This is a genomic window from Bacillus sp. MM2020_4 (assembly GCF_011250555.1).
Lineage (GTDB): Bacteria > Bacillota > Bacilli > Bacillales > Cytobacillaceae > Neobacillus.
This window is the reverse complement of sequence record NZ_JAANMZ010000012.1, coordinates 1-57671: the sequence shown is the minus strand read 5'-3', so window position 1 is coordinate 57671 and position 57671 is coordinate 1. Positions and strand designations below refer to the sequence as shown.

The 57671-nt window shown below is 39.9% G+C and carries 57 protein-coding genes, 2 pseudogenes and 1 riboswitch (1 of these 60 running past the window's edge); of the genes and pseudogenes, 47 read left to right on the top strand and 12 right to left on the bottom strand.

Annotation, left to right across the window (positions count from 1 at the left end; genetic code table 11):
- From G6554_RS10415 to G6554_RS10310, 22 genes are all read left to right on the top strand, one after another.
- Window positions 1-402, top strand: partial view of an acyclic terpene utilization AtuA family protein gene (locus G6554_RS10415; RefSeq protein WP_242637776.1) — the 3' portion only. 975 nt of this gene lie to the left of the window's left edge; only the last 402 of its 1377 coding nucleotides appear in the window; the start codon falls outside the window, past its left edge; its stop codon occupies window positions 400-402.
- Entirely contained in the window at window positions 403-741 is a 339-nt protein-coding gene (locus G6554_RS10410) for an AtuA-related protein (RefSeq protein WP_166241475.1), read from the top strand. It abuts the gene before it with no gap.
- Window positions 742-789: 48 nt separating this feature from the next.
- A complete protein-coding gene (locus G6554_RS10405; RefSeq protein ID WP_166241473.1) occupies window positions 790-2016 on the top strand; it encodes a CaiB/BaiF CoA transferase family protein in 1227 nt (408 codons plus the stop codon).
- Between the two features lie 39 nt (window positions 2017-2055).
- Window positions 2056-2883 carry an SDR family oxidoreductase gene (locus tag G6554_RS10400; protein ID WP_242637777.1) on the top strand — a complete coding sequence of 276 codons (828 nt, stop codon included), beginning with the start codon at window positions 2056-2058 and terminating at the stop codon, window positions 2881-2883.
- Window positions 2884-2900: 17 nt separating this feature from the next.
- On the top strand, window positions 2901-4301 hold the full coding sequence (locus G6554_RS10395; RefSeq protein WP_166241471.1) for a hypothetical protein: 1401 nt from the start codon (window positions 2901-2903) through the stop codon (window positions 4299-4301).
- A gap of 85 nt (window positions 4302-4386) precedes the next feature.
- Window positions 4387-4680: an enoyl-CoA hydratase-related protein gene (locus tag G6554_RS10390; protein ID WP_242637778.1), complete on the top strand. Its 294-nt coding sequence runs from the start codon at window positions 4387-4389 to the stop codon at window positions 4678-4680.
- A 90-nt stretch (window positions 4681-4770) separates the two neighbouring features.
- Complete coding sequence (locus G6554_RS10385; protein WP_166241469.1) at window positions 4771-5223, top strand: MaoC family dehydratase; 453 nt, start codon at window positions 4771-4773, stop codon at window positions 5221-5223.
- Between the two features lie 79 nt (window positions 5224-5302).
- A complete protein-coding gene (locus G6554_RS10380; protein WP_166241467.1) occupies window positions 5303-6469 on the top strand; it encodes an acyl-CoA dehydrogenase family protein in 1167 nt (388 codons plus the stop codon).
- A 251-nt stretch (window positions 6470-6720) separates the two neighbouring features.
- Complete coding sequence (locus G6554_RS10375; RefSeq protein ID WP_166241465.1) at window positions 6721-7440, top strand: 4-carboxy-4-hydroxy-2-oxoadipate aldolase/oxaloacetate decarboxylase; 720 nt, start codon at window positions 6721-6723, stop codon at window positions 7438-7440.
- A gap of 98 nt (window positions 7441-7538) precedes the next feature.
- Window positions 7539-8192 carry an RraA family protein gene (locus G6554_RS10370; RefSeq protein ID WP_166241462.1) on the top strand — a complete coding sequence of 218 codons (654 nt, stop codon included), beginning with the start codon at window positions 7539-7541 and terminating at the stop codon, window positions 8190-8192.
- 187 nt (window positions 8193-8379) lie between these two features.
- The gene (locus G6554_RS10365; RefSeq protein ID WP_242637779.1) at window positions 8380-10230 is read left to right on the top strand and encodes a sigma-54 interaction domain-containing protein; all 1851 of its coding nucleotides are present in this window, start codon (window positions 8380-8382) and stop codon (window positions 10228-10230) included.
- A 212-nt stretch (window positions 10231-10442) separates the two neighbouring features.
- Window positions 10443-11894 (top strand): aldehyde dehydrogenase family protein, encoded by a 1452-nt coding sequence (locus tag G6554_RS10360; RefSeq protein WP_166241460.1) that lies wholly within the window; start codon window positions 10443-10445, stop codon window positions 11892-11894.
- A gap of 66 nt (window positions 11895-11960) precedes the next feature.
- On the top strand, window positions 11961-13049 hold the full coding sequence (locus tag G6554_RS10355) for a tartrate dehydrogenase (RefSeq protein ID WP_166241458.1): 1089 nt from the start codon (window positions 11961-11963) through the stop codon (window positions 13047-13049).
- A 62-nt stretch (window positions 13050-13111) separates the two neighbouring features.
- Complete coding sequence (locus G6554_RS10350) at window positions 13112-13876, top strand: SDR family NAD(P)-dependent oxidoreductase (RefSeq protein WP_166241456.1); 765 nt, start codon at window positions 13112-13114, stop codon at window positions 13874-13876.
- Between the two features lie 26 nt (window positions 13877-13902).
- Window positions 13903-14772: an energy-coupling factor transporter ATPase gene (locus tag G6554_RS10345; protein WP_166241454.1), complete on the top strand. Its 870-nt coding sequence runs from the start codon at window positions 13903-13905 to the stop codon at window positions 14770-14772.
- Window positions 14772-15668 (top strand): energy-coupling factor transporter ATPase, encoded by an 897-nt coding sequence (locus tag G6554_RS10340; RefSeq protein WP_166241452.1) that lies wholly within the window; start codon window positions 14772-14774, stop codon window positions 15666-15668. The genes G6554_RS10345 and G6554_RS10340 overlap by 1 nt, the downstream gene beginning before the upstream one ends.
- Window positions 15652-16494 (top strand): energy-coupling factor transporter transmembrane component T family protein, encoded by an 843-nt coding sequence (locus G6554_RS10335; protein ID WP_166241450.1) that lies wholly within the window; start codon window positions 15652-15654, stop codon window positions 16492-16494. The genes G6554_RS10340 and G6554_RS10335 overlap by 17 nt, the downstream gene beginning before the upstream one ends.
- A 36-nt stretch (window positions 16495-16530) precedes the next feature.
- Window positions 16531-17082, top strand: a complete 552-nt coding sequence (locus G6554_RS10330; protein ID WP_166241448.1) for an ECF transporter S component — start codon at window positions 16531-16533, stop codon at window positions 17080-17082.
- Window positions 17083-17085: 3 nt separating this feature from the next.
- A complete protein-coding gene (locus G6554_RS10325; protein ID WP_166241446.1) occupies window positions 17086-18048 on the top strand; it encodes a P1 family peptidase in 963 nt (320 codons plus the stop codon).
- Between the two features lie 15 nt (window positions 18049-18063).
- On the top strand, window positions 18064-19266 hold the full coding sequence (locus tag G6554_RS10320) for a M20 family metallopeptidase (protein WP_166241444.1): 1203 nt from the start codon (window positions 18064-18066) through the stop codon (window positions 19264-19266).
- 282 nt (window positions 19267-19548) lie between these two features.
- The gene (locus G6554_RS10315; protein ID WP_166241442.1) at window positions 19549-24252 is read left to right on the top strand and encodes a DEAD/DEAH box helicase; all 4704 of its coding nucleotides are present in this window, start codon (window positions 19549-19551) and stop codon (window positions 24250-24252) included.
- A gap of 112 nt (window positions 24253-24364) precedes the next feature.
- Entirely contained in the window at window positions 24365-25261 is an 897-nt protein-coding gene (locus G6554_RS10310; protein WP_166241440.1) for a trypsin-like peptidase domain-containing protein, read from the top strand.
- Between the two features lie 87 nt (window positions 25262-25348).
- Here the strand turns inward: G6554_RS10310 and G6554_RS10305 are convergent, their stop codons facing one another.
- A complete protein-coding gene (locus G6554_RS10305; RefSeq protein WP_207627582.1) occupies window positions 25349-26473 on the bottom strand; it encodes an NADH:flavin oxidoreductase in 1125 nt (374 codons plus the stop codon).
- A 200-nt stretch (window positions 26474-26673) separates the two neighbouring features.
- Here G6554_RS10305 and G6554_RS10300 point away from each other — a divergent pair, with 200 nt between their 5' ends.
- The 3 genes from G6554_RS10300 (at window position 26674) to G6554_RS10290 (ending at window position 28535) form a co-directional block, all read left to right on the top strand.
- Window positions 26674-27105, top strand: a complete 432-nt coding sequence (locus G6554_RS10300; protein WP_166241436.1) for a DUF2383 domain-containing protein — start codon at window positions 26674-26676, stop codon at window positions 27103-27105.
- Between the two features lie 36 nt (window positions 27106-27141).
- Complete coding sequence (locus G6554_RS10295) at window positions 27142-27708, top strand: CBO0543 family protein (protein WP_166241434.1); 567 nt, start codon at window positions 27142-27144, stop codon at window positions 27706-27708.
- Between the two features lie 410 nt (window positions 27709-28118).
- Window positions 28119-28535, top strand: a complete 417-nt coding sequence (locus G6554_RS10290) for a hypothetical protein (protein ID WP_166241432.1) — start codon at window positions 28119-28121, stop codon at window positions 28533-28535.
- Between the two features lie 202 nt (window positions 28536-28737).
- Here the strand turns inward: G6554_RS10290 and G6554_RS10285 are convergent, their stop codons facing one another.
- The 3 genes from G6554_RS10285 to csaA form a co-directional block, all read right to left on the bottom strand.
- Window positions 28738-29673 carry a hypothetical protein gene (locus tag G6554_RS10285; protein ID WP_207342985.1) on the bottom strand — a complete coding sequence of 312 codons (936 nt, stop codon included), beginning with the start codon at window positions 29671-29673 and terminating at the stop codon, window positions 28738-28740.
- Window positions 29674-29901: 228 nt separating this feature from the next.
- On the bottom strand, window positions 29902-30882 hold the full coding sequence (locus tag G6554_RS10280) for an NAD(P)-dependent alcohol dehydrogenase (RefSeq protein WP_166241430.1): 981 nt from the start codon (window positions 30880-30882) through the stop codon (window positions 29902-29904).
- A gap of 300 nt (window positions 30883-31182) precedes the next feature.
- Window positions 31183-31515, bottom strand: coding sequence for a chaperone CsaA (gene csaA, locus G6554_RS10275; RefSeq protein ID WP_166241562.1), 333 nt, complete (start codon window positions 31513-31515; stop codon window positions 31183-31185).
- 401 nt (window positions 31516-31916) lie between these two features.
- Between csaA and G6554_RS10270 the strand changes: the two genes are divergently transcribed.
- The 3 genes from G6554_RS10270 to G6554_RS10260 all read left to right on the top strand — a co-directional run bounded on the left by G6554_RS10270 (window position 31917) and on the right by G6554_RS10260 (window position 33252).
- A complete protein-coding gene (locus tag G6554_RS10270) occupies window positions 31917-32369 on the top strand; it encodes a GNAT family N-acetyltransferase (RefSeq protein WP_166241428.1) in 453 nt (150 codons plus the stop codon).
- 365 nt (window positions 32370-32734) lie between these two features.
- Window positions 32735-32923 (top strand): amino acid transporter, encoded by a 189-nt coding sequence (locus tag G6554_RS10265; RefSeq protein ID WP_166241426.1) that lies wholly within the window; start codon window positions 32735-32737, stop codon window positions 32921-32923.
- Window positions 32924-33069: 146 nt separating this feature from the next.
- A complete protein-coding gene (locus G6554_RS10260) occupies window positions 33070-33252 on the top strand; it encodes a hypothetical protein (protein WP_166241424.1) in 183 nt (60 codons plus the stop codon).
- Window positions 33253-33588: 336 nt separating this feature from the next.
- Here G6554_RS10260 and G6554_RS10255 read toward each other — a convergent pair whose 3' ends face one another.
- Together G6554_RS10255 and G6554_RS10250 are read right to left on the bottom strand one after the other, a co-directional pair.
- Window positions 33589-34164 carry a dihydrofolate reductase family protein gene (locus G6554_RS10255; protein ID WP_166241421.1) on the bottom strand — a complete coding sequence of 192 codons (576 nt, stop codon included), beginning with the start codon at window positions 34162-34164 and terminating at the stop codon, window positions 33589-33591.
- Window positions 34165-34372: 208 nt separating this feature from the next.
- A pseudogene (locus G6554_RS10250) lies at window positions 34373-34654 on the bottom strand (cell wall hydrolase); the annotation flags it as partial.
- A 112-nt stretch (window positions 34655-34766) separates the two neighbouring features.
- Between G6554_RS10250 and G6554_RS10245 the strand changes: the two are divergent.
- Window positions 34767-35444: an HAD family hydrolase gene (locus G6554_RS10245; RefSeq protein WP_166241417.1), complete on the top strand. Its 678-nt coding sequence runs from the start codon at window positions 34767-34769 to the stop codon at window positions 35442-35444.
- A gap of 232 nt (window positions 35445-35676) precedes the next feature.
- On the top strand, window positions 35677-35865 hold the full coding sequence (locus G6554_RS10240) for a hypothetical protein (RefSeq protein ID WP_166241415.1): 189 nt from the start codon (window positions 35677-35679) through the stop codon (window positions 35863-35865).
- Between the two features lie 676 nt (window positions 35866-36541).
- On the opposite strand, the gene G6554_RS10235 is transcribed toward G6554_RS10240, so the two are convergent.
- The 3 genes from G6554_RS10235 to G6554_RS10225 form a co-directional block, all read right to left on the bottom strand.
- Window positions 36542-37075, bottom strand: coding sequence for a hypothetical protein (locus G6554_RS10235; protein ID WP_166241413.1), 534 nt, complete (start codon window positions 37073-37075; stop codon window positions 36542-36544).
- A gap of 100 nt (window positions 37076-37175) precedes the next feature.
- On the bottom strand, window positions 37176-38207 hold the full coding sequence (locus G6554_RS10230) for a M14 family metallopeptidase (RefSeq protein WP_166241411.1): 1032 nt from the start codon (window positions 38205-38207) through the stop codon (window positions 37176-37178).
- Between the two features lie 34 nt (window positions 38208-38241).
- Entirely contained in the window at window positions 38242-38568 is a 327-nt protein-coding gene (locus G6554_RS10225; protein ID WP_166241409.1) for a hypothetical protein, read from the bottom strand.
- Window positions 38569-38808: 240 nt separating this feature from the next.
- A riboswitch (TPP riboswitch) is annotated at window positions 38809-38917 on the top strand.
- Between the two features lie 98 nt (window positions 38918-39015).
- Here G6554_RS10225 and G6554_RS10220 point away from each other — a divergent pair.
- From G6554_RS10220 to G6554_RS10195, 6 genes are all read left to right on the top strand, one after another.
- Complete coding sequence (locus G6554_RS10220; protein ID WP_166241407.1) at window positions 39016-39654, top strand: thiamine phosphate synthase; 639 nt, start codon at window positions 39016-39018, stop codon at window positions 39652-39654.
- Window positions 39638-40768: a glycine oxidase ThiO gene (gene thiO, locus G6554_RS10215; RefSeq protein ID WP_207342986.1), complete on the top strand. Its 1131-nt coding sequence runs from the start codon at window positions 39638-39640 to the stop codon at window positions 40766-40768. Before G6554_RS10220 ends, thiO begins: the two co-directional genes overlap by 17 nt.
- Window positions 40769-40778: 10 nt before the next feature.
- The gene (gene thiS / locus G6554_RS10210; RefSeq protein ID WP_166241403.1) at window positions 40779-40982 is read left to right on the top strand and encodes a sulfur carrier protein ThiS; all 204 of its coding nucleotides are present in this window, start codon (window positions 40779-40781) and stop codon (window positions 40980-40982) included.
- A 1-nt stretch (window position 40983) separates the two neighbouring features.
- Entirely contained in the window at window positions 40984-41751 is a 768-nt protein-coding gene (locus G6554_RS10205; RefSeq protein WP_166241401.1) for a thiazole synthase, read from the top strand.
- On the top strand, window positions 41748-42767 hold the full coding sequence (locus tag G6554_RS10200; RefSeq protein ID WP_166241399.1) for a thiazole biosynthesis adenylyltransferase ThiF: 1020 nt from the start codon (window positions 41748-41750) through the stop codon (window positions 42765-42767). Before G6554_RS10205 ends, G6554_RS10200 begins: the two co-directional genes overlap by 4 nt.
- Window positions 42768-42929: 162 nt before the next feature.
- Window positions 42930-43832: an NAD-dependent epimerase/dehydratase family protein gene (locus G6554_RS10195; RefSeq protein WP_166241397.1), complete on the top strand. Its 903-nt coding sequence runs from the start codon at window positions 42930-42932 to the stop codon at window positions 43830-43832.
- 614 nt (window positions 43833-44446) lie between these two features.
- On the opposite strand, the gene G6554_RS10190 is transcribed toward G6554_RS10195, so the two are convergent.
- The gene (locus G6554_RS10190; protein ID WP_166241395.1) at window positions 44447-44917 is read right to left on the bottom strand and encodes a DinB family protein; all 471 of its coding nucleotides are present in this window, start codon (window positions 44915-44917) and stop codon (window positions 44447-44449) included.
- Between the two features lie 377 nt (window positions 44918-45294).
- Here G6554_RS10190 and G6554_RS10185 point away from each other — a divergent pair, with 377 nt between their 5' ends.
- The 3 genes from G6554_RS10185 (at window position 45295) to G6554_RS10175 (ending at window position 47502) form a co-directional block, all read left to right on the top strand.
- Complete coding sequence (locus tag G6554_RS10185) at window positions 45295-45633, top strand: DUF6054 family protein (protein WP_242637780.1); 339 nt, start codon at window positions 45295-45297, stop codon at window positions 45631-45633.
- Between the two features lie 313 nt (window positions 45634-45946).
- Entirely contained in the window at window positions 45947-46822 is an 876-nt protein-coding gene (locus tag G6554_RS10180; RefSeq protein WP_242637781.1) for a hypothetical protein, read from the top strand.
- Window positions 46823-47058: 236 nt separating this feature from the next.
- On the top strand, window positions 47059-47502 hold the full coding sequence (locus G6554_RS10175; RefSeq protein WP_166241393.1) for a VOC family protein: 444 nt from the start codon (window positions 47059-47061) through the stop codon (window positions 47500-47502).
- A 99-nt stretch (window positions 47503-47601) separates the two neighbouring features.
- Here the strand turns inward: G6554_RS10175 and G6554_RS10170 are convergent, their stop codons facing one another.
- A complete protein-coding gene (locus G6554_RS10170) occupies window positions 47602-48204 on the bottom strand; it encodes a TetR family transcriptional regulator (protein ID WP_166241391.1) in 603 nt (200 codons plus the stop codon).
- A 47-nt stretch (window positions 48205-48251) separates the two neighbouring features.
- Window positions 48252-49151, bottom strand: a complete 900-nt coding sequence (locus G6554_RS10165) for an SDR family NAD(P)-dependent oxidoreductase (protein ID WP_166241389.1) — start codon at window positions 49149-49151, stop codon at window positions 48252-48254.
- A 203-nt stretch (window positions 49152-49354) separates the two neighbouring features.
- Here G6554_RS10165 and G6554_RS10160 point away from each other — a divergent pair.
- The 8 genes and pseudogenes from G6554_RS10160 to G6554_RS10125 all read left to right on the top strand — a co-directional run bounded on the left by G6554_RS10160 (window position 49355) and on the right by G6554_RS10125 (window position 57484).
- Window positions 49355-50373, top strand: a pseudogene (locus G6554_RS10160) (ATP-binding cassette domain-containing protein).
- Window positions 50373-51188: an ABC transporter permease gene (locus tag G6554_RS10155; protein WP_166241387.1), complete on the top strand. Its 816-nt coding sequence runs from the start codon at window positions 50373-50375 to the stop codon at window positions 51186-51188. The pseudogene G6554_RS10160 and the gene G6554_RS10155 overlap by 1 nt, the downstream one beginning before the upstream one ends.
- A gap of 204 nt (window positions 51189-51392) precedes the next feature.
- A complete protein-coding gene (locus G6554_RS10150; RefSeq protein WP_166241385.1) occupies window positions 51393-51665 on the top strand; it encodes a DUF4190 domain-containing protein in 273 nt (90 codons plus the stop codon).
- A gap of 208 nt (window positions 51666-51873) precedes the next feature.
- Window positions 51874-54282 (top strand): nitrite reductase large subunit NirB, encoded by a 2409-nt coding sequence (nirB, locus tag G6554_RS10145; protein ID WP_207627580.1) that lies wholly within the window; start codon window positions 51874-51876, stop codon window positions 54280-54282.
- A 23-nt stretch (window positions 54283-54305) separates the two neighbouring features.
- The gene (gene nirD, locus G6554_RS10140) at window positions 54306-54632 is read left to right on the top strand and encodes a nitrite reductase small subunit NirD (RefSeq protein ID WP_166241383.1); all 327 of its coding nucleotides are present in this window, start codon (window positions 54306-54308) and stop codon (window positions 54630-54632) included.
- Between the two features lie 98 nt (window positions 54633-54730).
- Window positions 54731-55579 carry a formate/nitrite transporter family protein gene (locus G6554_RS10135; RefSeq protein ID WP_166241381.1) on the top strand — a complete coding sequence of 283 codons (849 nt, stop codon included), beginning with the start codon at window positions 54731-54733 and terminating at the stop codon, window positions 55577-55579.
- A gap of 10 nt (window positions 55580-55589) precedes the next feature.
- Complete coding sequence (cobA, locus tag G6554_RS10130; protein ID WP_166241379.1) at window positions 55590-56378, top strand: uroporphyrinogen-III C-methyltransferase; 789 nt, start codon at window positions 55590-55592, stop codon at window positions 56376-56378.
- Between the two features lie 74 nt (window positions 56379-56452).
- On the top strand, window positions 56453-57484 hold the full coding sequence (locus G6554_RS10125) for an anthranilate phosphoribosyltransferase (protein WP_166241377.1): 1032 nt from the start codon (window positions 56453-56455) through the stop codon (window positions 57482-57484).
- Window positions 57485-57671: the final 187 nt, after the last annotated feature.

Sequence of the window (57671 nt, the reverse complement as noted above, 5' to 3'; positions counted from 1 at the left end):
GGACAGGGAATGATTGGCTATTCATGGCCGCAGGCGTTAACGAAAGCAAGGGCAGCGAATGAGATTATTCGCGCACAAATAGAAGAATTGGGAATGAAAGCATCCGAAATAAATACCGAGTACTTGGGGTACAATGCCCTGCATCGAACATTAGCGGTAGAACCACCGAATGAGGATTTGATTAATGAAGTGTTTTTAAGAATGACCATTAAAACGGAGAGTAAAAGCGAAGCCGCCAAATTAGCTCCATTATTTCCTCCGCTAACTGTCAATGGTCCACCATTTGTCAGTATGATTAGCGGCTTATCGGCAACAAAGCAGCTACTAGGATTATGGTCTTCCTACATTCCACGAACAGAGATTGAATCTAATGTAAAAATTAACGTAATGGAGGTTGAATAAATGGCATCAATTCAATTACGAGAAGTGGCTCAGGCAAGGTCTGGAGATAAGGGGAGTTCCTCTGATATTACATTATTCGCTCCAAATGCAGAGTTGTATGAAGTATTCAAGAAACAGGTTACCGCTGAGAAAGTAAAGGAACATTTTACCGGGATCGTTGAAGGTGAAGTTTTCCGCTATGAAGTTCCCAATGTATGGGCTCTAAAATTTCTGTGTAAGCAAGCTCTTGGAGGAAATGCGGCATCAACGTTAAGATTGGATAATTTAGGGAAATGCTTTGGGGGAAATTTACTGAGAATGAAGGTGGATGTACCCGATGATTTGTTACCGAGCCAGTAATATGGAAGAAAAGGAACGTGTAATCAACTAGGAAATTGGAGGAATAACATGAAGGGTCCGTTAACAGGAATACGAGTGATTGACTTAACGTCGGTGCTCATGGGACCATATTGCACGCAATTATTAGGTGATATGGGAGCAGATATTATAAAAATAGAAACAGAAAAAGGGGACAGCACGCGGTACATCGGTCCCTCAAGAAACAAAGGGATGGCCAGCGCCTTTTTATATGCAGGACGTAATAAAAGAAGTATCGTACTAGATTTAAAAAAAGAAGAAGGGAAGCGGGCATTTTTTAGATTAGTGGAGGATGCTGATGTTTTTGTTCATTCATCCCGTCCACAAGCGATTGAAAGATTGGGATTAACCTATGAGGAAGTAAAAAGGGTAAATCCTTCAATTATTTACTGCGGTGCCTATGGATTTAGTAAGAAAGGCCCTTACCGTGAAAAACCAGCCTATGATGACATGATTCAGGGGGCATCAGGGCTGGCGGCGCTACAGGGAGAAGTTGCCGGGACACCACAATATATGGCAACGGTACTAGCTGATAAGACAACGGGATTAATGATGATGAACGCCATTTTGGCCGCTCTATATTCCCGTGAAAGGACCGGAGAGGGGCAGGAAATTGAGGTGCCAATGTTTGAAACGATGATTTCCTATTCCTTGGTTGAGCATATGTATGGATTAACTTTTGATCCACCTATGGATTCATCATTTTATCCACGTGTGACGTCGAAATATCGTAAACCATACAAAACTAAGGACGGTTACATCAGTGTTATTGTCTATAATGATAAGCAATGGTTTAAATTTTTCGAGATTTCTGGTCATCCAGAGCTGAAAGACGATCCCCGCTTTCGGGATATTGGCGAAAGAACAAAGCATATTGACCAGCTATACCAAATGGTAGAAGAGATTATCATGACGCGAAAGACGGATGAGTGGCTTGAAATATTGGAAAATGCAGATATTCCCGTCATGCCTGTCTACAGGCCTGAGGATATGTTTAATGATCCACATCTGAAAGCGGTTCATTTCTTTGAAAAAGTCAGCCATCCTTCTGAAGGCTCCTACTGGAATATTAAGAATCCGATTGGTTTTTCAAAAACTCCCATCGAGCTGACTCGATTTGCTCCCCGATTAGGCGAGCACAGTGCAGAAGTATTAGAAGAAGTCGGCTATTCCCAACAAGAGATACAACATTTGTTAGAAGCTGGCGTAATTATCAAACCATTACCTGAAGAACAAAAAGTCAAAAATAATAAATAAAGCACATCATCCCAATAAAACGTTATAAAGGAGATTAACATGCAGGAAGGTAGTTCGTTATATAAGCACTCCATGCTTAAGGAAGGTTCATTAGAGGGGAAGGTCGCCATTATTACCGGGGGGGCAACAGGGCTAGGTAAAGCAATGGCACTGGAATTTGCGAGACTGGGTGCAAATATCGTGATTGCAAGCAGGAACAAAGAAAACTTAACAAAGGCCGAAGAAGAAATTTCAAAGCTTGGAACAAAGGTTTTATCCATTCAAACTGACGTACGTGTGCCTGAACAAGTTAATAACATGGTTCAAAGCACGGTTGAACAGTTTGGTGAAATTCATATTCTAGTTAATAATGCAGCCGGCAACTACCGGGTGAAAACAATGGATATGTCTGTCAATGCCTGGAATGCCGTCATTAATATCGTATTAAATGGCACCTTTTATTGCAGCCAGGCAGTAGGCAGGCAAATGGCAAAGCAAGGAACCGGCGGGGCGGTAGTAAATATTGGTTCACCCCATGCCTGGACGGGGAGTCCATTAACTGCACATTCGGCTGCAGCAAAAGCAGGTGTATTGGCTTTAACCAAAACCCTGGCAGTGGAATGGGCCCCCTACCATATTCGCACCAACATGATTGCCCCGGGGCCGATTGCGGATACAGGTGCAGTAAACCAGCTATGGCCCACTCCTGAAGACGCAGCGTTGATTTTGAATACGATTCCGGCCCAACGATTTGGGCACCTACAGGAAATTGCGAATCTTGCCGCCTATCTTGTCAGCGATTATGCAAGCTATGTATCTGGTGCGTGTTATGTCGTTGATGGAGCAGGATGGTTGAATAAAGGGAAATATCAGTTGGGGGAGCGGTAGAAAATAGGTATGGAAGTATGATGAGAAAAACAACTGATTTATTGTTAGTTATACTTGGGAACCTCTTAGCTATTGGATATATAGTGAAACTAATTTTCAATCTTCAGCACCAAGTCGACCTGCTGTTTGCGGCGATTTCAATCTTGCTTCTTCTCATCACGTTTTATAAATCAGGCAAAACCTTTTCCATCATAGCCGGAATTTTTTTAGGCTTAGGTTTCTGGATATTAATCTCAAATCATATTTCAGTCTCTGAATATTGGCGTTATTTTGGTTCTTCAACCAATATATTAACATTGCTGATTGTTGCTCCCTTATTTTCAATCCCCATTAAGTTGGGTGCCTACCATCGAACAGTTGAAGTCATCTTTCGAAATCGGGTTTACCAGCCAAATCATGTCCATGGCCTATTATCATTTTTTACTTTTGCGCTTAGTTCGCTGATGAGTATGGCTGCGATAGCCGTTTCCCATTCTATTTTCCACAACATGACAAGGAAATTCCCGAAAACCATCTCAGAAAAGATAGAATTTTCCTCCTATGCGAGAGGAAATGCTCTTGCCCTCGTTTGGAGCCCGGTTGGCGTGACCGTTGGTGCGGCCATTTCAGGAACCCATTCTAATGCGACTTTGGTTATTGGGGTAAGTCTTTCCTTTGCCCTTTTCATCATTTTGATCGATTATCTGATGGTTTCTGTATTAATGAAGAAGAGTAAAGAGCAATTTGCAGTCGTCTCCGGTCCGAGTGTTCATCCTGAACCTATTTCAGCAAAACATTGGATATCAATTATGACGGTCGGATTGGTCATCATCCTTTTTGTCACTGCAACCCTGGTCTTACATCACTTTTGGGAACTGACCATTATTGATATCGTTATAGTATTAATTATCCTTTTTTCGGTATTCTGGTCCTTATTCTTGAAAAAAACAAGGAAGTTCGTTTCTCAGCTTAAATTGAAAATGACTCAAGGGATTTCTGTCCTATCTTCACAATTATTACTGTTTATTTCTGTCGGCTTTTTTACACAAGTATTCATCAATGTTGGGCACCTAAATCAACTGGCCATAATGATCGAAAAATTGCAGCATACCCTGGGCCCTTTTATTATCATTATTATCGTTCTGATTGCTGCCTCAGGCATTCAATTGGGCTTGTCGCCAGCCTTAATTGCGGTGCTGATGGTTGAAACGATTCCATTTCATGTATTGCACATTCGTCCGGAATGGTTTGCCTTTGCTGTGGCAGCGGGGGCATTGTCTTTATCGGCAGCTAGTCCCTTTTCAGTAACTGTCAATACCGTCTCACCAGTTTTACAAAGGATTCAAACAGATATCTCTAAAATGAACTATGGTTTTTCCATTATGATGTTATGCATGGTTAACATTTGGGTCTTGGTCCTACAGTATTTATTTCCTTAAACACTTGAGGCCTCAGGTGGTTGGGGCATTTGCAAATATCCGACCAGCCAATCGTATTATGAATGTTTGATATGTATACCAATTTATGGGGGAGAGGATATCATCAGAAGAAGCGCACCGAATTGGAATCGTTAATCGGGTATTGCCGCCTGAAACACTATTAGCAGAAGCAATCGAATTTGCAGAGAAGTTGGCAAAAAAACCATCTATTCCAGTCGGAATGACCAAAAAAATTATGAATCAGCATGTAAACCGCGAATTAAAAATTCTATTGGAGTTGGAAGCCCAAGGACAGGATTTATGCAGTCAAACAGAAGATTTCAAAGAAGGCGTAAATGCGTTTTTTGAAAAAAGAGACCCTCATTTTCTGGGGAGATAGTTTGATAGGAGGCTGATGGTTGATTTTTGGTTGCGCAAATACAAATCCCTAGAAATAGGTAGTGTAATGATACGTAGAGGAGGTATGTAATTGGCGGGATTATACTATGAGGATTTTGAGATTGGACATATCTTTTCCCATAAGACTGGCCGAACTGTCTATGATTATGACAATGTATTATTCTCTACTCTTACAATGAATCCGCAGCCGTTGCATCTTGATGAAGAATACTCATCAAAAGCGGAATTCGGAAAACCCTTAATGAATAGTCTGTTTACCTTAGGGTTAGCTATTGGCCTTACTGTAAACGATACTACACTTGGCACAACTGTCGGCAACCTTGGCTTTGACAAAGTTGAGTTTCCGAAACCAGTATTTGCGGGAGATACGATCTATGTTGATACAGAAGTATTGAACAAACGTGAATCAAAGTCAAGACCTAAAGAAGGTCTCGTATTTTTTGAACATCGTGCCAGAAATCAACATGATGAAATGGTGATGCGATGTCACCGTGTTGCTTTAATGCGGAAAAAGCACCGATAACTATCAAAAACAATCTATTATTATTTGCCAATGGAGTTTATAAATAAATTGTTAATTCTTATTAAAAGGATGGGATCAAATGGATTTTGGATGGACACCTGAGCGGATAACGTTAAAAAAAGAGGTTAGTAGACTTTGCTCACAGTTTGATGATCATTATTGGATGAATTGTGATCATGACCATCGATTTCCTTGGGAATTCTATAACGCCTTTGCGGAGGGCGGCTGGTTAGGGATAGCCATCCCCGAGAAATATGGAGGCGCTGGATTGGGAATAATGGAGGCCGCGATAGTCTTACACGCAGTTGCTGAATCGGGTGCGGGAATGAACGGCGGAACCACTTTGCACCTTTCCATGTTCGGATTAAACCCTGTTGTCAAACATGGTTCGGAGGAAATGAAACAAAAGTACCTCCCAGAAGCAGCCAAAGGAAATCTCCATGTTTCCTTTGGCGTAACCGAACCGGATGCAGGCTCTGATACTCCAAGCATTTCTACTTTTGCACGCAAGGACGGGGACCGTTATATCATCAACGGCCAAAAGGTTTGGAATACAAAAGCGAAAGAATCTAGTAAAGTGTTATTGCTTGCAAGAACCACACCATTAAAAGAGTGTAAAAAGAGAACCGAGGGCATGACATTATTTTTGGCGGATTTGGATGAAAGATATACGACGATCCGGGAGATTGAGAAGCTTGGAAGGCATGCCGTTGACTCGAATGAATTATTCATTGAGGACCTTCCGGTTGACGCTAGTGATGTCGTTGGTGAGGTTGGCAGGGGGTTTTATCATTTGCTTGATGGCTTAAATCCGGAAAGGATATTGCTAGCTGCAGAATTCTGCGGATTAGGGAGGGTAGCATTGAAAAAGGCCATAAAGTATGCAAATGAGAGAGTCGTGTTCAACCGTCCGATCGGGAAGAATCAATCGATTCAGCATCCTCTTGCTGATAGTTATGCAAAGTTAGAAGCTGCAGAACTATTGTGGCAGCGTGCCGCTGTCAATTATGATAAGGGGCTTCCTAGCGGCGCTGAAGCTAATACGGCCAAATACATGGCAGGTGAAGTGGTATTTGAAGCTTGTGATAGAGCCTTGCAAACCTTCGGAGGATTCGGTTATGCCAAAGAATATCATGTAGAAAGATATTGGCGTGAAGCAAGGCTATTAAAAATTGCCCCAATCTCTCAGCAGATGGTGCTCAATTATATCAGTGAACATGTACTTGGATTGCCTAAATCCTACTAAAGAAAAACCATAGATTGGGAGGTTTTGAATTTGTTTTAGGGGAATAGATCCTAACTCATGAATCTGAAAGTTTATGGCCGTTTGTAACAAATATAAATTCGTTATAAAAGTGTATAGAAGATTGATTTTTTTACTAAAGTATTGAAAACAATCGGTTTAGAAGAGATAGACCTTGTCCTGGATTAAGAAAATATAATAATCGTATGTATAAAATAAATTAAACCAACTGGTTCTGAGGTGAGATCACTTTAATGAATCCTTATATTGTTAAGAATTTCGAACGGCCAAGTTCACAAATCATTCATAAGTTTAAAGAGTTCGATGTCTCTACGGTATATGAGGCACAAGGAAAAAAAGGCCTGATGGAGTACGGATTAATGCCGTTATTGAACGGGAAGATGATATGCGGTCCTGCAGTTACTGTGGTCTGTCATGCAGGCGATAACTTAATGATTCATGCTGCCCTTGAGGTTTGTCAGCCTGGTGATGTCCTGGTGATCACAACAATTGGTGAGAGTGTTTCAGGCATGATTGGAGAGCTCATGGTTAGAGCCATGATAGAGCAGGGGATCCAAGGAGTAATTATTAATGCTGGCATCCGTGATGCAGAACAAATCAGAGGACTGGGGTTCCCCATTTGGAGCAAGGTTATCTACTCAGAAGGAACAACTAAAATAAAAGGCGGCTGGGTCAATTCCCCGGCCGTATGCAGGGGCATAGTGGTCCTGCCAGGGGACTTGATAATGGCTGATGATGATGGAGTAGTTGTTGTGAAAAGGGCTGATTTGACCACCGTTTCTCACCTATCGGAAAAGAGAGTTTTGGACGAAGAAATTTCAAGAAATAGAATAGCCAATGGTGAATTGACGGTAGATATCTTTCATTTGAGGTCAGAGCTGATAAAAGAAAATGTAGGATATTTCGACAACCAAGCCGAGGCCGAAATAGAAATGAAAAAGATTGGTCTTTAGGCTTCTGAACGGCGCATAGAGAGAATAAATCTGGAGGGACACTCTCTTCTGGGAGTGCTTCTACTTAAAAGTGAAATTTGAACAAAAGGAGAAATGGCGTGGAAAATGCAGAGGTTTTAAGTCATTTACGGAAATTTGGTACTTCGACGATAAGTGATGCATTGGATCGGCTCGGGATTAATGGCCAATGCTTGGGGATTATGCCTTTGGAGCGATCGTTTCAATTGACAGGCAGGGCTTTTACTGTCCGTTATGGACCCATAGGCGTAGAAGGAGGAACTGTCGGTGATTATATAGATAGTCTAGAAGCGGATACGGTTGTTGTCATTGATAATGGCGGGCGGAAGGATGTAACTGTTTGGGGTGATCTGTTAACTTTAACAGCACATCAACGTAACCTTGCTGGAACGATAATCGATGGGGTTTGCCGGGATGTGGACCGCATTTTGGAGCTGAATTATCCGATTTATAGTAAAGGGAATTGGATGAGAACGGGCAAAGATCGAGTAATGGTTGTGGAGGAAAATGTACCAGTCTCGATTGGAGGTGTCTTGGTTAGTCCTGGTGATTATTTACGTGGAGATGGTGATGGAGTGGTGGCCATTCCAGCATCCAAAATAAAGCAAGTAGTAGAGGCCGCGTGGATGATTGATACTGCCGAGGAAAATATTCGGGCTTCGGTATTAAAGGGGGTAACCTTAAAAGATGCCCGTGCCAAAAATTCATACTATAATCTTCAAACTAGAAAATAAAGCTATGGCTACCAGGATGGCAGCCAATTTGTTTTTTGAATCTTGGGTCGTATAGAAGGTACCTGCAGGTAAGGAGAAAGGATTTTCTTGCTGCTTCTAGTGCTGCTAATCTTGCGGTCTAAAGATAGAGTAGGTAAAACATACATATGTCTTTCTTCGTTACAATTCTTTGTTCTGAGGTGATAGATTGATAGCCCTTTATAAAATGAATGATTTATATGAAGACCAAATGATAAAGGTATTAAAGGATATGGGATACCCAACGGCTAGTTTTTATTCGATTAATTCAATATTAGATCAGATCATGAACCCAATGGTTATTATTACACCTGCTATTTTTCAGAAAGAATTGGAGGGTCTTACCTTTCCTATTATCCCTATCCCCATCACCATAGAGGATATAAAAAAGAATATAAAGCGATTGTTTGATCATCCCGAGCAAAGCGAGTATTCGTTTCTAACAACAAGTGAAGAAATCGAGTGGTTAAGAAAAGAAAATGGAGAACAGGTGGTGAAGGATGAAATTCAACTCACCATTGTAACAGAAAAACAATCTACTGGACCGAAGCCGAATCATGTATACCTGGCCCCAATATGGATGAAAGGCTTCATTACTAACCCTAGGATTAAAAATGTACATTTTATTAAGCCTGCTTTCACTTCTGTGATTCCTTTTTTACAAATAGCAGGCTCATTAGTGAAGTTAAATGAGGAAATTTTAAATGAACGGTATCAAGTAGATGCGATCGTCAATTCCACACATGATGGTGTTGTTGCGATTGACAGAACAGGGAATATTAGATTGGTGAATGAACATGCCAAAACAATTTTGGGAGTTGAAGAGGATATGAAGGGAAGAAACATTACGGATTTCATCCCACAATCGGATATGTTACGTGTATTAGAAGCCGGGAAGATTGAAAGGGGCGATATTGCTACTGTAGGAGGGCGTCAAATTGTTATCAATAGGTCTCCTGTCATCGTCAAAGGAAAAATTGTCGGGGCAGTATCAAATTTTAAAGAAATTACAGATATTCAAAAAGTAGAATTACAACTTCGTAAAAAACTTCATCAAAATGGCTTGGAAGCAAAGTATCGATTAAGTGACATTATTGGGGAAACGCATGAAATAATGGAGGCAAAAGAACTTGCAAGGAAATTTGCTGAAACGGAATCAACTGTACTAATAACCGGTGAGTCTGGAACGGGTAAAGAATTATTTGCTCAAGGGATTCATTCAGCAAGTCATCGATCACTTGGCCCCTTTGTAGCCGTAAACTGCGCGGTTTTACCAGAAAATCTTCTTGAAAGTGAAATGTTTGGATATGAGAAAGGCACATTTACAGGTGCGCTAAAAGATGGCAAGCCCGGCTTATTTGAACTTGCACACGGAGGTACCCTATTTTTAGATGAGATTGGTGAGATACCGTTAAGAATTCAGGCTCTCTTATTAAGGGTGCTTCAGGAAAGGACTATTCGACGTGTGGGTGGAGAACGGATCATACCAGTGGATGTTCGAATTATTACAGCAACAAATCGAAATTTAGAGGAGGAGGTTGAAGAGAAACAATTCCGTTCTGACCTTTATTACCGGCTAAATGTGCTTGCTTTGGAATTGCCGCCTCTACGTGGACGCTTAGCCGATATTCCTAAACTGGTGGAATCTTTCCTAGATGAGTTTAATGACAAAAGAAAAAATAAAATTATAACCGTTGAAAAAGAATTGATTTGTTTATTTCAGAAGTATGACTGGCCAGGGAATATTCGTGAATTAAGGAATACGATTGAACGGATGGTGGTTCTGGAAGAGAGTGATAGTTTAAGACTTCAGGGGGCAAAATTTCTTTCTGAAAAAATAAGGAAACGGCAGTTTTCCGAAGGAACAACCAATAAACATAGTATAAAAAATAAGGAAAAAGAACTCATTCTCACAACGCTTGAAAAATTTGATCATAATAAAAAGTTAGCGGCCCAATCACTGGGAATAGACCGATCCACCCTTTGGAGAAAAATAAAGGAATATAATTTAACGTTTTAAATTGCAATCTAATGGTGCAAATCAAAACATCGTTTTTACTAGCAGGGTTTTTTATCCCTGTTTTTTCTTTATATTTCAGACTTTTTAGAATTTAATAATCATGGCACAAGAATTGCAAATATAGAGGGAGATTGATTTTAAAATGGAGATAGAAGGGGTAAGACCGCTTCGTAACGTAAAAGATTCATAGCCCGGCAAAATGGAGGTTAACAATGGAGCAAAAAATGTATATCAATAGTGAATGGGTAAAGTCCGTTTCTGGAGAGTTTTTTCCAACATACAATCCTGCCAATCATGAGGTAATTGCCAGAGTTCCCAGGGGAAATAAGGAAGATGTACATCAAGCAGTAACCGCGGCGAAAAATGCTTTTGAATCCAATGAATGGCAATCAGTAAAACCTGGTATAAGGGGAAATGCACTTTATGAGGTTGCCCGAAAAGTACGTGAAAGATCTGATGAGCTTGCCTTAATTGAGACCTTGGACACCGGCAAGCCGCTATCGCAGGCTAGAAGCGATGTTGAAAGTAGTGCGCGCTATTTTGAGTACTATGCAGGTGTTGCGGATAAGATGTTTGGAGAAACCATCCCGGTAGCGCCAAATGTGATTGACTACACGGTTCGTGAACCAATGGGTGTTTGTGCGCAAGTGATTCCTTGGAATTATCCACTTCAGATCACTTCAAGGGGAGTGGCAGCCGCCATAGGGGTTGGAAATACAGTGGTGGTGAAACCTGCTGAAGATACTCCTCTATCGGCCTTAACGTTAGCAGAAATATTTTCCGAGATTGAAGTCCTGAAAGGTGCTCTACAAGTTGTAACAGGCTATGGTACAGAAGCAGGAGCAGCATTGGTCAATCACCCTGATGTCAATCACATCACATTTACTGGTTCAGTTAATACCGGCACAAGTGTAATGATCTCTGCGGCGAAAAATATTGTTCCTGTCACACTCGAACTGGGAGGGAAATCACCCCATATTGTTTTTCCAGATTGTGATATGGAAGAAGCGGTTACATGGGTTACACGATCAATTATTCAGAATGCGGGTCAAACATGTTCTGCCGGTTCAAGGTTGCTCATTCATTCTAAAATTAAAGATGAATGGATGGAGAAATTAATCGAGAGAATGAAAAGAATTAAACTAGGCCCTGGGGTTCATGACAGCGAGCTAGGCCCCATTATTTCAAAAAGGCAGTTTGATCGAATACTTGCAATGGTTGAAAGAGCAAAAGAGCAAGGTGCACGTGTCATCATGGGTGGAAGGCGGGCAAAGCTGGAAGGGTTGGAAGATGGATATTATTTTGAACCGACCATAATTGAAAACGCTTCCCCAATGAGTGAAATAGCTCAGGAGGAAGTCTTTGGCCCCGTTTTGACTGTATTTGAATTTGAAACAGAAATGGAAGCTATTACATTAGCAAATGGAACTTCATATGGTCTCGTAACAGGGATTTGGACAAATGATCTATCACGGGCACACAGAATTGCAAGTAAAGTGAAAAGCGGGCAGGTCTTTATCAATGACTTTGGTGCAGCCGGTGGGGTCGAACTTCCATTTGGCGGTTATAAAAAAAGTGGAATTGGCCGTGAAAAAGGTGTGGAAGCACTAAGGAATTATACGCAATTAAAAAACATCGCGATAAAAATAAAAAGCGCGGAATAAACGTGTGTCAACGGTAAGGAAATCTTATGCAGGGAATAGAAATGATTGATGAAAGGAGTGATAGAGTTGCAACACTTTTCAATTGCGTTAATTCCGGGAGATGGAATTGGCCCGGAAGTGATGAATGAGGCTATAAAGGTAGTAAAAATAGTAGAAGAGATACACGGCGGTTTGACTTTTTCTTTTGAATCTTTTGATTGGGGCTGTGATTATTATCTTCAAAATGGAAGAATGATGCCTGAAAATGGATTAGATCTATTAAAAGATTTCGACGTTATTCTATTTGGAGCTGTTGGTGCCAAATCTGTACCAGATCACATTTCAGTGTGGGAGCTCATTTTGCCTATTCGCCGGAAATTTCAACAGTATGTGAATTTGCGGCCCATTAAACTGCTTCAAGGTATTGAAAGCCCATTAAGGTATAAAGACCATAAAGACCTTGATTTTGTTGTCATTAGGGAGAATACCGAAGGGGAGTATACCAATATGGGCGGACGGGTTCATGAAGGAACGCCCTATGAATTAGCTGTGCAAAATAACATTTTTACTAGGTTCGGTTCTGAAAGAATATTAAACTATGCTTTTTCCATGGCTGAAAAAAGGGCAAAGAAAAATCTTACGGTGGCAACAAAATCGAATGCAATTAACTTTACCATGCCTTTTTGGGATGAAATGGTGAATGAAATAGGGAATAGTTATCCAGATGTAAAAACACAGCTCTACCATATTGATGCCCTTGCTACCTATTTTATTTCTAAACCGGAGACACTCGATGTCATTGTGGGCAGTAATTTATTTGGTGATATTCTAACAGATTTAGGGGCAGCGATAGTAGGGGGATTAGGGTTGGCTCCATCTGGGAACATCAATCCCGAGCGGATCTATCCCTCCATGTTTGAACCGATCCATGGTTCTGCTCCTGACATTGCGGGAAAAGGAATCGCCAATCCCATCGCTTCTATTTGGAGCCTTAGTCTCATGATGGACCATCTTAAACTCCCTGATGTTGCGAAATTAATCCTAGATGCCATTGAAGGGGTATTGGTAGAAGGGAAGATAAGAACACCTGACCTAAGGGGGACGGCGACAACCACTGAAATGGGGGACGCAATTATCGCGAAAATGGTTCAATTAAGCCTTAGTCCTAAAATCTAAATGCTGCTTCTTTTTGAGAAAAAAATGGATTTCAAGTATAAATTACCGGAGGTGTCTATCCTATGACTATATTAAATGGAAAAACGGCAATTGTAACTGGAGCAGGATCGGGAATGGGGAAAGCGATTGCGCAGACTTTCGCTCATGAAGGGGCTAATGTAACGTTTGCTGATTTACATGTTCAGTCAGCCATAACAGCGGCAAGTGACACCGGTGTAAACCATGTGCAGGCCATTCAAGCCGATGTAACGAATGATTCGGATGTGGCAAACCTTGTGAATCAAACAGTGGAAGTATATAACGGATTGGATATTGTCATTAATTGTGCCGGTGTTCCACAATCCTTCACATCGATAGAGGAATTAACCGTGGAACAATGGGATGTAATCATGAATGTGAATACCAAATCCATCTTTTTAACCTCTAAGTATGCGGTTCCGATCATGAAACAACAAAAGAGTGGAAGTATTGTTACTATTGCTTCCATTGCTGGTATCAGAGCGAGACCCGGGTTAAATGCGTATTGTGCATCAAAAGGGGCAGCGATTATGCTGACCAAAGCATTAGCCCTCGAGTTAGCACCCTATCAAATTAGAGTAAATGCCATTAATCCCGGCCCAGCCGATACACCTATGATTGGGAAGTTCCTCGTTGGAAATGAGGATCAAAAGGAAGAGGGAATGAAAAAGATCTTTCAAGATAGTGTCCCACTGGGAAAATTAATTCAACCAGAGGATATTGCAAAAGGGGCACTTTATTTAGCTTCTGATCTGGCTAAGATGGTGACCGGTGAGGTCCTAAATATTGACGGAGGACGTGGAATCTAAACTAAAACGATAGAAAGGAGTTTAAAATGGAACCCATTATTCGCTTAGAAAATATATCGTTTTCCTACAAAATTAACGAAAAAACGAAAGTATCCGTGCTGAAGAATATCTCTTTATCCATCTTTCCCGGAGAATATGTGGCCATCATTGGTCACAATGGCTCAGGTAAATCTACTTTATCTAAACACCTTAATGGGATTTTAACCCCTGACGACGGAGACGTCTGGGTTCATGGCCACAACACGAAGGATATAAAAAAGAAACGGGATATTCGTCGCTCTGTTGGCACCGTCTTTCAACATCCTGATAATCAAATTGTTGCGACGATCGTAGAGGAAGATGTTGCATTTGGACTGGAGAATATTGGCGTCCCAAGAGAAGAAATGAAAAAAAGAGTCGATGACGCGCTAAACGTTGTTAAAATGTCTCCGTTTCGTCATCGACCCCCCCATCATTTATCTGGGGGGCAAAAGCAGAGAGTTGCGATTGCTGGAGTATTAGCCATGCAGCCGGATTGCATTGTTTTTGATGAGGCAACAAATATGTTAGACAGTTTTGGTCGAAAAGAAGTTCTTCAGGTGATGAGAAAAATGAACAATAGTGGAATGACGATTATTACCGTTACCCACCATATGTCAGAAGCAGCGGAAGCTGACCGGATTATCGTCATTGAGGGCGGACAAATTGTGATGGATGACACGCCACGTGAAACTTTTAAACATAAGGAGGAATTAGAAAAACTTCAATTAGAAGTTCCCTCTGTCAGCCAAATGGCCGAAGTCATTCACGGTCAATTATCTGATTTTTCAAAAGACTTAATTCGAGAACAGGAGTTTATAGAAGAAGTGGAGAAATTCTCCAAGGAGGATAACCTCTCCAAAGAGGAGGTGGGATAATGTCGAAGCGATCCATTATCGAAATTGAAAACCTATCACATACGTATATGAAAGGAACCCCGATGGAGCATGTCGCCTTACACGAAACCAACCTATTTGTAGAAGAAGGGGAATGCATTGCCATTATTGGCCATACGGGGTCAGGAAAGTCTACATTAATCCAGCACTTCAATGGGCTAATGCGTCCAGAATCCGGAAAGGTAGTCATAGATGGAGAAGACCTGTCAAAGAAAAAGGTAGATTTAAAAACGCTGAGACAGAAGGTGGGCCTTGTCTTTCAAAACCCGGAGGACCAAATTTTCGAAAAAATTATTGGCGATGATATTGCCTACGGGCCTTTCAAATTAGGCCTTCCATTAAAGGAGGTGAGGGAGCGCGTTAAATGGGCGATGTCGGTTGTAGGGTTAGATTTTGAGGAAATGAAGGACAGACAGACCTTTGCCTTAAGCGGCGGCCAGAAACGAAAAGTAGCCTTAGCGGGGATCCTTGCATTAAAACCCAAGATTTTGGTACTTGATGAACCGACAGCGGGTTTGGATCCAAGGTCAAGGAAGGAATTACTAGATAAAATGAAACGGTTAAACAAGGAAGAAAAGTTAACTGTCGTTTTTGTGTCACACAATATGGAGGAGGTGGCCATGCTAGCTGATCGGGTATATGTAATGGCAGATGGGACCGACGTATTAACAGGAACCCCGAAAGAAATTTTTACGGATAAAGATAAACTGCAGCGTTATCAAATTGGCACCCCTGAAACGGTTAAAGTTCTGTACCGATTAAGCGACCTTGGATACAAAGTAAAAACGGACGCCTTTTCCATCTCTGAAGCAGCTGATGAAGTGTTGAATGTTCTTACAGGCAGGAAGGGAGGGGCGAAATATGTCAAGCGAATTTGATATATCCCGTAATATTACCATTGGACAGTACGTACCAACCGGCTCCTTTATTCATCGGTTAGACCCGAGAATAAAGCTGCTTGCTTTTGTCATTCTCGTGATGGCGATTGCGCTGAATACGAGTTATATCGGGAATGCCATCGGTTTAGTCTTATCCCTCTATTTATTCTGGGGATCCAAAATTCCCATTAGCTATGGGTTATCAGGTGTGAAACCAGCCATCCCGTTTATTGTTATCTTAGCCATTTTACAGCTGCTTTTTCAAGGACAGCTCTTTTCCGATGGCAAAGTATTTGTTGATTATGGGTTTATCCTCATCACGAGTGAAAGTATTCGATTGGTGATTGTTTCAGCCGTTCGGTTTATTGAAATTATCTTCTTAAGCAGTGTTCTCACCTTATCGACTTCCACCACAGAATTAACACATTCCATTCAAAGCTTACTCAGTCCGTTAAAGAAGATTCATTTTCCAGTCCACGAAATCTCGCTGATTACAACGATTGCCATTCGATTCGTCCCAACCTTCGCCATCGAGATGGAAAAAATGATGAAGGCACAAGCGTCAAGGGGGGCCGACTTTGGTACCGGCGGCTGGTGGAGAATCATTCAAAGGACAAAAGAAATGTTTCCCATCATTATTCCGTTATTTAATATCGCCTTGTCTAGGGCCGAGGATTTAATTCTCGCCATGGAATCCCGCTGCTATACACCTGGTGGCGACAGGAGCTCCTACTCCGTGTATCAAGCATTAGCAAAGGATTATCTTGTTTTATTGGTTGGACTTTTATTCGCTTTCCTACTGCTTTTTTATCCGTTTCCTTTTTAATGTGAAAAATACCAAAAACAAAAGGGGAGAAATACTATGAAAAAGGGATTAACAGTTCGCGATATTGTCATTGCAGGTGTGCTGGGTGCGGTAGCCATTCTACTAGGGGTAACCAGGTTGGGGTATATTCCTGTTCCAACGGCAGCAGGGAATGCCACGATCATGCACATTCCTGCGATTATTGGTGGCATAATGCAGGGACCGGTCGTCGGCTTAATAGTTGGAGCTATTTTTGGAATTTCTTCCTTCCTAAATGCAACCGTTCCACTCTTTAAGGATCCATTGGTTGCGATTTTACCCCGGCTTTTCATTGGCGTAGTGGCATGGCTGATCTATGTTGGAATCCGTCGCAAGAGTGAATACCTTGCAGTGGGAGCCGCCGCCTTTATCGGGACATTGGCAAACACGGTCCTTGTGTTAACAATGGCTGTCATCCGTCATTATTTAACCCCAGGAGTTGCTTGGACAGTTGGCATAACAAACGGAATCCCTGAAGCCATTGTTGGTACCATTGTTACGTTAGCAGTTGTATTAGCGTGGAAACAGATTGGCAAAGGTCAAAAATCAAAGATTTCCAGGGATCTTTAAAAAATGAATGATCAAATCACGGATGTTCCAGGTGTAAAAGTTGGAAATAAAGAAGATCACCAGGCCCTTACTGGGTGTACAGCCATCCTTTTTGAAAGTGGTGCAGTTGCGGGGGTGGACGTCAGAGGTTCTGCGCCCGGAACCCGGGAAACCGATCTATTGAATCCTATAAATCTCGTTGAAAAAGTCCATGGTATTTGTTTAAGTGGCGGCAGTGCGTTTGGGTTGGATGCCGCCTCCGGTGTGATGCAATTTTTAGAGGAAGAAGATATTGGCCTGGATGTGGGTGTGGCCAAGGTACCCATTGTCCCGGCAGCTGTTCTATTCGACCTCCCTTTTGGTGACCCAAAGATGCGGCCTGACAAACAGATGGGATATGATGCCGCAAAAGCGGCGACGGCAGAGAAATTTATTACTGGCAATTATGGGGCCGGTTGTGGAGCAACTGCTGGTAAATTAGCCGGTCTCGGCTTTTGTATGAAGGGCGGACTCGGAAGTGCATCACTCCGTTTAGAAAATGGTGTTGTGATTGGTGCCATTGTTGCCGTTAATCCAGCTGGGGATGTCCGCGAACCATCCACGGGTGACATTTTAGCTGGGCCGTATAAGAATGGAATGATTCTTGATAGTATCAAACTTCTCGAACAAAACTATCAATCCACCATTCCTGCCGGTTCAAATACCACCATTGGAGTAGTAGCGGTGAATGCCGAGTTAACGAAGGCGGAGGCAACGAAGGTGGCGCAAATGGCCCAAGACGGATATGCGAGAACGATTTTTCCAGCGCACACCATGTTTGATGGTGATACAATTTTCGCTGTTGCCACTGGAGGGGAAAGAATCCCTGTAGATGTTATTGGCGGGTTGGCAGCGATGGTCATGGAAAGGGCAATTCTTAATGCGATAAAATCCGCTGATAGTATCGGGGGAATTACCGCTTATAAAGATTTACCAAAAAATCAATAAAACGGAGGGTTCTAGTTGGCTGTATTTAATGATGTGGATGATCAGGAAGTTGTAAATTTGACGCAAGCTCTTGTTCGGATTCCAAGTGTCTACCGCCCGCACGACCCTTTGGCAAATGAAAGCAGAGCGGCGCAGTATGTATATGAGTATCTAAAGGACTTAGGACTTGAGGTATATATCGAAGAGGTCGTCAAGGGGCGGCCGAATGTCATTGGTATTCTTGATTCAGGCAGACCCGGAAAAACGATTCTCTTTGAGGGCCATACCGATGTTGTGACAGAGGGTGACTGGGATGCCTGGAGCTATGATCCATTCGGAGCTGCCATTGAGGGCGGCAGAATGTTTGGCAGAGGTACAAACGATACAAAAGGAAATCTATCTGCTGCGATTGCAGCGGTACATGCGATTAAACGAAGTAACGTGAAATGGAATGGAAGAATTATTTTGTGTGTTCCCTGCGATGAGGAAGGCATGATGATCGGCATAAAACATTTCATTAAGCGTGGCTGGGCACAAGGTGTAGACGGTGCCATCATCTGCGAACCGGAGGAAAATCAGATTTGTATCACGCAAAAAGGGGCGATGAGAACCATCATCCGCACTTACGGGAAAATGGCTCATGGAGCCATGCCGCTTTCTGGAATCAATCCAAATACGAGAATGGCGCAGATTATTTGTGAACTAATGGCACTTGAGGAGAAAGAAAAACAGCGAGTCGGACAACACCCATATTTAGGGTTACCAAGCATTACGCCAACGATCATTTTAGGACCTGAGAGAGGGGAGCCACAGATCAATGTCATTCCGGACCAATGTTATAGTACCCTTGATATTCGTACCGTTCCCGGGCAGAACCACGGCCAGTTACGGGTTGATATGGAGGATATTTTAGAGCGATTGCGTTCCAAGGATCCAGATTTTAAGGCTTCCCTAGAAGTGATTGAAAGCCGGCCATGGACAGAAACGAGTTTGGACGATGCGATTGTCAGAGCTAGTGTGGAATCCTTCCGTTCAGTTGCCGGAAAGGAACCCATCTATAACGGCGTACCTGGTGCAACTGACGGCACATTCCTTCACCTTGCCGGGATTCCGATTGTCACAACAGGAGCCGGTGACCGTCATATTCCACATCAAATCAATGAATATATTGATCTAGCAGAATTAGTCGAGGCATCAAGGATTTATGCGCAGACTGCGATGCTATTTTTAAATGAGTAAAAATTTGATTTTCGAGGGAACCCATGAATAACGGTTTGAGGTGCCAGGCACGGTCCAGAAATTTGGATGGTGCCTGGCACTGTTTTATTCCATTTCTAGTAGGTCAGTGTTCGTTTCCTTCTTTTGGCATTCATACTAAGTAGGAATATTTTCATATATAGCTGCATAATAGTAGAAGTGTTTCCTACAATTTGAGAGATTTAATGTCAACAAAATTGGGGATATTCACTATTTATACTAACGTGCTAGTTAGGAGTTTGCCGCAAAAGGGGTGGGAGAAGAATGAAGGTTTTTGATTTTTTGCCGAAGGTTTCAGGTGATGGGGTGGAATTTGTAAAAGGGGTGCTACACTATTTTACGAATGTAGTGGAATGCGAGATTTACCCACACAGAGAAAGTCCTTTTATGAAAATTAAGAATATCAATCCTGATGCAGGGACAGTAATCCAATTTGTCAGAAATAAACAAAAGATTATTCATGAAGTAGAAGAAAATGTATATTTAAAAAAAATGGAATACTGGGATTATTGCGTGGTTTTAAGAGATGAGGCAGATACGGAAATCTGGTTAGGAGATATGCGCGTCCATGAAATAAAAGAGATTCTGCTCCTTCTCGGTGTCAAAACAAAAGTAGAGATCAAAAACCGAAACACCCACTACCACTTGAAGGATTTAAAACCGAATCATGATATCAAAATTCTTGTTTTCGATGAAGAAGATCAAGCGCGGTTTGTGGCTACTTTTGAGTTTTCGGCCGCGGCTAAACGATACCAATTCTTAAATCATATCAATCAGTTCGCTCGATTGATAGCCTTTTTAAAAGAAGAAGATTATCAAAAGATCACTCATGAACTATTTCCTGAACATACGAGGCTGGCGCTTACCTTTGACGAGGATGTTTACGCGATTAATTTCAAATGCCGATTAAATGATTGTCCTAGGATTGTCGATGCGTATGATCTGTGGGAAAGCTTCAAACAATTAGGCTGGAAGTATTGTGGAAAAGGAAAATTCCATTTGGAGGAATTTGATATACCGGCTCTTGCTTCTCCCCAGGTTCAACAAAAGCTTTCCGTATCGGCTATTTCTACTTACTTTCTTACTGCATGTGACCGACAGCTCTTTTTAAATAGCTTCTCAGACGTGAACTTAAAGAAGAACTTCGGCATCGACCCGCACTATCTTCACTCGAAAAAGACCAAGGAAGGATTCACGTGGGAGGCAACGGTATTAAGTGAAATAACGAGAAAAGAATTGTTTTATGCCAATAGTAAATTGGATCCGGTAAGCGACGTAACCCAGCAGCTAAAAAAATTTCTCTCCATTCGCCACAAAATAGTCAGTGGGGGAAAGGAAATTCTTCCGTTCTATATTTACTCGTCCACCTCGGAAGTTCCGAAGAGATTTTACAAAACCTATAAAACAGAACAGGAGATTCCAAGGATTAAGCCAATAGAAATAGATTTAGTGGAAATTACTAAAGACGAGAATGCGGAGAAATATAAGCTAACCGTGATCGATATGAAATCAAATGAAGAAGTCAAGCCAACGCATAAAATCCAAGTTACCCTTTACAGCATGATTTTACAAGAACTCCTTCTTCATGACAGGGAGCTAAATGAACACTTCTATATCGATATGTCGGAAAACGGAGTCGGCGGTGTCTGGACAAAGAAGGACCTTACTACCTATCAACCCTTTGACCTTGCCCCTGTTCGGGACGTTATTCTATCCTTTTTCCAAAAGGAGATGACCTCGATTTTGGAAGTGGACGATTATCTTTCCCTACACTTTCATCTTGGAAGTGTGTGTGAAGGATGTAAATTTTTCGCCCATTGTAAAGGGGAAGTCTTGGAGAAGGACCACTTGTCGAAGATACAAGGATTTAGTCCATTTGCTTCTGATCTGTTAAGAGAATGGCAGGAAAAGCAGGAATTCGCGGTTGAATCCAATCACTATCCTTCCATTCAGGCACTAGAACACATACTTGTAACGAACCCATCGCTGCTTGAAAAAAGTGAATCATTTAAGCACCGTGCAAACAATTTAAAAACCGAAATAAAGGCTTTACGAGAAAACAGGGGATTTTTATTAAAGAAAGAGATTTTCGATTTACCCAAGGAGGTAGAAAATCACCTGTTTGTTTCCATCCAAAGGGAATCGATTAATGGAACATTTTATGGGGCCCTTTTCATCACAAATCGAACCTTTTCAGGCGAACAATTATCCTTTATCATTCCAGAACATTATCAAAATCCGTTGCCATATTACGAAAATTTCATTATACAGCTTCACGATTATTTAGAAAAAAACAAAGAAAGTACTCACTTCTACTTTTATGAAAAATCCGAGCAGATCCATTTTATTCATCTCATTTGTGAAGTTGTCAAAGGAACGAAAGATGAGTTGATTAAGGAAAAGGCCCAGCAAATTCTGTTTTTATTCTATTCATCGAAATTCCTGGCACTTGGCGGCCTGACAGCTACACAGACGCTTGAAAAAATTGTCCCATTCCCATTCACCATCGTGGGTGACTTTGTCAGGCGAAATTTTGCCTTGCCCATTCCAATCAAATACAGTCTTGAAAACGTAACCGAATTCTTCGGTCGATTCCATTCGTCGCCATTTCCTCCTGTTTATAAAGTTTATAGGAATGAGCAATGTCTATTCACCGAGATGACAGATACGATGAAGCCCGACACTGTCTACGAATATTGGGAAGCCACAGACAGTCATCAGAAAGAGAAAGCCTTGCAACAAATGATGACCATCCTAGAAGACCGGTTAAGAGGGTGCCAGTTTGTTGTTTATATGGTGGAAAGAGAAAAAAATCTAAAATTGAAACGGAGCCCACAAAGCATCGAATTTTCGCCCATTCAAAAGTATGATGATGAATTAAGTACAAAGCTAGCATTCATTACGAAATTTGAAGCATTTTCTCAATTTCATGAACTAAAGCTTTCCCGTCAGCAGCCATTGATCGAACAGGCAGAACGTGGATATTCTCTGCAGGTGGAATTCATACAGGATGATGGGGTAACGGCTGTTTATCGGGTAATGAACAAGGAATATATGTATAAAATGGAGCCTTTCTTTGTTTATAAATTTTCCGATGGTTCTCCTAATTCGTTGGAAGAGTTAAACCAAATGGTGGATGCCAACCTAAAGAAGCCAAAGCCGAAAGAAATCGACCATGACCACTACTTGGTGTATTTCAACTCAGCTGACATAGAAGCTCCATTTTTGAAAAAAGGTACGTATTATATATCTCCTGTATTTTACGATAGTGTTTCTGCGAAGATTGTTGAATATATTCATCAATGTGATGCGAATCCTGCTGTATCCTATCAACTAATCAAAGACCCTCTAACCTATAATCAACCCTACGCGGAAACCCTTTCTGATCTAGAAAAGAAAGTGCTTGTCAGTACGACCCGATTTACAGAAAAACAACTCCAGGCGTATGAGCACCTCATCAGCAATAAGCTGACATTGCTTTTCGGCCCTCCGGGGACAGGTAAAACGACTTTTATAGCCAACTCTGTCCTCTATTACAGCAAAAAGCTTCTGGAGAAAGCGGAACAAAAGAACAAAACAGTTCGTCCATTTAGAATTTTACTAACGGCACAGACCCATTCAGCCATCGAGAATGGGTTAGAAAAGATGATTAAATTCATGTCAACTAAATCTGGTTTTAAGCACCTCAGCCTGCATGCCCAAGTCGGTCTTTGTAAATTTGGTGGACTGAGGTCAAACGACAAAGAATCTTTTACCAAGCATGCCTTTTTTTCAGATATTTTCTATGATAAACAGCTAGATCGAAACTATTTTGGGCAATTTGCCAGATATGAAGAATTCCTTGATCAGTATCCTGTCACGATTACAGGGGGGACTTTGATCCAAGTGTTTAATTTGAAAAAACGAATAAACTGGTTAGAATACGATATGGTCATTATGGATGAAGCTTCACAGGTCAAGATTCCGGAATCGCTCATTGCCGTGGGAGCAGTGAAACAAGATGGACATCTATTGCTAGTGGGTGACCATTATCAGCTTCCTCCGGTCTTTACTGTCGATTTTGAAGAAGAGGAGAAGTTTGTCACGCATTCATTGTTTAGCTATCTAATTGAGGCCAAAAAGATGAAGCCAAGCCAATTAATCGACAATTTCCGTATGAACAACGTGATTAGCGGATTTTCAGCCGAAAAACTTTACAACCAATACGGTGACTCGTATAAAGCATTTGATGTGAATATTGCCCATCAGGTACTGGACCCCATAAGCGTCAATATTGATTACCTGCAGGATATGCTGACACCGGAGGCCCCGTTTACACTGTGCATGCTAGAAGGCATACAAACCGGGAGGGAGAACGAAGAAGAAGCCAATTTAATTATGCAACTCGTGCTCCAGCTAGCAAACTATTATGATGGCTACTGCAAAACAACCCGGAAATATAAAGAAGATCTATGGTGGGACAAAGAAAGGGATGAACCTCGTCTCTTTATCGTTTGCCCGCACAAGGCACAAATTCGTTTGATTAAGGAAAAACTAGATGAGAAGAATATTCCCCACCCCTTAATTGACACAGCCGAAAAAGCCCAAGGAAAAGAAGCAGAAATCGTCCTGATCAGCTACGGCATCTCCGATTACGAACTGGCGCATAAAGAGCTTGATTTCATTTACTCATTAAACAGGTTAAACGTTTCACTAACGAGAGCGAAGAAAAAGGTAATCAATTTCATTCCGCAGAAATTGTTTACCCCGACATACGCCTCATTACTAGAGGATAAAAATATTGAAAACTTGAGATTCTTCCTGGGATTACGCACGTACGTAAATCCAAACTACCGCAAATACACGAAAATTGATGACTCCAGCATCTCATTGAAAATCTATCATAAATTTGATGAGAGTTTACAGAATTCTAAACAAGAGCAAAAGGGTAAGGAAGGGTCAATGCCATTAATCAGTGAGAAGATATAGCAATATCTGGTTATGGTGGGGGCATTTTGCCGGAGATTGGGCAAATAGGTGATGATGCTGTCTTCCATGAGGAATAGATATTATCTTCGATTGGGATAGAGGGAGGGTAAAAATGTTTTCAAAGTCTATTAAGAGAGTACGAAGCTACACATATCCTGTGGTAATCAAAAAAAGATATGCGAACCATTCGTTCAATTCGATTGTATATAGTAATGGAACGTTCACGGTTTTAAATCCTATGGGGTGGATTATTACGGCTGCGCATTTACTAAAAGATCGTTTTTCCTTTGAAAAGGGCACAAAGGCAGAAGAGATAGAAGTTTACAAAAACAAGATTGAACCCCTTGTCGTAAATCATCCCTTAGAAAAAGAAGAATTGGAGTTAGAACTGGAAAAGGATCACGTAAATAAGGGCCTTTTGGTTTATTATTCAGAATGGTGGGGAAATAGTGAGTCAAAACTCGTTGACATAAGTGTAGATTGGGATCTTGATATTGCTATTGGAAGGTTAGAACCCTTTACGATCAATGTTAAATATTTTCCCACCTTTATTTCAGATCAAAAACTACAGTATGGAACATCATTATGTACGGCTGGTTTTCCGGGAACGCCCTTTCACACAAAAATGGATGCATATTTTGACTCTAAAAAAAGGACCTTTCATTTCTCGGAAGGCGCTTTGCCTATACCCCTTCATCTTACACAGGGGATCTACACGGGAGAGATCGAGAAGGAAGGTAGCAATACGAAGGTTATTCTTAGCACAAGTGGTTCCGTAAGAGGACAAAGTGGAGGACCGATTTTTGATCCTAAAGGCAATGTGTGGTCCATAAATACGGCTGTCCGTTCCTTTGACCTCGGCTACAATGCAGACGTGTTAAATAGTCAGAAACAATTCGCCCATTTAAATTTTGGGCCAATGCCAGGTTCAATTAGAGATTTTCTTAAAGATAACAAGGTAAAGTTCGCATCAACTGATTCCATTCTTTCACAAATCCATTTTGTTTAAAAATGAACTTCGAGGTTAATCCCCTAGTGTGGTAAGGCTTTAACGCACTGGGGGACTGACCCCATTTTTCACAGTTCTTGAATGTAATTAAAGTAGCTGTTTCTCGGATTCCTTCGTATAATGCAAAACTTGATCAAGTTTCCCATTTTTGAGTTTTACTGCCCATTCAGGATCAGCTAGCAGTGCGCGGCCGACTGCTACGTAGTCAAATTCGCCTGCTTTGATTTTTTCATCGACAATTTTGAGATTGTCTTCAATTGTGACATGATCATGATCCTGATTGCTCAAAAAGGCACGGTTTATTCCGATAGAACCGACCGCAATCGTTGGCTTTTTAGTAATTCGTTTCGTCCAGCCGGCTAAGGTTAATGATGGATCTTCATCTTTAAATTCAGGTTCCCAAATTCGTCTGGTAGAGCAGTGGAAAATATCTACACCAGCTTCAACTAAAGGAGTGAGCAATTGTTCAAGCTCTTTAGAGTTCTTCGCTAATTTAGCTTGATAATCGGTTCCTTTCCATTGTGAATAACGAAAGACAATAGGAAAATGGGGCCCAACTTCTTTTCGGCAAGCACGTACAATATCTGCAGCAAATTTTGTTCGTTCGCCTAGATCCCCACCATACTCATCATTTCGCTTATTCGTTACTTCCCAAAAGAATTGATCAATTAAGTATCCATGCGCGCCATGCAATTCAATTCCGTCAAAGCCGATGCGCTTCGCATTTGCTGCAGCTTCAGCGTATGCATCAATCATTTCAGCAACTTCTTCACTCGCTAACGCCTTTATTTTCTCATTTCTCTGGCCTCTTAACGAAAATCCAGAAGGACTCACAGGGGGTGCATCAATATTGGGTTCACTGCCTGCTTTTCGAGCGGCACCTACATGCCATAATTGCGGAATGATTTTGCCCCCTACTTGATGGACTTCATTCACTACATTTGCCCAGCCATGTAAGGCATCTTCCCCATAAAAACGGGGAATATCGGCGTGCATGACAGCGGCCGGATGGTTGATCGCTGTCCCTTCCGTTATGATGAGCCCAATTTCATTTTCTGCACGTTTGCGGTAATAGTTGGCAACATTTTCCCCTGGGATTCCCCCGGGCGAAAAGATTCTTGTCATGGGGGCCATCACTAACCGGCTTGCTAACATTTCATTTCCAAATGGTGCAGTTTGAAACAATGTATGTCCTGCGTACTTTTGATCCAAGGCGAGCACTTCCTTCCATTTATTGCATTTACCGTTCTTCCTTTATTCTACATTTCCACTAAACAAAGATAAACCGATATGTTTATGTTTCTACCTTTGTAAAAACGATAGGAGACGTTTCACGACCACCAGATTATAAAAAACATAAAGGATAAAAAATCCTAAAATTCTCATAATAAAAGAAAAACGGGTGTGAGCAAATGAAAAACGAAGAGATTGTAGTTGAGGAATTAAATACATTATTAAGAGGTACTTATATGGGGATTCATGCTTTTGAACATCATATTCAAAGACTGGAGGATGAACAAGTAAAGCAGAAGTTCCAATCTATGCAGCAACAGGCCAAACAGAATGCTCAAAAACTTGCCGAACGGATCCAAAATTTAAATGGTGTTCCTGCAGATAGCGAAGGGGTATCAGGCAAGATGCACAGTTTGATGCATAAGGTAATGCTTACGAATGATACAAGAGACATTATGAAAGACGCCTTAAAAGGAGTGGACCAATACGGTGTTGAATATTCAGAAGAACTCGTAAGGGGAGATCTTGATCCGGAAAGTAGAAAAATAGTAGAAGAGGTAATAGACACAAGCCGTATGCAAGCGGAAATGCTAAGGAATTTACTTCATTAATTTTACAACGTGATTAAATAAGAGAGAGTGAAATCTTTGAAAACGACCCATCCAAGTTATGATGAAATACAAAACATAGAATATAAACTAGGGCAAATGAAGCATGAATATTGGATTCATCATGATTTGTTCTCTTTTCAATGGTGGGTGCTTTTGTTCGTTTTAATTTTTCCGTGGATTTTTTGGTTGAGATATGTAGATAGAAAAAGAATAACGGAAATTGTTCTTTTTGGCAGTCTATTAATGCTCTTAGTTGAACTTTTAGACGATATTGGTGTAAATCTGCATTTGTGGTCCTATCCATATCAATTATTTCAGCTAATACCAAGATTAACACCGATTGACAATGGAATGATCATCGTTGCTCATATGTTTGTTTTTCAGTTTTTTGAAAAATGGAAGTCTTTTTTAATTGCCAATTTAGTAATGGCAACAATTTTTACTTTTATATTTGAACCAATTACAGTCTGGTTAAATATTTACAAGTTAGAACATTGGAAATACGTATATTCTTTACCTATTTATATTATAAAAGCTGGATTTATAAAATGGGTTGTTGAAAGACTCATAAATATAAAAAATGAAACAATCAGGAGAAATTAATTCATTAAATTACTTTCAATTTACTTTTCTTCTTGAACAAAATGGCAATTATATACAGTGTTACCGGCAAAACATTGCTATGGGACGGTCCTCTATCATTGGTTATTTGTATACATAGAATAAGTGTTTAAGGACTTGATTTAGAGCTTCTGTGGGTTACGATTTGTATTTGGCAATAAAAAATAAAAAATACTGTTTACGCCAGTATGTTCTATGAATGTAACAAAGCCTATTATGTGCAGGGATTGTATAAAAACGTGCATAATTTAGGCTTTTTAATTTTACTCGTAATTGTGGTAAAGCACCCGTTTGTTTAAGAACAATTATTCACAAACTCAAAATTTCTGCTACCTAATCGACATTTTAATACCACCTTAATTATTGGGGAAAATACTTTTGAGGTGATTTGAGTGATTAAAAAGGTTTTAATAAGCTTTTGTATTTTTATACTATATACAACCAATGCTATGGCTCAAACTAATCATCAAATACAAATTATCGATATAAAAAAAGGTAAAGTTATAAAAAATGTTCAAAAAAGCCCTGATTTACAACAAGAAGTAAAGAAATTTCTTGAAGGAATAACAGGGGTTTACGTGAAAATGAACCCATATCCTAATAATGGGTTTGTGATAAAAATCCCTTTAGAACCTAATGTTACGATTAAAAATCAATGGTTCAATGACCTTGTAGATGAAGTAATGATTATTTTTCCTGTTCAAGAAAGGCCATATTTATTAATTTTCAACAATGAGAACCAACCACATTTCTTTAAATTTCAAGGCAAAACAAGCAAATTCTTGGGATTATTGAATTTTAAGCCATAAACCTCAGAAATAAGGTTTATTTTATGATTCTTATTAAACTGAATCGTTAGAGCTAATAAGAAAAAGGATGCCGTAGCAACCAAACCTTTTTTCGCTCAAGCGCCCAATTAGTTTAAGTACAATATATCACAAAGAAAAAAGAACTTTTTTAATGAAAGCCACTTTTTGTGCCTTAGAGTAAAGGTTCAAATTAATATCACGCCTAGTTTTTTACACATTTGTAAGGATCAATTCTGATGGATTCCCAGTTTCCTTCAGAATCCTTTTTATATTGAGAAATTAATACATCTGTATCATTTGTTAAATGATAAAAAATAAATCGATAATCGGCTCTATCCGTACCAATATAATCAATGGTTTTGACGTAACCATCTTGTTTAGAAGGCAGCTGTTTTTTTATTAACTTGCACCATTCTCCAAACATAATACCAACGACTTCTTCCGCATCATGCTGCCAGAGATGATAGGCTGCACATAGGAAGTCCTCTCCGTACAATTTCATCTGGTCAATTTTATACATGTTTTGAACTTTTTTTAATTGGACATAGCCGTAATAATAAGCAAAATAGGTGACGCCTTTTGATGAGCCTTCGATGCATTCTAGCTCAACGAAATATGGAACAATGCCATTTTCATCAGAAAGTCTGTTCATCTTAACTAAATTTAAATGTCCAATTCCTGCAAACGATTGAAGATATTTATTATAGGAGAACCTTTTCTGATAGTCTTTCGTAAAAAAGTTATATGCAATTGGATAGGGCAACCTTGCCATCCCCACAGTTCCGCACCCACCCAACTGGTTTTGAGTGAGGTTTTCTGCCTCTCTTAAAATACTAAAGTAGTTTAAAACAGTTTCATCAGGAGTCCGAGATAATGATGCAGGGAGTTTAATTTCTTTGTAGTTTTTATCATAATAAGGATCAAAAAATTGGAAGTTCTTTATATGGGTATTTTTAATAGGGAGGCTGGAAGGACGAAAATATTTTTCGGCATCTCTGTTACTTATTAACGAGGTTTGGTTTCGTTCAACTGGTTGTCCAAATGTTTGCGGTTCATATTGAGCACCCATAACGAGAGTCAATTTTTTTCTGGAATCATGATTGAACGTCCGATTTATCCATTTTGTAAAGTGTTTCAATTAGAAGCCCCCTTTAGGAAGATACTGTTTTACCTTATTCACTTTTTTGCAAGATTATTAATATTTATGATATTTAAAAGTAGCCACTAAAGTAGAATCAGACTTATTTCTTGTACCTATTAGTTTAAGGTGAATTATTGTAATCGTAGGAAACTAACTTGCCCGTTAGCTCAACTAGAAAAATGATCGCCGCAGCTATCGTCACTTTTTTACTACCCACCTGTTTGTTTAAGTCTGATTATTTTCCAAGCAGACGACCACCTTTCCCTTGGCATGTCCTTCCCCAAGATAATGAATAGCCTCTTCAACCTGACTTAACGAGTATCGTCTATCTATAACAGGTACAAGCTTACCAGCAACGAAAAGTTCTTTTAAAAAATTTTGGTCATTTTTATTTGGTTTATGAACAAGGATAGCCATCTTCTTGCTTTCAGTTTTATAAATCATGGGTCCCAGCAACAAAAGTTGCAAGATTAGAGACATGGAGCCTCCGATCATAACATATGTTCCTTTGGGATTTAGTACACGCTTGTAGTCGAAGATAGACCGAGTTCCTACAACATCGAGAATCAAATCATAAAACTTTCCTCTTTGTGTGAAATCTTCTTCAGTGTAATCAATAACATGGTCTGCACCAATGTCGATTAGTGTATCTAATTTTTTCCCACTGTCCACGCAAGTTACTTCAGCCCCATATAATTTGGCGATTTGCAATGCAAAGGTCCCAACACCTCCACCAGCACCATTAATTAAGACCTTTTTAGCTTCATGAATCTGTCCTTTATCACGAAGCCCCTGGAGAGCTAGAACTCCCGCTTGCGGTATCGCAGCTGCCTCCTCAAATGTCATACTGGCTGGCTTTAACGTCAATGCCTCTGCATTAATACTTACATATTCCGCAAACCCACCCCAACCACACCAGGATATGTCTCCGAATACTTCATCCCCTATAGAGATATGATTTACTTCTCTACCAATTGCTTCAACCCTTCCTGCTATATCAGCACCGAGGATTTTGTATTTTGGTTTTAGCAGGCCCCCAAGACGAGACAGGAATGGTTTGCCTCTAAGAAGGTCCCAGTCCCAAGAATTCACAGAAACAGCATGAATCTTTACCAATACTTCATTTTGTTTTAGAGTAGGTATTTCTATTTCTTTTAGATTAAGAACGTTTGTCGTTCCGTATTTATTGTAAACCATCGCTTTCATAATGGATTCTCCTTCAAATTTGAGTATTGACAAAATTTCATTCTGTTCCTGCCTTTTCATTGCTCATTATTAAAGGGTTTGATGAAGTTATAACAGATATCTGTTTTTAGAGTATTTTAATTATAAGACTTCCTTTATGAATATCGTTCTTATTTATATGTGGAATACCATATATTTCTTCCTAATTTTGTTGAATTCCTTCTTCAAATAACCTGACACTTTAGTTGAATAAAGAAAGAGTGACTCCTCGTTATTAAAAACCGTTGAAATAAAAAAGACCGTCATTGTGACGATCCATACCTAGGCAATCGGTGTGCCATTTTTAACAGGCTCATCTGGCTTTAAGAGAACTACATCACCCTCTTCTGGAACACCTCCAATAACTAATACCTCAGATTTGAATCCAGCTATTCGTCGAGGTGGGAAATTTACAACTGCGACCACTTGACGACCTATTAACATCTCTGGAGTATACCTTTTTACTATTTGTGCACTAGATTGCTTGATACCAAATTCTTCACCGAAGTCAATACCTAGTTTAATTGCTGGCTTACGAGCTTCTGGAAAGGGTTCAGCACTTATTACAGTACCAATACGAATATCTAGTTTTTGAAAATCCTCAATCGTTGCTATGGACAAAACTATTACCTCCAAAAAATTCAAATTACTTTTTCTGTATTTATATTAACAATTAATGGTACCTTTAGGAATATCCTTGTTCAACTAACCTGCCCCGTTAGCACAATAAGTAAAGGTTGAGATAAATGTATAAATAGTAACACACATACAGCTAAGGTTTCATCAGGCAAACGAGCTTATCATACCCATCTCTCCAAGTAAGTCCTATCGCTGTTTACGTTAAAAACTATAATTATTTTCTGAAGATAATAAATAAACAAAGTTAGAAATGAGGCTGTTCTACTTTTGATATTTACGTTGAATACGGTCAAAAATCATACTGTATAAATTGGCAAGGTAGTTCAATAAGGAAATGGTAAAATGAAAGAAAATACTGTAATGCAGGGGAGGGTAATATGGTTATTCGTAAACTAAACATAAATGAAGAACCTCCAATGGATTTGTTGTTATTAGCTGACCCTTCTAAAATAATCATTAAAGAATATATGCAAAGAGGGGAATGCTTTGTAGCCGAAACTGATGCTCAAATAATTGGGGTTTATGTCCTACTGCCGACAAGACCTGAAACCGTAGAGCTAGTGAATATTGCTGTAATAGAAACCCAGCAAGGTAAAGGCTTGGGGAAACAACTTGTAATAAATGCAATTCAAGTGGCTAAGTCAAAAGGATATAGAACCATAGAAGTCGGAACCGGAAATTCAAGCATTGGACAATTAGCCCTTTATCAAAAATGTGGTTTTAGAATTACTGGTGTTGATATAAACTTTTTCATTAGGCACTATCCCGAAGAGATTTTCGAAAACGGGATACAATGCCGAGATATGGTTCGATTATCTCAAAATTTGTAGGTGCAAAATGGAACTCCTTGTTGAACCACCATGAAAATAAGTTTCTTCACGAATTGAAAATGACAATACTTAGGAAGACCCTGCTCAATCGTTAAAAAAAGAGGAGAGCGGTAATTAATAAATCTATGGATTGGGGTTGACTGGATTAAGGTCTATATCAGTATTGACACCACCTAACCATTTTCATTCTCTGTGGTGCAGCTCTGCTGCATGGATGGGTAACGGGTAGCAATAGTTAAAGTTAAGGATCGCTGCGGCGGTCTTTTTCTTGTTCCACTAACTATGCAGGTTATTTCAGGAAGACATACAAAAAGTCCCAATACAGAGGACTGAATAATGTTATTATTTAGTAAAGGGGTGGTTGTATGAAGGATGAGAATAAACCATTTAATGATGCAATAGACCATTTTAACGAGATTGAAGGAAATGCTGGTAACCCTTCAAATGCTAAGATAAACAGGTTACCAAAACCATTAAAATACTTTGGATACTTTATGGTTGGTTTCATTTCATTATCCATTCTGTTAATGATTATAGTTAATTTATTAAATTAACTAATAGCTGACTGGTGGCATTTTCTTGTGGTGCTAACGGGTCAGGTTAGTATAACAGTGTAGTTTAAAGTGTGTTTAACAAACGGGGCATTTAAAAGAAAAAAATGTAAAGTTTAGACAAAATAATAATCAAGAGGGTGTTAAATATGTCTAATGGTGTTATTGCCATAGTTGCCTTAGTCTCCGCTGTGATATGGATTACGGTTTCCAAAGAGGCTGTAAAACCTTCAAAAGAGATAAATTGGCGAAAAATGATAACCTTACTGTTCGCAGGAACTTTATCGGCATTAGTTATAACTATTTCGCTTTTTCAAAGCCTGCCGTTTTAGTTCCGTTAACGGGTGATATTGTTTAATAAGCGTCTCTTTCTTATTCAACTACCATGAAAATAAGTTTCTTAAATGTCTTTTCCTCTAAACCAAAAGACTCCCATCACATGAAAAAGGAGAATGAATTCATTATGGAATCATCCCCTCAAATAGTTTGAATATGCTTATACTTATATTACTCATTAATGACTAGCTAAACGTTTTCAAAATCCGCCTTAAACAACAGAATAGCATCCATATTTACAGCAAAATCATGGTCACTGATATTAAAATTGGTATATTTAACCATCTATGGAATGCTATCGTATCTGACGTAATTTGCTTTAGGAGACAAGGTCATCTCACCGTCTGGTAAACGAGGGCTATGGCTCCAGAATCAAATGTCTTGTTTTCGATAAGTTTAAGATTGATCTTCTCCTTGTGACCTTGGAATAACGGCAACCCGCTGCCGACCAGGACGGGAGAAACCGTAATTTTATACTCATCTATTAAATCAAGCTGCATAAGGTAGTGTGCTAACCTTGGACTGCCTAGGATGACCATATCCTTGCCTGGCTGCTGTTTGAGGTTCTTGATCTCTTCCTCGACATTTTCTTTCACCAGTCTGGAATTGTTCCATTCGACTTTCTCCAGAGTGGTTGAAAAAACGATTTTGGCAGTCTTTCCGATCCACTCGGCATGATTCCGTTCATGCTGCGAAGCTGAGGGGTTCGAAGGCACAGATGTCCAGTAACTGTGCATCATCTGATAAGTCCCACGTCCCCATATGACAGTGTCGGCAGTACTCAGAATTTCTTTCGCGTGTTTCTCCAAGTCAGCATCGTAGGAAACCCAGCCGATGTCCATTTCACCGTTCGGACCTTCTACAAAACCGTCAAGCGATGCGTGCAGAAATAGAACGAGTCTTCTCATTTTTTAGTTCTCCTTTGTTCATGAGGGATATTTTCTTCAGACTTCTTTACCTCCAATGTAAGTATAACCAATTTTTTTATTAATTAGGGTAAAAAAGTTCTTTTAGTTATTCAATCATTGAAGAAGATAGTTGTATGAAGGTATAAAAGTAATGCAATAGTCATCATTTTACTTATAAACTGTATGCTATAAAAACTAAGAATTCTTATTATATAGGCAATGACACACTATCACATGGTCCAGGTTTTGGTTCATAAAAACAGTGTTCTTTAAATTGACCAGTATGAGGTTGACCGTACCATGTAGGAGGACACGATGGTGCTGTTGGATTAAAGTACCAAAGTGCATATTTTGCAGGATGATCTCTCCAAGAATTAATATTTTGTTGTGCTAATCTTCTTTCAGAGGCTCTTAATCTTTGATAAAATACATTCCCTTTTTGCACTACTTCAAAAGAAAAATTTCCACCTTGTACTTGAAATATTACATCATGACTTCTAGCCCTTACTCTTGGCATATCATCACCTCCCAAATTATTGTATGAAAAAAGCCTTCCTTCATTGGAAGAAAATAGAGCCAATATTAATTAGGGAGAGAAAACAATGACACAATCATTAATCTTTGATATGGATGGAACACTATTTCAAACAGATAAAATTTTAGAAATATCACTTGAAGACACTTTTAACAATTTGCGGTCACTAAATAAATGGGATACAGTAACACCTATTGATAAATACCGTCAAATTATGGGTGTACCTTTACCAAAGGTATGGGAAACCTTGCTACCTAATCATAACAATGAAGAAAGAGAACAAACTGATGCATATTTTTTAGAGAGATTAGTTAGAAATATAAGAAGTGGGAAAGGTGCTTTATATCCAAATGTAAAGGAAGTTTTCACTTTTTTAAAAGAACATAATTGTTCAATTTATATAGCAAGTAATGGTTTATCTGCATATCTAAAAGCAATTGTGAGTTATTATAATTTGGATAAATGGGTTACTGAAACATTTAGTATTCAACAAATCGAATCGTTAAGTAAATCAGACTTAGTTAGGAGTATTCTAAAAAAATATGATATTACTAACGCGGCAGTAGTTGGAGACCGTTTATCTGATATTAATGCGGCTAAAGATAATGGTTTAATTTCAATTGGATGTAATTTCGATTTTGCACAAGAAGATGAACTTTCTCAGGATGAAATTGTAATAGATGACCTAATTGAATTAAAGGCAATATTGCCAAAATTGGAAAATATGTATTTAACTAACAAGTAAATAGCTACGAATGATAAGGGCAGTCAACCAAATAGCAGTGTGAATTATTATGTGAATTACTCTGCTATTTTAGCTGCTTTTATATGTGCTTTTATACCTGTGGGTACTCCAAAAGGTAAGTTTAACGTTTAAATGGAATGGTTATGCCCCCATTTTCGACAGTTGAATAAGACGACATAAAAATGATCATTTCATCATATTTATCATCAATGAGAGGGTAAGAGGTGAAAATATGTTACGGAAAGTTGGCGGCAGATTCATCTGGTTTCTGATTGGAAGTTCGATCTTTGCTACATTTATCGGGTATACCCTGTTTAAAGCTGGCCTCATATCATTTACAGGTTTTCAAAAATCCCAAAGAGCACTAGATAGTAATGATCGTAATCGAAATAGAAGAGTTGGTAGAATTCGAATTACGTAGAGAGTGGAACATCAATTTTTAAAAAAATAGCAAGGCGAGTAAAAAATGCAGCGTGATCAAAATCATGATGCATTTTTAATTTGGTTGGTGCCAGGCACCATGGCCTATGGACAATAAGTATTGTACATTAAGAAAGAGGGTCAAAGCTTCTGTCATTTGCATTGCCGTTTTAAGTGCTAATTTTATTGGTCATTTTATATGATGGTCGATAAAAAGCTGCTGATTCCCGCATCTAGGATCAAGAAGGTCCGCATTTATTGGTTGGGGGTTCAGGTTAAGCATAGAGCTGATAAATAGACGGAAAAATCCCGCTTAATTAGAAAATATAATTAGAAAAGGCATAAATAGACGGAGAGATTCCGCCTATTGACTTGAAAAATTCAAAAATTGGAGATTTTGCTTTGCATAAGCGGAAATTCTCCACTTATATCCCCCCAAAACGAGCTCTATTCTGCATCTAACCGGAAAATCTTCGCTTATTTTACTTTTGCTGGATACTCGATTAAGGACAAGACATCCTAATAAAGAAACTCGCCAATAGCTATGGCGAGTTTAACTTTTTATATACCACTAATGATGCCAATACTACTGCCATTTTAGCACGTATTTTAAGAAAATCACCTCAAAACGGAACCCTTTATTATCAGCATCAGTTTTGCACTGATGCTTAAAGATTTTAGTTCCTCGTTTGTACCGAATCAAAGATGCTATTTGCAATGAAGCGATTGCTATAGTGTGTGTGTGCTCTAAAGGCTAGCTCATTGGCAAAAAGAGTAAATGTAGTTTGATTAGTGGTATGGGTAAAGGCAAGAATTTGTCCCTTCGCTTTTTCATGTCCAGGCCACCACCCAGCTACAAAGAAGTCATCGTGATTACGGATGGAAGCTAACACCTCAGTTCCTGCAGGTACAGAAGTAATCCATGCACCTGAAGTTAAATATAAAAGCTCATCAGCCTTATAACCTGAAGTCAGCACATGGTCGGTGATTTCTGCTTTCACTAAGCCCTCATGCCCGTTTCTTGTGGAAACAAAATGATAGCCTAGGAGCAATCCACTATTTTTTACAGCCGTTAAGGCGGATAATCCGATTCCTACATATGATTTTCCAGACAAAGTCCTTGCGCTCAAGCTGCTGCTATCGCTAACAATCACATCGGCATTCGCTTGATCGACCATGGTAAAGCCAAGCTCTTTTACGGTGAATTTCAAGGAAGATGACCCATGGACAGCAACCTTTGGCAGCTTTACTAACTGGGTTTTTACCAGAATAGAAGGATCTAAAGGTGTAGCTTCGAAAAAATAGGTATGTTCAAATCCTTGTAAATCCTCTCAGATCAGGGAAATTGACTAAAAAGGTATCGTACATCGCACCCCAGTCAGAAACATTGTCCCCCTTATAGAGCATGGCATTAGCAACACCGCGTTTTGCCTGATTCATAGGAATAACAAACGATCCCTTAGGATACATTCTTCCGTTTATTTTCATATATTTCATTGTTTGTTTGACCTTCACACCATTTCGAAGTAAATATTGGACCAATTTATGTGCTTCCAGAATATTTTTTTGTTGAGATTTATAAATGGGGATCAAATAGTAGTCGGGAAAGAAATGATTACTTTTTCCTCTAATTCGTCCAATTTGTTCACCAGAAGCATTTACAAAGTACTTGTCTACTGCTCTGTTATCTTCGCCATTCACACCGCGCTTAAAGATTTCAAGTTGATTCTTATATAATGCATCTTTATTTTTGGTTACAAAATGGACAGCACCCAACCCAGTGCCCACCATTGCCCGAAAACCTTTTTGGCTTAAGGCTGGAATTTCTATTGTGTGACCTAACGACCCATGCAGCATGGCATACATGGGTGTGTAGGCAACAGACATATCATCCCAGCCAGCCTTGTAATCTAGTGCAGGAATTAAATAGGAATGGAAGGAAGAGTTACCAACTCCTGCCTGTCCCATTGAATGGGCTTGTTCGATCATATGGTTGTACAGTAAATCATATTCATAGTTAGGATTGTGAGGAGGAGTGGTGGGCTCGATTAAAAACCCGCCAATATACCCATGCATATCTAGGAAGGTGAGGGGTGTCCATTTTGCAATTTCTTGCGTCCATAGTTGTGTTTCAACTTGTGTTTGAAAGTTATTGTCACGGTTTAAATCAAAGCCATTCGTATTTCTTCTAGTATTTGCCACTCTTCCATCAGGATTATTTGTAAACATGAAAAGAAAAATAACATTTTCAAGAACCTCATCCACATTCAGCGTTACGGTTCTTTTTTGACCATCTTTAACCGTATGAAAGGGTACTTCATCCCTAAGTGCAAATTTTTTCAATAATTCAACCTGAGCATCGGCACCTTCCACTTCATCAGGATGGATGGATATTGTTAAACCAAATGGGAACCTGGTAATGACCCATTGTGCCGTTCTCCAATTTCTCTACTAAACTCTCAGGATTTTCTAACGCTGTTGGCAGTGTTTTGTTAAGATAGTTATCAACAGCATTTTTATCTTTTGCTAAAATAACAAAGTGAAGATCTCTTCCTTGTACGGACTTTCCAAGACTTTGGTATTTGAGGTAACGATTAGGAAGTTGGTTTGCTTGGGCAAAAATTTGGTCAATTTCTGTCTTTAGTTGATGATAAAATAGGAATTCGTCATAGACATTTAGTTTTACAGTAGTGGAAGCCTTCACTATTTTTTGAGAAACAATGGGACGGTTCTTGTGGTCTCCATAAAACTTATTTAAAAAGAAGCGTTGGAAGAATTCAAGTTACGTAGAGAGTTGAAAATCGATTTATAAAAAATAGTAGGTAGCATAAAAAATGCAGCGTGACCTTTTTGCAGATTTAGTAGAACGAAAAAGTATTTGACATTTTTAACAAGAATGCTAACATTATCCATGTAAGGTCATCAATAAAAATAATAAATAAAGTTTATCCGCTAGAGGTGCCTTTTTAAAGGGCTGAGATTGAAGTGCTACTTCAGGACTCTATGAACCTGATCTGGATCATACCAGCGTAGGGAAGTGGAAACTGGATATTTGAAGAATGCATTTTTCTATTTCAAATTTCAACCACTTTCTTAATCATAGGAAGTGGTTTTTTGTTTTTACTTTTAGCGGAATCTTCTGAAAGGGGTGATGTGTATTTTCAAAGAGAAAGAGTTTCATATCATTTCCAATGGTAAGATGCCGATTGAGCAGTTCCGGGAAATTATCATTGATATTCACCCCTATGTAACGGCCATCCATTTACGGGAAAAACAAAAAACGGCTCGAGAACTATTTCGAACGGTTCAACTTTTACATTCTGCCAATATCCCGCTTTCAAAGGTTATCCTGAATGATCGCCTGGATGTTGCCTTCGTTACAAGGGTTGGTGGGGTTCAATTAGCCTTTCACAGTTTAGAACCAGCTATTGTGAAGGGAAATTTCCCTCAGTTTCGGATCGGGAGCTCGATTCATTCTTATGAGGAAGGAGTGGCTGCAAAAGCGAATGGGGCAGACTACGTCATTTACGGTCACATTTTCCCTTCTCAATCTAAACCAGATGTGGCCCCAAAAGGAGTGAGGGAATTGTCAATGTTGACACAACTTGGCATTCCGACTATTGCGATTGGAGGCATCACACCAGAGAATACAGCACAGGTTCTTCAGGCAGGGGCAAATGGGATCGCCGTTATGTCTGGAATTTTAGATGCACGCGATCCACTAGCAGCAGTTAAGACTTACACAAAAGTATTAAAAATGGGAGATGGAAAAAGTGAAAAATTCATTTGATGTCATTATTATCGGCGGTGGAATAATCGGATCCTCCATTGCCTATCAGCTATCAAAAATGGGAAGAAAAGTGGTCATACTTGAGAAGGATCGATTGGCTTGCCAAGCAACAAATGCTGCCGCCGGAATGCTGGCTGTACAAGCGGAGATGGAACAGGATGGTCCGCTATTCCAAATGGCCCTGAAAAGTCAAGCCATGTTTCCAACTCTCTCGAGCGAATTAGTTGAATATACTGGAATTGATATCGAGTTTGTCCATAAAGGAATGCTAAAAATTGCGGAAACCGAAGAAATAGCATCCATAGTTCAGCAACAGGTCACCTACCAAAAGAAGTGGGATCCTGCCATAACATGGCTTGATAAAAAGGAATTGCTTGAAATGGAACCATCCATATCTCCAAGCGTTTCTGGAGCCATGTTTCTTCCTAACGATGGCCATGTCCAACCAGCAAATTTATCAAAAGCATACGCTCAAGCAGCAGCCTATTTTGGAACCGAGATTCGTGAGTATACTGAAGTCGTTTCCATTAATTATGAAAACGGTCAGGTTAAAGGAGTTAACACTTCCCATGGTGTTATACACGGAGAAAAGGTGGTCGTTGCCACCGGAGCATGGACAGCGAAATTAATGCGTGAATCCGGGCTCGAAATAAATATGTATCCAGTTAAAGGAGAGTGCTTTTCTGTCAAACCGGAAAAGCCGTTGATCAACACAACTATTTTTTCCGACAAGCGGTGTTATCTGGTACCAAAACGAAATGGAGAAATCTATATCGGTGCCACCATGATTGAGCATACATTTGATCAAACGGTTACACCTGTAGGGATTGCAAGCTTAATAGAAAGAGCCACACAACTTGTACCTGGGCTGAATGAAGCCTCATGGGAGCGAGTATGGTCTGGAATCCGCCCGCAGACAGGGGATGGGATGCCATACATTGGTGAACATCCAAGTTGGAAGGGATTGTATGTTGCCGCAGGGCATTTTCGAAATGGGATTTTATTAGCTCCAATCACAGGAAAACTAGTGGCGGAACTCTTAACAGGGAAATTACTGGATCAAACACTACTTTCTGCTTTTCATTTGGAAAGGCATAAAGAAACAGTTCTGTAGGAGGGAAGGTATGGAAGTCGTCGTAAATGGGGAGTTAATCCAACTACCAAATCATGTCGTTTGTATTGCAGATGTTCTCAAGCATTATGACATTCAGGATAAAATCATTGTCGTGGAAGTAAACGGGGAAATAGTAGTGAAACATGAACACCAGAGTACGAAAATATCAGATAAAGATCGAATTGAAATAGTCCATTTTGTAGGAGGCGGTTGATATGTTAAATATAGGTCCATTATCCTTTCAATCTCGTTTATTACTAGGAACTGGAAAGTATCCAAGCTTTGAAATCCAAAAGGATGCTGTGGAAGTATCTGATGCTGAAATCCTTACGTTTGCAGTGAGAAGAATGAATATTTTTGAACCAAGCCAGCCCAATTTTTTGGAGCAGTTGGATACCTATAAATATACGCTTTTGCCTAATACAGCTGGTGCCAAAACGGCAGCTGAGGCGGTGCGAATCGCAAAATTAGCGAAAGCTTCAGGGCTATGCGATATGATTAAAGTGGAGGTAATTGGCTGTGATCAAACATTACTTCCTGATCCCGTAGAAACGCTAAAGGCAACGGAAGAATTGGTGAAGGAAGGATTTATTGTTCTCCCCTATACTTCTGATGATGTAGTGTTAGCTAGGAAGCTGCAAGAAGTTGGCTGTCATGCGGTTATGCCAGGTGCATCGCCAATTGGATCCGGTCAGGGGATTATCAATCCAATAAACCTTAGGTTTATCATCGAACAGGCCGTCGTTCCTGTGATTGTTGATGCTGGTATTGGCTCGCCAGCCGATGCTGCCTTGGCGATGGAATTAGGGGCAGATGGTGTGTTAGTAAATACCGCAGTGTCAGCAGCAAAGGATTCGGTAAAAATGGCAAAAGCCATGAAGCTTGCAATTGAAGCTGGACGATTAGGCTTTGAAGCTGGAAGAATCGAGAAAAAGAAATATGCAACCGCAAGCAGTCCCAAAGAAGGAATGAGTATTGGATGAATCAACGGTACTCACGGCAAGAACTATTTTCACCCATTGGAAAAGCTGGGCAGCAAAAGATTTCAACCAAACATGTACTCATCATCGGAGTGGGAGCACTCGGAACAGGCAGTGCCGAAGCATTGGTCCGCGCTGGAATTGGCAAACTTTCCATCGTTGATCGTGATTATGTGGAATGGAGCAATTTGCAGCGGCAACAATTATATACAGAAGAAGATGCCAAAAACCGAACCCCAAAAGTCATAGCTGCCAAACAGCGCTTATCAGCAGTTAATTCATCTGTGGAAATGGAAGCAATTGTTGCAGATGCTATGGCCTCAGAGCTTGGAGAATGGGCTAAACAGGTAGATCTTATCATTGATGCAACGGATAATTTTGAAACAAGAATGATGATAAATGATGTATCTCAACAAGTGGGTGTCCCATGGATTTACGGTGCATGTGTCGGAAGCTACGGCATTTCTTACACGATCATTCCTGAAAAAACACCTTGCCTGTCATGTTTACTTAAAACAGTTCCCATTGGCGGGTTAACCTGTGATACCGCGGGTATAATAAGCCCAGCTGTTCAAATGGTGGTTGCTTATCAAGTAAGTGAAGCGTTGAAAATTCTAGTCGGTGATTTCGATTCCTTACGAAACAAACTTGTTTCCTTTGATGTATGGAAAAATCAGTTTAGTGCGATTCAAGTCGATAAATTGAAAAGTGAAAATTGTCCTTCTTGCGGGATAAACCGATCGTATCCTTATGTATCTTTTGAGAATCAAATGAAAACAGCGGTACTTTGTGGAAGGGATACGGTTCAGATCCGTCCACCCAGTCCAACTCTACGCGATTTGGCTGCACTAGAAATCGTATTGGAAAAACAAGGGGGGACGATTCAGCGGAATCCATACCTTTTATCCTATACGGTGAATCCTTACCGATTAGTGATATTTAATGACGGAAGAGTGCTCATACATGGAACGAAGGATATTGCAGAAGCAAAGTCACTATACCATAGATACTTGGGTTAAAACCATAAAACCATAAAACCATAAAACCAGGGTCAGACCCCCACCGTGCTAACGCTTTAACGCACCGGGGGTCTGACCCCATTTTTAGGAAGGATTTCTATTATTTTTATAGAATGTAAATAGGAAAGTCCATAATAAGGATAGAGTGAGGAGCCCAAAAAAATGAAAAATGTGTTAGTTCTAGGCGGAACGCGGTTTTTTGGCCGGAAATTAGTAGAATTACTACTTGAAGATGGGCACCATGTGGCAATCATAACCCGCGGCCAATCAGGGAATCCATTTGGTGATCAAGTCGAGCATCTGGTCCTTGACCGTTTAAACAAAGAAGAGCTGGCAAAAAGTGTGGAGGGCAGAACGTTTGATATTGTTTACGATAATATTTGCTATGCATCAAATGAAGCCAAGGCATTTTGCGAAATCTTCAACGGAAAAATTGGAAAGCTTGTGTTTACCTCATCGCTTTCAGTCTATCCAGCAGATGGAAACGAAAAAGATGAGAGTGACTTTGATCCGTATACCTATGAAATTCGGATGGGAGACAGTACAGACTTTACGTATGCAGAAGGAAAACGACAAGCTGAAGCCGTTTTCCTTCAACAAGCAACCTTCCCCATCGTCGCCGTTCGTTTTCCTATCGTAATGGGCGTGGACGATTATACCCGCCGCCTCCATTTCCATGTAGAACGCATTGCCAACGGGGAGCCAATTGGCTTTGCCAATATGAAGGCGGAAATGTCGTTTATTCAGGCAACGGAGGCAGCACTATTTTTAAAATGGGCTGGAACAGCAGTGGTGGAAGGCCCCTATAATGCAACAGCAAATGGGAGAATTAGTTTAGCAGATTTAATCAAATTAATCGAAGCAGCCACTGGAAAATCAGCAAGAATCTCGTTAGTCGGGAATGATGAGATTGCTTCACCGTATGGCATTCATACGTCTTGGTATATGTCGAATGAAAAAGCCGTAAAAAGTGGATTTCAATTTACCAATCTGGATGATTGGTTACAACTATTAATCGAATCCATTGCCAGCAATGTCCCTAATCATAAAGACAAACACATTTAACCATAAAAAATAATCCACCCTTGAGTTTAGCAGCCCGGGGTGGATTACTTTCTGCTTCATGCTGATTACCTTGTAGGTAATAGACCATTTTAACGAGATTGAAGGAAATGCCGGAAATCCTGCTAATACTAAGATAAATAACTTGCCAAAACCATTAAAATACTTCGGATACTTTATAATTGGTTTTATTTCATTATCCATTCTATTAGTGTTCATTTTAAATTTATTTAATTAACGGATACTAACTTTATAGCTCAGCTGCCATTCTGGGCGGCCTTTCTTATTAAACTAACCAGCCCTATATAAACAGATCAGCAAAAAAACGTTGATGTGATGCACCCTTTATCTTTATGTATATGTATTCATAGATAAGCGTTTAAGGACTTGACTTGGAGCCTCTGTGTGTACGATTTATCTAGAAATGCTGAAGCAGTTGTTTTATCAGGCAAACGAGCCTATCATACACACCTCTCCAAGTAAAGTCCTATCGTTGTTTACGTTAAAACCTATATTTATCTACTAGAACAGAACTTGGATATTGTCTAACATTCATATCCTAAAAAACTATCTAATAAAAAAGTTGCATCATGATTGTGATTGCACCAATGTAAAGGCTAATCCCAGATACGAATTCTTGGAACATCTGCTGTTCTTAAATAATCCAATAACTGCCCAGTATGAACTGATTCATGATAGGCAACACGTAATAGCATATCACCTAAATCTCTTATGTACCCTGAATCGGAGCGGTCAATCTTTATATTTACCAAGTCTTCTTCAGTAAAGGACTTGATTGTTTCGATGAATTCATTTCGAAATGGTTCTGCAAAATCCAATTCTGCTTTTACAGAAGTGTATGTTCTATTTTCGAAAGGGGAGTCGAAAACAGATAAACTCCCTCTATTTTTAATTGCAAGGTGGTAATAATGTTCGCTTTCCAATACGTGTCTAATCATTTCTATGCAATTCATTGCTTCATCATCTGGCTTCCATTGGAGTTTTTCTTTAGGAATAGATGTCCAAACCTTTATGCTTCTCCTTCTAACTTCATTAAAGTTTAAAATAATTAAATCAATTGAGTTCAAAATAATTCCTCCTTAGATAGGCATAACCTAATTATACATGTATGAATACTCGTTCCAATATTAAGGAGGGAAATTTTACATAAATATTCAAACTATATATTTACGTTGATTATTCAACTAGAGGGTGCAAGAGTCAAAGTGTTAAAAAGGAAACTGTGGCGATACTCCCTATTCTTGTTGTGCTAACGTAAGGTAATTTATTAACTTATATGAAGATTATGTTCTTTGGGTCAGACCCCAATGTGCTTCCAATTTAGCGCGATGGGGTCTGGCTCGTTTTTTCGTCATTTTTTTAATAAAAAGAAGGTAATATAAAAGAGTAATAAAAATAATAATGACGAATATAGCTAAATGATTAATATGGGGGAGGATGAGTAATGATGGCAAAGTATGAAAAGACAATCATTGGTCAATTTGAGGGAGTGGTTAATCACTTGCAAAACGATATTGGTAATAGTGGAATAAGTATGAAATTAGTTGATGAAAGCAACTACACGATGGGAGATACCAAAATTGCGGTTCGAGTTTATGATAAATATTTTATGAGAAATGGAAACAGAGCCAGTTTGAGCCTTACTGTAGTAGGTGATAACAGTACTATTTTTATTTCAGCAATTGGTGCTGGTGGGGGACAAGGTGTTTTTTTTAACTTTAGTCTTGGCGCTGAAGATGATATGGTGGCAATCGTGGAAAAAAGTATAGAGCAATTTGAATAATACTAATTTGATTCCTAAATGCAGTTTCCTCATAATACGTTTTTATATAAAAACGAATGCCAATAAGTATTTCATATCATCCGGTCGGATATTTTTACAGTAAGGTATTAGTAACAAGACTTCAAAAAAATGGATACCAAATCCGTCCGAAAATGCAAAAATCAGCCCCAAATAACAGATTTGAACGCAAAAATGAAGGGTTTCGTTCAAAAAGTGCCACCAAATTAGAAATTTAGCCATTCGATTCTTTCAGCAAAACCCGATATCGTAGAGGTGCCGGAAACGGAAACCAGCGGCGAAAGGGTGGCACAAAATGAAGAATGTAAAATCAGGTAACATCGAGGGATTTGAACAGTTTTCACAATTTGAAAGTTTGAAAGAGTTTAATCATCATATCGAAATGTGGTTAGCCGAGCACAAGGCTGATTTTTCAAAAGGTGAGCTGATCGGATTAAAACGGCTGGTTCGATTTGCTGCGAAGATCCCTGGGGTTTGCAATGCCAAAATCGGTACCGTGTTAAAGGCGATTCATGATGAATACCACGATAATGGGATTTCCCGTTCCACCTTTAAACGGATGATTGGCAAAGCAAAAACAGTAGGCATTTTCACTGTGTATGAAACAGAGCGGGGTAACGGATCCCAGTCCAGTAACCTCTATGTGTTTAATCGCTTTCCAGTAAGTGAACCACCCAAACAGGAAACAATGAACCACCTAATAGAAACTAGTAATCTTTTAAAAACTGAAAAAGATCAAGAGATAAAAAAACGTAATGAAGAACCGTCTGTATTACATCACACCTTTGTGAGCAACCGAGTTCCACAGGAATTTGTTCAATTTGTTAGCTATTTCTTCGAAGATGCAAAGTTAATCGAAGACTATTGCCATATGGTACATATCCTAGCTTTTGATTATAAACTGCACGAAGAAACAGAAATCATTGTCGGAATCGCCATTGAATCTTTTAGACAACTGATTAGAAAACTTAAATTTACAAAGGCTGTCCGGAAGCCGATTGCCTACTTTTATGGAATCCTAAAACAAAAATTCTGCCGGTATTACGATGAGTGGGTAGAAGAAAAATGTGAAGAAGGAATCGTTGAAGATGAACCAATCCTCTATACTATTGATGGTGTAACCTTCGAGTGGGATTGGTTGCATGGAGGAAATGTGAAGATGGTTGGGTGAAGCAGGGGACGGTTCTTTCGCTTCATCAAACACTTTTGTTGGTGAATAAAAAAATGCATTATGGAAGCTACTGTTGGTGATCTAATGAGACCTTTTACTTTCTAAGGGGAAAAACTTACTATTAGATTTGTAGGTATTATTTAGTTAATTGGTCATTTTCTTTTGCTACGTTATAGAATAGATTTGTTTAGTGGCAAAACCAAAATATCATAACAGAAATATTGGAGGTATGAGATATGAAAATCCTTAGAATGGATCATGTGGGTGTAACCGTAAATGATCTCTCTGCAGCTAAAGAGTTTTTTCTTGACCTTGGCCTTGAGGTGCAAGGGGAATGGGAGAAGCAGATGGAAGGAGAGTGGATGGATCAGGTAATTGGGCAAAATAATGTTAAAGTAGCAAGCGTAGGATTGGGGATGCCAGACGGTCAGGCATGGATCGAGCTAATCAAGTATGATTCGCCGTCAGAATATAGAGAAAATCAGCAACCCCTCGTAAATACCAAGAGTATCCGGCATATTGCATTTGCTGTTGAAGATATTGAAGCTGTTGTTGCCAAATTAAAAAAGAAAGGGACAGAATTCTTTGGTGAGATCCAACACTATGAAGAAAGTTATAAGTTATGTTACTGTCGTGGGCCAGAGGGAATTATTGTAGAGTTGGCGGAGCAAATCAAATAAAGTAAGGATACTTTTCATAACATACCTAAAAAGCAGAAATACAATAAATTGCATTTCTGCTAGAGTCATTTACTATTCATTTGCACAGAATAAGCAGTTTCATCCATTCCGTAATAGTTTCATAAGAATGTCTATATCGATGTCTTGATCCCCCTCAGCTTCATTAGGGAGTAACATTAAACCGGATATGACCGAGAAGTAGAGCATCAAAAGCTTAGTAGGGTCACCTTTACAAAATTCACCGGACTTCTGTCCATTTTCAAAAGTAGAAATCAAATGCTTCATTAAAGGAGGAATTTGATATTGCTGAACAATTTCTTTTGCCTTGTTAGGGACTTCATCGGAAATTTGTACTTGTTGGATAAGCATAAACGAATGTCTATTTCGAGTATCGAGCATTTTTTTGGTTAATTCTTTCATTTTTTCTGATGGAGAACCTGCCATATTTTCAAATGAAGCAAATGCCTGAGCAGTTTCTTCCATTGCATCCTTTACAAGTTCAATAAAAAGTTCATCCTTTGATTGGTAATATCGATAGGAAAGCCCTTGGCTGATGTCCGCCTCTTTAGCAATCATGCTCATTTTTGTACCAATAAGGCCGCGGCGTGCAAATATTTTTAAAGCCGCATTCTTTATTTGCTCTCTTCGTTTTTCATGGATTTTGTCCAGTTGATGATTATTTAATGGAGATATGTTTTTCACGCCCTTTCATTTTTGTTTCCTATCTCATATATTCATCCAAATCAACGTTACAGAATTTGTTCCTCACTCATGTTCCAAAGTTTCCTTGCTAATTCTTTATCAGTTGCTAATGCAGTGGGTGCCTTATGTTGTCTATCAGCAAAATATTTGCCGCTTTGGTTTGAGGTATCTTTTAATTCGGCAAGCCACACTAATGTGTCTGCACCTTTCTCTGGCGTCCGGGAAAAAAGATTCATGACAGCCATGGTTGCCTTTGCCATCATTCCATTATTTTGATTGAAATTTGTAGCTACCAGTCCCGGGTCGAAACAATAAACAGTGATCGTTGATCCTTCTAGACGACGCGCTAATTCGGCGGTAAAGAGGATATTGGCCAGTTTCGTTTGTGCATAACGTATAGTTGGGCCGCCTAGTACCTTTTTCATTCCCCCATAAAGATGCTCCCCATTCCCATGTTCAAACTCAAAGCCTCCTTTTATCATTTTATGACCATGTGAAGCCGTATTGATAATACGTGCGGATTCACTTTCTTTTAAACGATCCAATAGCAGGGAAGTGAGAAGAAATGGGGCCAGGTGGTTAACAGCCCAGGTCATTTCCACTCCTTCCTCGGATTTCTGAAAGGAATCGAATAAGGCGCCTGCATTATTCACTAAAACGTCGATTCTTGGACAGCTTTCTAGAATTTGCGCAGCAACTTTTCGGATGGATTTTTGGGAGGAAAGATCAGCAATAAATAGATCAATCTTAATGGGTTTCTTGGTTTGCATCCGTAATAGAGTTGAAATTTCCTCCGCCTTTCGCTGATTTCTGGCAATAATCCCTAAATTTGCGTCGCGTCTGGCAAAGGCCTTTGCTGCCGCAAGTCCAATCCCACTTGTCGCTCCTGTAATCAAAACATATTTGTCTTGCAAGTTCCATTCCTTTTTTGTTAATTTATCAGTCATCTTTTTAACCGCCTTTTTGAATGAACAATTCATTCATTTTTAAAACAGTATATGCGGCAATTTTTTAAATTGCAACCATAAGTTTTAAAATAACATTTTTTTGTTCATATTCAGTTCATAAATGGCGTCTATAATCCAATTGTAATCAAAATATGAGTGAATACAACATCAGCTATCGGAAGGTTTATTAAAAGGAGGATCATATGAAAAATAAGGATAGAACGAAATTAGAAAATGTGAAGTTTGCAGTCGAGGCCAAAGGGCTTATCAAGACCTTTGGAGATCATCGAGCGGTTGACGGAGTGGATATGTTGGTACCAACTGGTTCCATTTATGGAGTGTTGGGACCTAATGGCGCAGGGAAGACGACAACGATTAGAATGTTGGCAACATTACTCCGAGCTGATGCGGGTTCAGCAAAGATTTTTGGATATGATGTAGTGAAGGATGCACAAATTGTGCGTCAACTAATTGGTGTTACGGGTCAGTATGCTTCAGTCGATGAGTCACTAAGTGCGACAGAGAACCTAATCATTTTCTCTCGATTACTGGGGCTTAGTCGTCTGGAGGCAAAACGGAAAGCAAATGAGCTACTCGAGGAATTTGGATTAATGGAGGCTGCAAAACGTCCATTGAAAAATTTCTCAGGGGGTATGCGTAGACGACTGGATTTAGCTGCTAGTTTAATCTCGCAGCCACCACTCTTATTCTTGGATGAACCGACTACTGGATTAGATCCACGGACACGAAATCAAATGTGGGATACCATTCGTCGCTTAGTAAAATCAGGGTCAACCGTTGTGTTAACTACTCAGTATCTCCAAGAAGCAGATGAACTAGCGGATCGAATTGCTGTCATTGATCATGGAAGTGTCGTTGCAGAAGGTACTGTAAATGAACTTAAAGAATCGATTGGTACTTCATCATTGCATTTAAGTATTCAACACACTCAGGATATCCCCAATGCTCGAATGATTATTGAACGAGTCTTAAAAGTACCATCAGCTGTGTCACCAGAAGGCGGTATGATTACTTTACTGCACCAATGGAAACGGCGGATATTGTTACGGATCTGCTAGTCGCCCTTCGTGAAGCAGACATCAAATTGGCTGAGCTAAGTGTACAAAAACCATCTTTAGACGAGGTCTTTTTGACCATTACAGCTGAAGGCGAAAAGGAAAGCCAAGCAGATTCGAATCATAAAAAGAGGGGGATTATTTAATGAAGAAACAATTGAGCATGTCAGTTTCCGATATTCAGCTGCGAAATAAAACTAGCTTCAAACAGACAGTGCAAAATTCATTAACCATGGCTTATCGTGGGTTACTGAAAATACGTCGAACACCTGAACAACTATTTGACGTTACGTTTCAGCCAATTATTTTCACGTTAATGTTTACCTATATTTTTGGAGGGGCTATCGCTGGTAATGTGAAGAATTATTTACCGATTATTATTCCAGGGATTCTTGTTCAGACGGTGATCACCACTTCAGTTGTCACGGGTACTCAATTACGGGAGGACATGGATAAAGGGGTATTTGACCGGTTTAAGTCATTACCAATTGCCCGGATTGCCCCGTTAGCAGGGGCTTTGCTTGCTGATACGATCCGTTATACAATCGCAACGGTACTTACATTTTCGATGGGATTTGTATTAGGCTATCGTCCTGAAGGAGGATTAGGCGCTGTGGTTATTGCTGGACTACTTGTCATTGCTTGTTCATGGGCAATCAGCTGGATATTTGCCTTTTTTGGAGTTATTGCTCGTACGGCTTCAAGTGTACAAGGGATTTCGATGATTATCCTCTTTCCATTGACCTTTCTTTCGAATGCATTTGTTCCGGCTGATACCATGCCGAACTGGTTACAATGGTTCGTGAAAATCAATCCCATCTCACATCTCGTAACGGCTGTTAGAGATTTGGCGAATTCCGGAACAATTGGCTGGGATCTAGTAATTTCACTCATTGGGGCAGCCATTATTGTAGCGATTTTTGCACCCATTACAGTTCGTGCCTACATGCGCCGTGCATAGTGAGTAACCATAGTAAAAGGAAAAGAAATTATCAACTGTACAAATTGATAAGGAGTGGCGGTTTAATTCTATGCCATTCCTTTTTTGTTTTGTAGAAATTTATCACAGCGTTTAGTCTTAGAGAAAAAGGTTTAAAAAAGGAGGATAATTTATATCTCTAATAAATCAGAAATGGTAAAATTATCAAATGGGGGTGGATTAAGAATGTCCGATAATAGTCAAACAAACAATAGTTCAGTTGTTGCTTTAACAGTGGGTATTTTATCATTATTTATTCCGTTTTTGGGATTAATCTTAGGCATTATTGGAATAGTCTTTTCAAGAATAGCTGTAAAACAAATGAATATAACAAATGAAAATGGCAGAGGATTAGCAACCGCCGGTTTAATTTGTAGTATCGTTGGAATTATTATTCAACTTTTAATGGTGTTGGGCTATGTTGCCTTTTTCTCAGTAACCAGTTATATATCCAACTAAAGGTTGGACTTGGTATCAATCGTTTATTAGGTAGGGAACCACTAGGGCCAGACCCCCAGTGTGCTAATGCTTTAGCACACTGGGGGTCTGACCCCTTTTTTCGTTGCAATAAAAAAGAATGTTAGATTCCTTTACATGATTATGTTAATAAATCTTTCACCATGATATAAAGTATGTAGAACATTGAATCAAAAGGAGGTTGGATTCGTTGATCAAATCAAAATTAATCCTAATAGGAAATGGAATGGCCGGGGTCAGGGTGATTGAAGAAGTGTTGAAGTTGAACCGAGATCGATTCGAAATCGTTATTTTTGGAAATGAACCCCATCCAAACTATAATCGAATCAGTTTATCAACTGTATTACAAGGAGGTGCTTCCGTTCATGATATCACCTTAAATGACTGGAAATGGTATTCGGACAACAAAATCCGCTTATATACGGGAGAAACAGTCATTTCTATTGACACAGCCATGCAAGTTGTTACCACAGACAAAGGAAATAAAGAAACATATGACAAACTAATTATAGCGACGGGGTCAAATCCATTTATGCTGCCATTACCAGGAGCAGATAAAGCCGGTGTTACCGCATTTAGAAATATCAAAGACTGTGAAGAAATAATTGAATATTCAAAATTCTATCAAAAGGCCGCGGTCATAGGCGGTGGGCTATTAGGACTTGAAGCAGCGCGTGGTTTGTTAAATTTAGGAATGGAAGTGGACGTCATCCATATCCATGACTACTTAATGGAGCGGCAATTAGATCGCACCGCAGGGAAACTAATGCAAAGGGAATTAGAAAAGCAGGGAATGAATTTTCTTTTACAAAAAAACACAACCGAAATTATCGGAAAAAAACATGTCACGGGATTAAGATTTCATGATGGAAGTAAAATCAAGGCGGATTTGGTGGTCATGGCGGTTGGAATTAAGCCCAATGTAGAAATGGCAAAAAATGCTGGCATCCCAGTAAATCGCGGAATTATTGTCAATGACTATTTAGAAACAGGGGTCTCCAATATATATGCTGTGGGGGAATGTGCAGAACATCGAGGAATTGCCTACGGTTTGGTAGCACCGCTCTACCAACAAGGCCAAGTGCTTGCAAAACGACTTTGTGGGTTAGAGGACGACGGATATCAAGGTTCAATCCTCTCGACACAATTAAAAGTTTCTGGCGTTGATGTGTTCTCTACGGGGGAAATCAATGAAAGACATGGAACAAAAGTATATAAAGTATACGATGATTGGAGCGGAGTGTATAAAAAAATTCTGATCGAAGACGAGAAAATTACAGGTGCTGTCCTGTTCGGTGATACGAGAGATGGAACCCGATTACTCAGATTAATTAAGAATGGTGCCAGAATGGAGGAGTACCTTGAGACGAGTCAAAATACTGCTTCAGTAAGTAATATCACGGAGGATATGGCAGATGACGAAATCATCTGCGGATGTAACGGTGTCAGTAAAGGAAGAATTGTGGAGGCCATCCAAACGCAAGGTTTAACAACGGTTGATCAGGTAAAAGGCTGTACAAATGCCTCTCGTTCATGTGGCAAATGCAAATCCTTGGTGGAGGATTTATTAGCCTGCACGCTTGGCAGCAACTATCATGCATCTGAGAAGGAGGCCATCTGCAGTTGTACGACATTCTCGAGAGATGATATCGTACAGGAAATTCGTGATAAAGGATTGACACACATTTCTGAGGTAATGAATGTCCTCGGCTGGAAAACAGATGGATGTTCAAAATGTAAGCCAGCCATAAATTATTACTTAGGTATGGTAAATCCTCTTGAGTATCAGGATGAAAAAGAGGCTCGCTATGTCAATGAAAGACTTCATGCCAATATCCAAAAAGATGGAACCTTTTCTGTTGTTCCTAGAATGTATGGCGGTGTGACCACTTCAGATGATTTACGAAAAATTGCTGATGTGGCTGATAAATATCAAGTGGGCACGATCAAGGTGACTGGCGGTCAGCGAATTGATTTACTTGGTGTGAAAAAGGTAGATCTACCCAAGATTTGGGCGGAACTTGATATGCCATCTGGATCCGCTTATGCTAAGGGACTGCGAACGGTAAAAACATGTGTGGGTGAAACGTATTGTCGGTTTGGAACAAAAGATTCAATTGGTATGGGAATTAGAATCGAAAAGAAGTTTGAAGGAATAAATACACCTCACAAATTCAAAATGTCAGTTTCCGCATGTCCACGGAATTGTGCGGAGGGTGGAGTGAAGGATGTCGGGGTGGTTGGTGTGGATGGAGCATGGGAAATGTATGTTGGTGGAAACGGTGGAACACATCTGCGTGCAGCTGATTTATTATTCAAACTTAAGACAGATGATCAGCTGGTTGAGATGATTGGAGCATTCCTACAGTACTATCGTGAGACAGCCAACTATTTAGAAAGAACCTCTGCATGGGTGGATCGTCTTGGGATTGATCATATTCGGGAGGTCCTTTCGGAGGCAGGAAAAGTAAAAGAATTAAATCAACGGCTAGATGAAGCCTTGTCAATCATTCAAGACCCTTGGAAAGAAGTGATTCAGAACAAAACACTAGTAAGAGACTTGTATGAATCAGTGAAAGTTCCAGCAATAATTAAATAATAAGAAGGGAGGAGTAAACGTAGATGGAAAATACGTTGCGTCACATTTATATCGGAAATCTATCAGAGATGCCAAAAAAATTAGGAAAAACAGCCACCATAGGCAATAAGGAAATAGCTGTTTTTACCTTAGAAAATGGGGAGATTCGTGCCATTGAAAACCGGTGCCCACATAAAGGTGGAGTTCTCGCGGAAGGAATCGTGAGCGGGGATTATGTATTTTGCCCGATGCACGATTGGAAAATTTGTTTGTCCGATGGCAATGTGCAGGCTCCTGATAAAGGCTGTGTACAAACATACCCTGTAGAAGTGATAGAAGATCAATTGTTTATTATATTGAAAGATGAATAGATGATAAAAAATGATTCCTTTTGTATCAAAAATAGAGAGATGAATGGACTTGCCATTAGGAGGGCTAGCTCGATATCTGGATAAAAGGGGTGGGACGTATGTCTATAGTTAGTCCAAAACAAGTGGTTGAGAGTATCGTTCAGGCGGGGGAAGCAAAAGCAAAATTGCCGATAAAAGATTTACTCATCCGAGGAGCCCTATCAGGGGCGCTTCTAGGATTTGGTACGACCTTAGCCTTTACCGCTGAAGTGCAGACGGGGTTGGGAATTGTTGGTGCACTGCTTTTTCCAGCGGCATTCGTCATCATCATTCTCCTTGGATTGGAATTGGTAACTGGTAGTTTCGCGTTGATTCCTGTCGCTGTCATGGAAAAAAGAGCCACTCTCAGTCAGATGTGTAAGAATTGGTTTGGAGTGATTATTGGTCATATCATTGGAGGAGTCCTCTATGCATGGCTTTATATCATTGCGATCACGCAACTTGGCCATGTGACAGACAATCCAGTAACAGCAAAAATTATCATCCTTGTACAAGCAAAGACAGTGGGCTATAAAGCCCTGGGTGTGGATGGTTTGATCGTTGTGTTTGTAAAGGCCATGCTCTGTAATTGGATGGTTACATTAGGGGCGGTTATGGCGATGACGACAAAATCTGTGAGTGGTAAAATTGCTGCCATGTGGCTGCCCATTTTAATCTTCTTTGCGCAAGGTTTTGAACACGCAGTCGTGAATATGTTTGTCATTCCCGCAGGTATAATGCTCGGTGCAGACATAACCATCGCTGATTGGTGGGTTTGGAACCAAATTCCTGTCCTTGTGGGGAATATGGTTGGGGGCTTTATTTTTACAGGGTTAGCATTGTATATAACCCATTGGAAAGGAAAGTCAAAAGTGATAATGGAAATGCCAGAATCAACTACCGCACTGCCAAGTTCACAAAGAGGATAGGTGAGGAAAGATGGGGAAAGCTTATATCGTTGGTTCTGGACCTGGTGACCCGGAATTAATAACCGTGAAGGCATTGAAATGTATACAACAAGCGGATGTGATCCTATATGACCGCCTCGTTAATCGGGAACTATTGGCGGAAGCCAAACGAGAGTGCCAGATCATTTATTGCGGAAAACAACCTGCACATCACACGATGAAACAAGAAACTATTAATCATTTATTAGTGAAATTTACGAAACAAGGGAAAACGGTTGTTAGGTTGAAGGGCGGCGACCCCTTTGTGTTTGGCCGGGGTGCCGAGGAGGTTGAAACACTTGCAAAGAATGGACTATCCTATGAGGTGATCCCAGGTATCACCGCTGGGATCGCCGCACCTGCCAATGCTGGAATTCCGATTACCCATCGTGAAATGGGCAGCTCGTTTGCCATTGTAACGGGGAATCGGAAAAACGGTGAACCAAGAGATGTGGATTGGAAGAGTCTAGCATTAGCTGTTGATACCATTGCTATCTATATGGGTATTAGAAATCTCGGATACATCTGTCAAGAGTTGATGTGCCAAGGGGAAAATGAACACACCCCTGTTGCCGTCATTGAGCAGGGTACGACAATGAACCAACGGGTGGTAACAGGCTCCTTACGATCCATTGCTACTATAGTAGAGAAAGAAAGGATAAAAAATCCTGCCATCGTGGTTGTGGGGGAGGTCGTCCGCTTTAGAGAGAAAATTCTTCCATTCCAGCAAGTAAACGTAGAAAACTACGAACGATTACACGAAGGAGGTTCAAGATGGTAGAAAAATAAATGGGGGTGGTATACTAGTAAGAATAGTATAAGGTAAACAGGTTGAAAAAGGTGGCGGTGAGGATCATGCAACAATGGATTAAAGAGGTGGCCAGAGGGAAAAAGGGCTCCAAGGATTTAGACTATCATCAAACAAAAGCAGCAGCTCAGGCAATAGTGAATGGGGAAGCAACCGATGCTCAAATCGCTGCATACTTGACTGGTTTAAGGCTAAAGACAGAATCTACTGAAGAATTGCTAGCATTTGTCCATGTTTTTCAAGAGAATTGTCAAAAGCTAAACCTAGCAAACCATCAAATCATTGATTTAGCCTGTCCCTATAATGGACGGAATTCTTATACTGGGACCATTCCTGCTGCGATATTACTAGCGGAATCTGGGCTCCCAGTTTTTCTACATAGCAGTGATTCACTTCCTCCCAAATACGGGATTACGATGAAAGCAGTCTTGGAAGAAATGGGGATCAATGTCTCCCAATCCGCTTCGTCGATAGAAAATACAATGGACAAAGCAGGAATTGGCTTTGCATCGACGGAAGCATACTGCCCCAGTCTTGGCAGACTACGAAAAATTCGTGAGGAAATGGGAATCAGAACACTAGTAAATACAGTGGAAAAGCTATTAAATATTTCACAGGCAGAAACATTAATGATGGGGGCCTTTCATCGCACGGCTATTAATAAAATAGCACCACTGTTTAAAGAACTCCCTTATAAAAATGTTTACATTGTGCAAGGAATGGAAGGTTCAGAAGATTTACCTGTTCACCGGAATAGCTTTATTTTTAAACTATCAAGTGATGGAATGGAATCATTTATGGTAAAGCCTGAGGATTATGGATTGCTAGTAGACGAATGGAACAGCAGCATCCAATTATCGGCGAAAGAGCAGTCCGACATTTCGTTAGCGCTGCTGAGCGGCGAGCGATCAGGGGCATTAAGCTATTATTATCATCAAGTTCTTTTTAATGTCGGAATCCGGTATCATCTCTTTGGTATTTCTTCAAGCATTGAGGAAGGAATTGATAGGGCAAAAGAACAACTCATAACACAAAAAGGGTTGCGTCAATTAGGAAAATGGAAAGCAAGCCAATCCTAGAAACTCCGTATATAACTGCGGAGTTTCTTTTCTTTTGCTTTTGGCTGGTTCTTGTGACAAGTTGCTGAACATTTTTGCCCCCTTGTCTCCTGTCTGTGGTATACAGATTTTGGTCCTATATAATTCCCGATTATTGATTACTATATATCAATTTTTTATTGACTTAAAAATATATCCCATGTTATAT

Excerpts from the sequence above, each read along its gene's own strand:
- G6554_RS10270 (WP_166241428.1), top strand. The coding sequence starts at position 31,917 with ATGGTTATTCGTAAACTAAACATAAATGAAGAACCTCCAATGGATTTG.
- G6554_RS10340 (WP_166241452.1), top strand. The coding sequence starts at position 14,772 with ATGTCGAAGCGATCCATTATCGAAATTGAAAACCTATCACATACGTAT.
- nirD (WP_166241383.1), top strand. The coding sequence starts at position 54,306 with ATGGAAAATACGTTGCGTCACATTTATATCGGAAATCTATCAGAGATG.
- G6554_RS10395 (WP_166241471.1), top strand. The coding sequence starts at position 2,901 with ATGATGAGAAAAACAACTGATTTATTGTTAGTTATACTTGGGAACCTC.
- G6554_RS10240 (WP_166241415.1), top strand. The coding sequence starts at position 35,677 with ATGTTACGGAAAGTTGGCGGCAGATTCATCTGGTTTCTGATTGGAAGT.
- G6554_RS10220 (WP_166241407.1), top strand. The coding sequence starts at position 39,016 with ATGTGTATTTTCAAAGAGAAAGAGTTTCATATCATTTCCAATGGTAAG.
- G6554_RS10310 (WP_166241440.1), top strand. The coding sequence starts at position 24,365 with ATGTTTTCAAAGTCTATTAAGAGAGTACGAAGCTACACATATCCTGTG.
- G6554_RS10280 (WP_166241430.1), bottom strand. The coding sequence starts at position 30,882 with ATGAAAGCGATGGTTTACAATAAATACGGAACGACAAACGTTCTTAAT.
- G6554_RS10265 (WP_166241426.1), top strand. The coding sequence starts at position 32,735 with ATGAAGGATGAGAATAAACCATTTAATGATGCAATAGACCATTTTAAC.
- G6554_RS10325 (WP_166241446.1), top strand. The coding sequence starts at position 17,086 with ATGAATGATCAAATCACGGATGTTCCAGGTGTAAAAGTTGGAAATAAA.
- G6554_RS10350 (WP_166241456.1), top strand. The coding sequence starts at position 13,112 with ATGACTATATTAAATGGAAAAACGGCAATTGTAACTGGAGCAGGATCG.
- G6554_RS10135 (WP_166241381.1), top strand. The coding sequence starts at position 54,731 with ATGTCTATAGTTAGTCCAAAACAAGTGGTTGAGAGTATCGTTCAGGCG.
- G6554_RS10180 (WP_242637781.1), top strand. The coding sequence starts at position 45,947 with ATGAAGAATGTAAAATCAGGTAACATCGAGGGATTTGAACAGTTTTCA.
- G6554_RS10345 (WP_166241454.1), top strand. The coding sequence starts at position 13,903 with ATGGAACCCATTATTCGCTTAGAAAATATATCGTTTTCCTACAAAATT.
- G6554_RS10360 (WP_166241460.1), top strand. The coding sequence starts at position 10,443 with ATGGAGCAAAAAATGTATATCAATAGTGAATGGGTAAAGTCCGTTTCT.
- G6554_RS10175 (WP_166241393.1), top strand. The coding sequence starts at position 47,059 with ATGAAAATCCTTAGAATGGATCATGTGGGTGTAACCGTAAATGATCTC.
- G6554_RS10255 (WP_166241421.1), bottom strand. The coding sequence starts at position 34,164 with ATGAGAAGACTCGTTCTATTTCTGCACGCATCGCTTGACGGTTTTGTA.
- G6554_RS10315 (WP_166241442.1), top strand. The coding sequence starts at position 19,549 with ATGAAGGTTTTTGATTTTTTGCCGAAGGTTTCAGGTGATGGGGTGGAA.
- G6554_RS10335 (WP_166241450.1), top strand. The coding sequence starts at position 15,652 with ATGTCAAGCGAATTTGATATATCCCGTAATATTACCATTGGACAGTAC.
- G6554_RS10330 (WP_166241448.1), top strand. The coding sequence starts at position 16,531 with ATGAAAAAGGGATTAACAGTTCGCGATATTGTCATTGCAGGTGTGCTG.
- G6554_RS10390 (WP_242637778.1), top strand. The coding sequence starts at position 4,387 with ATGGGGGAGAGGATATCATCAGAAGAAGCGCACCGAATTGGAATCGTT.
- G6554_RS10410 (WP_166241475.1), top strand. The coding sequence starts at position 403 with ATGGCATCAATTCAATTACGAGAAGTGGCTCAGGCAAGGTCTGGAGAT.
- G6554_RS10185 (WP_242637780.1), top strand. The coding sequence starts at position 45,295 with ATGATGGCAAAGTATGAAAAGACAATCATTGGTCAATTTGAGGGAGTG.
- G6554_RS10150 (WP_166241385.1), top strand. The coding sequence starts at position 51,393 with ATGTCCGATAATAGTCAAACAAACAATAGTTCAGTTGTTGCTTTAACA.
- G6554_RS10375 (WP_166241465.1), top strand. The coding sequence starts at position 6,721 with ATGAATCCTTATATTGTTAAGAATTTCGAACGGCCAAGTTCACAAATC.
- G6554_RS10405 (WP_166241473.1), top strand. The coding sequence starts at position 790 with ATGAAGGGTCCGTTAACAGGAATACGAGTGATTGACTTAACGTCGGTG.
- G6554_RS10400 (WP_242637777.1), top strand. The coding sequence starts at position 2,056 with ATGCAGGAAGGTAGTTCGTTATATAAGCACTCCATGCTTAAGGAAGGT.
- G6554_RS10245 (WP_166241417.1), top strand. The coding sequence starts at position 34,767 with ATGACACAATCATTAATCTTTGATATGGATGGAACACTATTTCAAACA.
- G6554_RS10380 (WP_166241467.1), top strand. The coding sequence starts at position 5,303 with ATGGATTTTGGATGGACACCTGAGCGGATAACGTTAAAAAAAGAGGTT.
- cobA (WP_166241379.1), top strand. The coding sequence starts at position 55,590 with ATGGGGAAAGCTTATATCGTTGGTTCTGGACCTGGTGACCCGGAATTA.
- G6554_RS10205 (WP_166241401.1), top strand. The coding sequence starts at position 40,984 with ATGTTAAATATAGGTCCATTATCCTTTCAATCTCGTTTATTACTAGGA.
- G6554_RS10155 (WP_166241387.1), top strand. The coding sequence starts at position 50,373 with ATGAAGAAACAATTGAGCATGTCAGTTTCCGATATTCAGCTGCGAAAT.
- G6554_RS10125 (WP_166241377.1), top strand. The coding sequence starts at position 56,453 with ATGCAACAATGGATTAAAGAGGTGGCCAGAGGGAAAAAGGGCTCCAAG.
- thiS (WP_166241403.1), top strand. The coding sequence starts at position 40,779 with ATGGAAGTCGTCGTAAATGGGGAGTTAATCCAACTACCAAATCATGTC.
- G6554_RS10260 (WP_166241424.1), top strand. The coding sequence starts at position 33,070 with ATGTCTAATGGTGTTATTGCCATAGTTGCCTTAGTCTCCGCTGTGATA.
- G6554_RS10165 (WP_166241389.1), bottom strand. The coding sequence starts at position 49,151 with ATGACTGATAAATTAACAAAAAAGGAATGGAACTTGCAAGACAAATAT.
- G6554_RS10195 (WP_166241397.1), top strand. The coding sequence starts at position 42,930 with ATGAAAAATGTGTTAGTTCTAGGCGGAACGCGGTTTTTTGGCCGGAAA.
- G6554_RS10300 (WP_166241436.1), top strand. The coding sequence starts at position 26,674 with ATGAAAAACGAAGAGATTGTAGTTGAGGAATTAAATACATTATTAAGA.
- G6554_RS10200 (WP_166241399.1), top strand. The coding sequence starts at position 41,748 with ATGAATCAACGGTACTCACGGCAAGAACTATTTTCACCCATTGGAAAA.